The following is a 57671-nucleotide window of genomic DNA, read 5'->3' on the forward strand; positions in this document are numbered from 1 at the left end:
ACCAACGTCGCGGTACCTGGAAGCGAACTTCTTGGCCGCCAGCAGCGTCGCCGCCGTCGTTGGTGAGGCGTATATAGGCGGCACCCCGACAAACTGTCAACTGGGCTCCGAAACTTTCTAGGGGGACTATCCACAACCCGGGAGAACCCACCGCCCACACGTTCCTGAGGGGTCAATAGGACGCGCCGGAAGCCGGAAGGGAGAGGGCGCGTAGGTCTGCTTTGACGTAGATGCTCGCTTCTGGAGAAGGTTGGATCCCGGTCCTCTGCCCTCCCCTCTTCCGAAAAACTTTCTCTGGGTTGAGTTGCAGGCCATCTCGCCCAGTTGGACGACACACGAGACGACTAGGCTGCCGCCGGAAAGACTGCTCTGCGAAACACTCGGCATTTCCCGGGCGAACTACGCAAGGCGCTGGCGATCGCCGACGCCGACGGCCAGATTTGGCGCCATGTCGGAAAAGAGCACCTTCGTCGGGCAGCGCCCAGAAGAAATAGCGCGGATACGCTGGCGTCCATCGCCAAGTTAACCAATCCGGCGGAAGTGATGCGCAATCGGCTGCTGCTCGAGCCGGAGATTTGTCGCGAGGCATGTCTCTACGCGACATCCGAGGACATCGGCGAATTGCAACTGTGCACGGAACGTGAGCGCGACACCTGAGGCTGTCTATCGCAGCGCTCTGGAGCTTCTGGCACGCAGCAGCGCTGTCGCCGCGGACGGGTCCAGCGGTGGTCGTCCTACGCCCGAGTGCCGCGGCTGTCCCGCGGCACTCGCAAGGCAGAAAACTCAGGCCCGCAGTCGCTTTCCTTCCGGATCGAAGGGCGGCTCCTTCAGGACGACGGCCTCGTGCGGCTGGCCGAGGATCGCCACGCTGACCTTGTCGCCCGGCTTCGCGGTACCGGCCTTGATGTAACCGAGCGCCAGCGACTGGTCGACGAAATAGCCGTACGTGCCCGACGAGACCTGGCCGATCGGCGTGCCGTCGGGCAGGAAGATCGGCTCGCCGCCGGTCGCGTCGGCATCGACCGCCGAGACGGAGAGCATGATGAACTCCTCGCGGGCCGGCTTGTCGGCAACGGCCAGATAGGCGTCACGGTTGAGGAAGTTGCCCTTGTCGAGCTTGATCAGCCGGTCGAGGTGCACCTCCTGCGGCCAGTATTCCGGCGAATATTCCCGGCTCCAGCTGCCGTATCCCTTCTCGACGCGCAGCGACATCAGAGCGCGCGAGCCGACCGGACCGGCGCCCAGCTCGGCGCCCGCTTCCAGCAGCGCGGTATAGAGCTGGACCTGATCGATGGTCTTGCAATGCAGCTCCCATCCGAGGTCGCCCGTGAACGAGACGCGTAGCGCGACCAGATCGACGCCCGCCACGGTGATCCGGCGCGAGCGCATGAACGGGAAGGCCTCGGTCGAAAGATCGGCATTGGTCAGGCGCTGCAGCAGTTCGCGCGACTTCGGCCCGGCGACGTTGAAGCCGCACATCTCTGCGGTCAGCGAGCGGAAGGTGGTGCCTTCCGGCAGCGGCACCGCCTTGAAGAACCGCTGGTGGTAGCGCTCGGCCATGCCTGAGCCGATCACCATGAACTCGTCTTCGGCGAGCCTCGTCACGGTGAAGTCGCCGGCGATGCCGCCGCGCTTGCCGATCAGCGGGGTGAGGCATGAGCGGCCAACCGCCGTCGGCATCCGGTTGGCGAAGAGCGCGTTGAGCCAGGCTTCGGCGCCAGAACCCTTCACCTCGTACTTGGCATAGTTGGAGATGTCGATGATGCCGGCACGCTCGCGCAGCATGCGCGCCTCGCGGCCGACCGGCTCCCACCAGTTCTGGCGCTTGAAGCCCACAGTCTCCTCGCGCGGCTCACCCTCGGCGGCGAACCACAGCGGATGCTCCCAGCCGAAGTTGAGGCCGAAGATCGCCCCCCTCGCCTTCTGCATCTCGTAGGCCGGCCGCGTGCGCACCGGACGGCCGGCGGCGCGTTCCTCGTTGGGGAAATGGATCTTGAAGCGGTGGCTGTACTGGTCCTGGACCCGCGCCTTGGTGAAGGCCTTGCCGGCCCAGTGGCCGTAGCGCGCCATGTCCCAGCCGAACATGTCCAGTGACGGCTCGCCCTCGACCATCCACTCGGCCGCCAGCTTGCCCATGCCGCCCGACTGCGAGAAGCCGGGGATGATGCCGTTGCAGCAGAAATAATTCTGGAGCTCCGGCACCGGCCCGAACAGCACGGCGCTGTCCGGCGACCAGATCATCGGCCCGTTGATGACCCGCTTCACGCCGGCCGAGGCGGCCACAGGCACGCGATCGATGGCGCGCAACATGTTCTCCTCGATGCGGTCGAGATCGTCCGGGAAGAGCTCGTGGCCGAAATCCTGCGGCGTGCCGTCCTCGGCCCAGAACTTCATATTGCGCTCATAGGCGCCGATCAGTAGCCCAAGCCCCTCCTGGCGCATGTAGTACTCGCCGTCGCGGTCCGCGACCGACGGCAGGCGCCGCCCGAGCGCGGCGATCTCGGGGATCGTCTCGGTCACGAAATACTGGTGCTCGGTCGGGATGAGCGGAAGTTCGAGACCCGCCATGGCCGCGACCTCGCGTCCCCACAGGCCCGCGGCATTGACCACCCATTGTGTGCGGATGTCGCCCTTCGGGGTGCGCACGATCCAGCTTCCATCCGGCTGCGCCTCGGTGGCGGTCACCGGGGTGAAGCGATGGATCTCCGCGCCGCGCTGCTTCGCCCCTGCGGCATAGGCCGCGGTCACACCGGAAGGATCGACGTTACCGCCCTCCGGCTCGTACATGATGCAGCGGATGCCCTCGAAATTGACGAGCGGATGCAGCCTTTCCGCCTCATCCCGGCCGATCTCGTAGAAATTCATCTTGTGCCGGCGCGCCTTGGCTTCCTGCAGCCGCAGCTGATGCTCGCGCGCTTCCGTCTGGGCGAGATAGAGCGAGCCCGGCTGGAAGATGCCGCAATCCTGGCCGGTCTCGGTCTGCAGCTCCTTGTAGAGCGTCATCGTGTAGTGCTGCAGACGGCTGATGTTGGTGTTGTCGTGCAGCCCATGGATGCCCGCGGCGGCGTGCCACGTCGAGCCGGAGGTCAGTTCGTCGCGCTCGAGCAACACGACGTCGGTCCAGCCGAGCTTGGCAAGATGATAGAGGATCGAGCAGCCGATCAGTCCTCCGCCGATGACCACGGCCTGTGCATGGGTACGCATTTGGAGAGAGTTGTCCTTTGAGAGGGTGGCGAACGATCAGACGTCAGCGCCATGAAACCACGGCGATTACGTCGAGCACCATGTTTAATGGGGACGTTTGGCGTTCGGAAGCGCCGCTAGCGGCGGTATGGCCCAAATAAAATTGGGCCATTGACGCGTCGATTCTTCCCTCAGCAATCAGGCGAGCCCAGTGCTATGCCGCGCTTTCGTCCGCCGCGCGGCCAAGAATCCACTCCCGAGCGGTGCGCACGACGCTCCCCTTCGAGAGCGGGTTCTCGGTGAGATAATAGTTCCACGGACTCGGCGGCCGGATCGGAAAGGGCTCGATCAGGAGGCCGCGCTGCAGGTAGGTCCGGGCAAGCGAGCGTTGGGTGACCACGAGGCCAGCCCCCTTGGCTGCCACTTCGAGCCCGACGTTCGAGGAGTTCGTCGTCAACCCTTTCGGGTAGTCTCCCATCTCGAGGCCCAGAGCCGAGGTGACGGACTGCCAGTATTCCTGACGGCCGTGCACGAAGATCCAGTCGAACCTGGATATGTCACTGGGCTCCTTCAGGCGATCGTTGCCCTCCAGCAGCGCCGGTGCGCACAGCAGCACAAGGCTGTCCTCCCAGAGCACAATCCCGTTCGGCGGCCGATCGTCGAAGCGTCGGGTGAAGATGGTGAGGTCGGCGATCTGCTCGCCGGTATCCTCCCAGATCGTGCCATGCAGGACGACTTCGATCCCGGGATGCTCCTTCCTAAAGTCGGCCATGCAGCCGGCAAGCCAGTTCTCCGCGAGGCTTATTGGACAGGATACCGTAACGGTGCGCTTGCGCGATGACGTGACGATCGCCTCGGTCGCCTGGTCGATCTGGTCCAGCGCCTGCCGGAGTGTAGGCAGGAACGCTTCGCCCATTTCGGTCAGCTTCAGGCTGCGCGGATAGCGGATGAAGAGCTGCCGGCCGATATATTGCTCGAGGGCGCGCACATGCGTGCTCACCGCAGCCTGGGTGTAGCCCAGTTCCTTGGCCGCGGCGGTGAAACTCAGATGGCGCGCGGCGCACTCGAAGGACCTGACATAGTTCAACGGCGCTGGCGGTTTCATCTCCTGCTCCTCATCTCGCTCTAGCTAGGCCAGACAGCCCTGTGGCTTCAATCACGGTGGCGCCGTTATTTTTGGCCATAGGCGGCAAACTAATTGCGTGAATAGCTGATTGGGCCAAACTAATCGTGTCGTGGCTGCAACGGGAGAGGTGAGAGGGCCATGTCGCCGCAGCGGCGAGAACGTGCTTGCCGACCATATCTGCGCTGGCCTTAGTACGGTCGCACCAGACCGCCACCCTTCGTATCAAACAGCCCGCGACGGCATTTCCCACAAACGGAACGAGATATGACACAGGAAAGACGCGGCGGTGGCCGCAGGTCCAGGCTGGAGCGCAGCGGCAGCGCCATCCCCCAGCTGCCGTGGCAGCGCGTCGAGAACCCCTACCCGCCTATGCAGCTACTCGACGAGGAGCGGATGGAGGCGCTGCACGCGACCTCGATGCGCATCCTCTCCGAGCTCGGCATCCGCGTCATGAGCGACCGCGTCATGGATATCTTCGAGGCGGCGGGAGCGATCGTCGACCGCGAGGAGAAGATCATCCGCGTCGACGAGAGCATCGTGATGGAGGCACTGAAGACGGTGCCGTCGTCCTTCACGCTGACCAGCCGCAATCCCGCGAAGCAGATCACGCTCGGCGGCAATGCGCTGACCTTCGGCCTGGTCGCCGGCCCGCCCAACGTCCACGACCGGATCAACGGGCGGCGTCAGGGCAACCTCGCCGATTACAAGAACTTCACTCGCCTCGCGCACTTCTTCAACTCGATCCACATCATCGGAAACCAGGTGGTGGCGCCCATCGAACTGCCGGCCAACTCCCGGCATCTCGACACCTACCATGCCAACCTGACGCTGAGCGATCTTTCCTTCCACTGCACCGCGATCGGCCGCGAGCGCGCCATGGACGGCATCAACATGATGGCGATCGCGCGTGGCATTACGCTCGACGAGATGCGCGCCTCGCCCGGCGTCATCACCATCATCTCGGTCAATTCGCCGCGGCTGCTCGACGACGCCATGACCGACGGACTGATCGCCATGGCCGAGCACGGCCAGCCGGTCACGGTCACCCCGTTCACGCTGATGGGTGCCATGACCCCGGTGACGCTCGCCGCCGCACTGGCTCAGCAGAACGCCGAGGCGCTGTTCGGCATCACGCTGACGCAGCTGGTCAACCCGGGCGCGCCGGCGATGTACGGCGCCTTCACCTCCAATGTCGACATGAAGTCGGGCGCGCCGGCCTTCGGCACGCCGGAGAACGCCAAGGCCAACATCATCGCCGGGCAGCTCGCGCGTCGCTACAATCTCCCCTACCGCACGTCGAACGCCAACGCGTCGAACGTGGTCGATCTGCAGGCGGCCTACGAGACCGAGATGGCGACCTGGGGCGCGGTGCTCGGCGGCGCCAACATGATCTACCACGCCGCCGGCTGGCTGGAGGGCGGCCTCACCGCCTCCTACGAGAAGCTCGTCCTAGACGTGGAAATCCTACAGAACATGATGGAATTCCTGCGTCCCCTGCCCTTCCAGGAGGACGATCTCGGCTTCGAGGCGATCAAGTCGGTGCCGGCGGGCGGCCACTTCTTCGGCTCCGAGCATACCATGTCGCGCTACACCACCGCCTTCTACCAGCCGATGCTGTCGAACTGGCAGAACTACGGAAGCTGGACGGAGGCGGGCAGCAAGGATGCGCTCGAGCGCGCGACCGAGATCTGGCAGCAGGCGCTGCGCGACTATGAGGAGCCGGCTTTGGATCCTGCCATCCGCGAAGAACTCGACGCCTATGTCGCGCGCCGGCGTGAGGAGATCGCCGCAAGCGGCGAGTAAGCGGGCTGCATCGGATCGGATCGATTGTCATGGTAGGCTTGCCGAAGTGAGTTCCCCTGCTGATCTGCCTTGCGGGGGATCTCGTGCCGGATAGGGTAGCCTCGACCATGTTCGTGAACACAAGCGGAAGCGGATGGTGAGCAACGGGGGAGTCCAGGTCCCCACCGACCCCAAATCGGGTGCGGAGACAGGCGTCCGTTTCGCGGTCCTGGTCTTTCCCGGCTTCCCGATGATGGCCTTCAGTTCGGTCATCGAGCCCTTGCGGGCCGCCAATCTGCTCTCCGGCAAGCGGTGCTATTCCTGGATCACTGTCGGGATCGGCTCCGGAAAGGTATTTGCCTCGAACGGAGTCGGCATCGATCCGGATCACTGCGTCAGCACAGCACCTGTGGTCGATCGCATCGTGGTGTGTTCGGGCGGCGACGCGGACCAGGTGATTGCCGAAGAGGCGCTCGTCTGGATCAGGAAGAATCTTCGATCCGGCGCCCATATCGGAGCAGTCGCCGACGCCGCCTTCTTCCTGGCGCGCGCCGGACTGCTGGACGGCTATTCCTGCACGCTGCACTGGACCAGCCAGGCGGCGTTCGGTGAAGCCTTCCCCGGCTTGGACATGCGCCGCGATCTCTTCGTCATCGACCGGCGACGCTTCACCTCGGCCGGAGGCGTCGGCGCGCTCGACATGATGCTGGAGTTGATCACCAGAGACTATGGTCCTGCAATCGCGGCCGGCGTCGCCGAATGGTTCGTGCACAGCCAGTTACGATCCAGCGTCGACAGGCGGATGATGCCACTTCGGCTGCGCACCGGCATCCGCGACGAACTTGTCCTCGGGGCGGTCGCCATAATGGAGGACGCGGTCGAAGACCGCCTCAGCATGATCGACCTCGCGAGGCGCCTCGGCATTTCATCCGACAAGCTGGAACGCGCTTTCCGTCGCGAGGTCAAGACAACGCCGAGCGCCTATTATCGTATGCTTCGGCTGCGGCGTGCCAATGATCTGTTGACCCACTCGACGCTGCGGATCGGCGAGATTGCCCTTTCCTGCGGTTTCTCCAGTGCGTCGAGCTTCGCGCGCGCCTTTAAGGAGCAGTTCGGCCACGAGCCGAACCAGGCCAGGCGGCACCGGTCGGTCACGCGATAGCCGGTCCGACTAGCAGACCCAAGACTCACGCTGCGGGTTTACCACCGTATGAGGAACCCCCCTATCTGCGGAATCCCGCATCACATGTGCGGATTTCTGCATCTTGGCCGAGTGATGTTCGGACTAGCATTTCCCTGCTCACCTGCTGGTGAGGGGAACGACGATAAACAAAACCAGGAGAGCCCGATGTTCAAGTTCATGCTGACCAACCGGCGCCTGCATCCAAAGGCCAAGCCGATAGCGGAGCAGTACCGAAGCGGCGCGATCACGCGGCGCGAGTATCTCGCGACGATGGCTGCGCTCGGCGTCTCGGCCGCAGGCGCCTTTACCCTTGGTGGTATCGCGCCCACTGCTGCCTTGGCTCAGGAGCCGCGCAACGGCGGCGTGCTTCGCGTGGCGATGAACGTGAAGGGCTGGCGCGACCCGCGCACCTTCGACGGCGTCGAGATGTCGAACGTGGCCCGCCAGTGCAACGAGTACCTCGTGCGCTGGAACACCGATTTCAGCTTCGAGCCCTGGCTGCTCGAGGCCTGGGAGGCAAGCGACGACGCAAAGACGCTCACCCTCAAGGTTCGGCAGGGCATCACCTGGTCGAATGGCGACACCTTCAACGCCGACGACGTGATCCACAACCTGAACCGCTGGTGCGAGGCGGACGTCGAAGGCAATTCGATGGCCGGGCGTCTGGGCGCGCTGATCGATCCCGATACCAAGAAGGCCGCCGAAGGCGCGATCGAAAAGGTCGACGACTTCACGGTTAGGCTCAACCTGGCGGCGCCCGACATCTCCCTTGTGCCAAGCTTCACCGACTATCCCGCCCTGATCATGCATCGCTCCTACGCCGGCGAGCTTGATCCGATGAAGGCGCTGGCGATCACCACCGGCCCCTGCGAACTGGTCAGTTGGGAGGTGGAGACGCGCGCGGAAGTCAAGCGGAAGGACACGCCCTGGTGGAAGGGCGAGTTCATGCTCGATGGCATACAGTGGATCGACTACGGTTCCGATCCCAACCCGATGTACTCGGCTTTCGAGGCTGCCGAGGTCGATGCCAACCACGAGACCTCCGCAGACACAATTTCACAGGTAGAGGCGATCGGGCTGCAGAGTTCGGAGATCGCGACCGGCTCTACGATCGTCGCCCGCTTCAACGTCACCAACAAGCCGTATGACGATGCGCGCGTTCGGCGCGCCGCGCAGCTTGCGGTCGACAATGCCGCGGTCCTGGCGATCGGCCTCAGCAACCGCGGCAAAGTGGCCGAAAACCATCATGTGGGGCCGATGCACCCCGAATATGCCGACATCGGGCCGCACACGCGCAACGTCGAAGAGGCCAAGAAGCTGCTCGATGACGCGGGCCAGAGCGCGCACGAATTCGAGTTGATCTCCGTCGATGTCGAGTGGCAGAAGTCGAGCGCAGACGCGATCGCGGCGCAGATGCGTGACGCCGGCCTGAACATCAAGCGCACGGTGCTGCCCACCGCCACCTTCTGGAACGACTGGGCGAAGTTCCCCTTCTCGTGCACGGAATGGCTCGGCCGCCCACTCGGCGTGCAGGTGATTTCGCTCGCCTACAGGTCGGGTCAAGCCTGGAACGAGAGCGGCTTCTCCAACAAGGAGTTCGACACACTGCTCGAGCAGGCGCTCGCCACGCCAGATGCCGAACAAAGACGCCCGATCATGGAGAAGATCGAGACGATCCTGCGCGACGAAGGGGTCATCATCCAGCCCTACTGGCGCTCGGTGTACCGCAGCTTCCGCGAGGGTGTGCATGGGTGTGAGCAGCACCAGGCGCTGGAGCAGCACCTCGACAAGGTCTGGCTGGAATCCTGAACCGACCATGAGGCCGGCAGTCGATTACAGCAATCTGATCGACAGGGAGACCTGGGCGTTCATCGATCGCGTCAACAGCTTCTATCCGCCTGAAGCGATCGACTGGCCGATCGAGAAAAACCGCACCATTTACAATGGAATGAGCCGTGAATTTCACGCTGGCCATCCGGCCGGCGTGGCAGCGGAGACCACCGCCCTCGAAGCGGATGGGCGCTCCATTCCCGTCCGCATCTATCACCGCGAAGCAGCCGACGAGCGCGCCGTCATCCTCTATCTCCACGGTGGCGGCTTCGTGCTCGGCGACCTAGAGAGCCACGACGACATCTGCGCCGAGCTTTGCGCGGGTACAGGCTTCACCGCCGTCTCGATCGACTATCGGCTGGCGCCGGAGCATACCGGCACCGCGGCTTTCGATGACGCGATGGCGGGACTTCAGTGGGTATCGGAGCGGTTCGGTCGGCCAATTGTGCTGGTCGGCGAATCGGCCGGCGCCAGCGTCGCAGCCTCGCTATCCCACAACAGCCGGCGCAAGCACTGGGCGCCAGGTGGGCAAATCCTGATCTATCCCAGCCTCGGCGGCGACCTGACCAAGCCATCGATGTCGCGCCATGCCGAAGCCCCGCTGTTGAGCGCAAAGGACGTCGCCTTCTACCGCACGATCCGCACCGGCGGCCAAGAGACTGGCAGCGATCCCCGTTTCGAAGCCTTGGCAGACAGCGACTTTTCCGATCTGCCGCCAACCGTGATCTTCACCGCCGAATGCGACCCCCTCGCCTCCGAGGGCCCGCTCTACGCCGGGCTCATCGAGGCCGCCGGGGGCAAGGCCTGCTCGATCGAGGAGAAGGGCCTTCCGCATGGCTACCTGCGCGGGCGCCGCATGGCGCGGCGCGCCGGCGAGAGCTTCGCTCGCATCATCTCTGCCACCGCTGCGCTCGGGCGCGGCGAGTGGCCGTACTGATCCCCTTTTCTGACCTCTCCAGGAGTAAATCGTGGTCAAGATCACCAATGTTCGCGTCAGGCCGCTCGTGCTGCCACTCAAGCAGCCCTACCACTGGTCCTACGGCATCCGCGAAACATTCGCCGTTAACCTGATCGAGATCGAGGCGGATGACGGCACCGTCGGCATCGGCGAATGCACCGTGGCGCCGGATCAGACGGGTACGGCAGCCATTCTCTCGCGCCTCGCCGGTCATCTAGTCGGGCAGGACCCGCATGACGTCGCACCGCTCATCGACCGGATCTTCCGGCAGGAATATCTCGGCCACGGTGCCAACATCATGCGCGCCGCCAACCAGATGTTCTCCGGCATCGACATGGCGATGTGGGACCTCCAGGCCAAGCTTGCCGGCCTGCCGGTCCACCGCCTTCTCGGCGGAGCCCATCGCAAGGCGGTCGGCTATTTCTACTTCCTGCAGGGCGAGACCGCCGAGGAACTCGCGCGCGATGCCGCAGCAGGTGCAGCGCAGGGCGAGCGCGTCTTCTACCTGAAGGTCGGACGCGGCGAGAAGCTCGATCTCGAGATCACCGCAGCGGTCCGCCGCGAGATCGGCGACGCCCGCCTTCGGCTCGACGCCAACGAGGGCTGGAGCGTGCACGATGCCATCAACATGTGCCGCAAGCTGGAGAAGTTCGATATCGAGTTCATCGAGCAGCCGACGGTGAGCTGGAGCATCCCTGCCATGGCGCATGTCCGTGAGAAGGTCGGCATCCCGATCGTCGCCGACCAGGCGGCTTTCACCCTCTACGACGTCTACGAGATCTGCCGTCAGCGTGCGGCGGACATGATCTGTATCGGCCCGCGCGAGATCGGCGGCATCCAGCCGATGATGAAGGTTGCCGCAGTCGCCGAGGCGGCGGGTCTGAAGATCTGCATCCACTCCTCCTTCACCACGGGCATCACCACCTGCGCCGAACACCACATCGCGCTCGCCATCCCCAACCTCGACGACGGCAACCAGATCATGTGGCAGCTCGTCCAGAAGGACATCGTGTCCTCGCCCAACCTCGCGCCGAAGGAAGGCTGGCTCGAAGCGTTCCAGGGTCCCGGCCTGGGCTTCCAGCTCGACGAGAACGTCATAGCGGAGGGAGAGAGCCGGTACGCGGCCTCGCGTGCCAAATGACGGCCTCGCACGTATCCGTTCCGGCCGGCCTCATCGAGCGGACTGCCAAGACCGCTCTGGTCCGGTCCGGGGCCCTGCCGGAGAATGCGGGGCCGGTCGCCCGGGCGATGGCCCGGGCGGAGCTCGAGGGCAACCGCGTCTGCGGCCTGTTCTATCTGCCGATCTTCTGCGAGCACCTGAAATGCGGGAAGGTCGACGGGCTGGCTGAGCCCGCGGTCACCACCAAGGATGCGGTGACCACGGTGGACGCGCTGCACGGCTTCGCGCATCCGGCGATAGAGGCAGGACTGTCCCATCTCGCCCAGGCCGCGCGCAATTTTGGTGTTGCGGCAATGGCTGTCCGCAACTCCTACAACTGCCTGGCCCTCAGCCATCACGTCACGCCGCTGGCCGAGTGCGGGCTGATCGGCCTGTGCGTGTCGAATGCTCCGGCCTCGGTCGCACCGCCAGGTGCCAAGCGGGCGATCTTCGGCACCAACCCCCTCGCCTTTGCGGTGCCCAGGGGGGACGGGGCCATGATCGTGGTCGACCAGAGCATGAGCGCGGTCACCAAGACGGAAATGCTCATGCGGCGGGAACGCGGCGAGCCGATTCCGCTCGGCTGGGCGCAGGACGGCAATGGCGCCCCGACCACCGATCCGGCAGAGGGCCTGCTCGGCTCGTTGCTGCCCGGCGGCGGCCAGAAGGGAGCCAATATCGCACTGCTGGTCGAGATCCTGGCAGCCGTGCTGACCGGATCGAGGCTCAGCACCGAGGCCAGCCCGCTCGGCAATAATGAAGGCGGCCCGCCAGAAGTCGGTCAGTTCCTGCTCGCCATCGATGCCGGCCATTTCGGCTCGGGACATTTCGCTGCAAGCGTGGGCCGACTGGCCGAGAGCTTCGCCGAGGCCGGCATTCGCACCCCCGGACAGCGCGTCCTGGGTTCAGGCCAGGACTGGAGCAGCGCCAGCGTCGAGATCGATCAAGGGCTGTGGCAGCGCTGCCTCGATTTGGCGGGCTGAGGCGTAGGAAAGAATAGGCCTCTCATTTAGCAGGTCCGATCCGATGATCGGCTTGAGGCTTCCTTTGCGCCTACGCTTGAAAACCGGTTTCACTAAAAAATAGACAGGGCCGGCCGGGTGATCCCGGCCGGCCCTGTCGCATAGGCTTCCTAGCGGCTTACTTGAGGCCGCTGTCGGCGAGGAACTTCGCCGCAACTTCCTCGACCGTCTTCTTCTCGACGTCCACCTCGCCGTTCAGGCGCTGCATGGTCGGATCGTCGAGCTTGGCGGAAAGCGACTCCAGGACGTCCTTGAGATCCGCATTGGCGTCCAGCACCTCCTTGCGCACGACCGGGGTCAGCGCATAGTTCGGGAAGAAGCCCTTGTCGTCGGCGAGAACTTTCAGGTCCATGGCGGCGATCAGGCCGTCCGTCGCCTGGACCGAGACGACGTCGAGATCGCCGTTGCCGAGCGCCTTGTAGGCGAGGCCCAGATCCATGGGCTTGACGTTCGCGCGGCCGGCCTCGAAGCCATAGGTCTTCTGCAGGCCAAGCAGGCCGTCCTCGCGCTTCGGGAACTCGGCGGTGGTGCCCATGAGGACTGCCTTGCCCTCAGTGTAGGCCGCCGCGAGATCGGAGATCGTCTCCATTCCGTTGGTCTTCTCGTTGTCCTTGCGCACCGCCATCGCATAAGTGTTGTTGGCCTTGGACGGCGTCAGCCAGACGAGGCCCTTCTCGCCGTCCAGTTCCTTGACGCGCGTATAAGTGTCCTCTGGCGAGAGCTTGTCGGTGATCTTGTTGAAGGTGATCAGCGAAGTGCCGGTGTACTCCCAGTAGAGGTCGACTTCGCCGTTCTCGAGCGCGGCGCGCACGATCTTGGTGCCCATGCCGTCCTTCTTGTCGACCTTGTGGCCCTTGCTCTCGAGCAGTTGCTTGGTCGTTTCGGCAATGATGAGCTGCTCGGTGAAGCCCTTGCCGCCGACCGTCAGCTCGGCCGCACCAGCCGTGCTACCGAGGAGTGCAGCGGAGACAATACCCGCCGCGAGTTTCGATAGGATGTTCATACAGTCCCTCCGTTTGTGATGACTTCCGCTTCCCTATCGGAGCGGATTTATTCCCCGCGGCACGAGGTAGTATTGAAGCCTGCCAACGGTGAAATCGGTGACGACCGCAAGCAGAGCGGTCGGAATGGCGCCGGCGAGCATCATGGGCAGTTCGTCCAGCGCAATGCCTGTGAAGATCAGTTCGCCGAGACCGCCGGCGCCAATCAGGAAGACCAGCGGCGCGGAGCCGACGCAGATCGCCAGCGCGGTACGGACGCCGCCGAAGATAACGAACAGCGCATTCGGCAATTCGACGCGCCAGAACATCTGCGCCGGCGTCATGCCCATGCCGCACGCGGCCTCGATCAGATGCTGCGGCACGGCGCGCAGTCCCGCATAGGTGTTCCTTACGATCGGCAGCAGGGTCGCCGCCCACAGGCCGAAGACCGCAGGCACGGTGCCGATGCCGAGCAGCGTCATTGACAGGGCGAGGATCGCAAGCGTCGGGATCGTCGCGCCAACATTGAACCCTTGTAGCAGCGCCTCGGAGACGCGCTGGAATGCCGGGCGCGACAGGAGCGCGCCGATCGGCACACCGGTGAGGATCGCCAGCCCACCCGACCAAGCCACCAACTCGACATGCTGCCCGCCGAGATAGATGATGTCCTCGCGATAGGTCAGGATCTCGGCCGGCATGTCGCTCAACGAGATCCAAATCGCCACGGCCAGCGCGATCACCAGCCAGACCAGAACGGGCGTGCGGATGGAAGTGACCCAGCGGGCAGATGCCGGGCTCTTCTGCACCTGAACTGAAGCAGTGGTGGCCTCGCTCATTCGCGGGCCTCCGCCGATGCCAGGCTTTTGACCACTGAGCGATAGGTGAGAATGCCCTTCAGCCTGCCGCCGTCGTCCACGCATGGTAGGACCGGCATGTCCTGTGCGAACATCGACGCGACGGCGAGCCTCAGGTCTGCGTCCGTGGAGATGGTCGCGCGCACCGGCCGGGCTAGATCACCGACTTTCGCATCCACGCCCGCTTCAGCGTTCCCGGCAAGGCAACCGGTCGGCCGGCCGTTCTCGTCCACCACGATCGCGAACGGCAGCCCCGATTCCTCAAGGACCACCTTGCCGCGCGCGTGAGGGTCGTCACCACGAAGGGCATCAAACTCGGTAAGCATCGCTTCGGCGACGCGGACCAGCCGCAGGCGCTTCAGCGCCCTGTCCGATCCCAAAAAACTCTCGACAAAGCTGTTGGCGGGATTTGCGAGCAGCCGGTCGGGGCTGGCGAATTGCTCGAGCCGCCCGCTGCGGAAGATGGCGATCTTGTCGGCCATCTTCACCGCTTCGTCGAGGTCGTGCGAGACGAAGATGATGGTCTTCCGGAGCGCCTGCTGCATGCGCAGGAACTCGTCCTGGATCACTTCGCGGTTGATCGGATCGATCGCCCCAAAAGGCTCGTCCATCAGCATGACAGGCGGATCGGCGGCGAGCGCGCGGATCACGCCGACACGCTGCTGCTGGCCGCCGGAGAGCTCCTTCGGGTAGCGGCCCATGAAGGCGGCGGGGTCCATTCCCACCAGTTCCAGGAGTTCGGCGGCGCGGGCGCGTGTCTTCTTCCGGTCCCAGCCGAGGAGATCCGGCACCACGCAGATGTTGTCGGCGACAGTCTTGTTCGGGAACAGCCCGATCTGCTGGATCACATATCCGATCGATCGCCGTAGCTGGATCGGATCAGTGGCGTCGGTATCGCGCCCGTTGATGTAAATCTTCCCGCTGGTCGGCTCGATCAGGCGGTTGATCATCTTCATGCTCGTCGTCTTGCCGCAGCCCGACGGGCCGAGCAGGACGCAGATCTCGCCTTCGGGGAGTTCAAGGCTGACATCGTCGACGGCCCGCACGGGACCGTTCGGGGTGTTGAAGACTTTTGTGAGATGCTCGAGGCGGATCACTGGCGGGACTCCTCGACGAGACCTTTGGATGTCAGCAGTTTCTGGACGAGCAGGAGAATCAGATCGATCGCGATCGCCAGCAGCGACACCGAGACGGCGCCGGTGACGAGCTGACGCGGGTCGGACTGGCTGATTCCCCGCGAGATGAAGGTTCCGAGGCCGCCGGCGCCGATATAGGCCGCGATGGCGGTCACCCCGATGTTCATGACGACGGCGGTGCGGATGCCGGTCATGATAACCGGAATGGCGAGCGGTATCTCCACCTGCCGCAGCCGCTGGAAGGTGCTCATGCCCATCCCGACCGCGGCTTCGCGCAGCGCCGGGTCCACATTGGAGATGGCCGTGTAGGTGTTACGGATGATCGGCAACTGCGAATAGAGGATGACCGCAATGACGGCCGGCACATAGCCGATGCCGTAGCCGATCGGCGACAGAAGCGGGATCATCAGGCCGAACAGCGCGATCGACGGCACCGTGATCATCATTGAAGCGAAGTAAAGGACGACGTCCGCCGCGGCCTTCGACTGGGTGATCGCTATGCCTATGGGGACGGCGGTCACGACAGCGATCCCCACCGCCACGAAGACGATGGAGACGTGCCGCAGCGCATGCTCGCCAATAAGGCCGAGATTGCCTGTCATGAACCAGATGATGTCCATCGAGCCGTCCGTTCCGCCAAACGTTCGCTTATAGTTGCCGGTAAAGCTCGGCGGCGTTCTCGAACGTGTATCGAAGGGGTACCGAACCCTCGACCTGCCAGGCCTCGACTGATTCCCCCGCGAGAAGCCCGCAGACCTGGTCGGTGGTGACGACCGCCCCGCCATAGAGGCGGTTGGCGAGGTTCAGGATGCCAGTCTGGTGCATCGCTGCCGTCCCGGTGCCGCAGGCGTCCTTGACGAGGAGCACCCGGAAGCCTCGGCTCACCGCGTCCTTCACGGTCGCGTCGACGCAGGCTTCGGTCCAGACGCCGCATACGACCAGCCATTCGATGCCTTGGCTGCGCAGTTCGTCTATCGGTGAGGTGGCGCCGAACGCGCTCGCCTCTCCCTTCACGATGGTCCGCTCGCCGGAGAACGGCGCGACTTCCCCGCAGATTGCGGTGTTCGGATCGTCCTTGGCGCTGAAGGCGGACGTGCCGTTCGGCATCATCGGATGCAGCGACCGCCGGTTCGTCGGGTCGACGATATAGGCGAAGTGATAGAGCTGCACCCCGGCCGCCCGAGCGGCGGCCTGGATGCGCTGAACGTTGGCCAGCACGCGGTCGAACCCTTCGACGATGTAACGCGAATCGCGCCGATGCTCCTCCTGGAGGTCGATGAAAAGGGCAGCGGTCTTCTCGGGCTCGATCGTGAGCGGTTTCTTCATTCAGGCCTGTCCGTCCAGGAACTCGTCTTCGTAGGGGAAGCGCGACAGAAGCTCGGTCCCGGTCTCGGTGATCAGGATCTCGTCTTCCAGCTTCACCCCCTCGCGGCCGCCCTTCTCGCCGATATAGCTTTCGACGGAAACCACCATGCCCGGCAGAAGCACCCCATCGCGTCCATAGGTCGCATAATCCATGGAATGGGCGATAAAGGGCGTCTCGCCGTGCATACCGACACCGTGCATCACCGAAGTGTAGCGCTGGTCGACGAAGCGCTCGGGTATCTTCCACGCCTTCTCAGCAATCTCGCGGAACTCCATGCCGGGCTTCACGATTCCGATGTTGTGCTGCACCTGGTCGTGGGCCATCCGGTAGAGCGACTTCTGGTAGGCGGTCGGCTTGCCCGGGCCACAGCGGAAGGTGCGTGAGAAGTCGGAGTAGTAGCCGTAGCAGCCGATCGTGTCGGTATCGAGCGCGACCAGTTCGCCCGGCCGGATCTTGCGCCCGCTCGCCTCGTTGAACCACGGATTTGTACGCTGGCCGGACGAGAGCAGCCGCGTCTCGATGAACTCGCCTCCCTGGCGAATCACCTCATGGTACATGATGGCGAAGAGGTCGTTCTCCGAGACGCCCGGCTTGATCGCCTCGCGCACGGCCGCAACCGCTGCCTCGGCGCCGGCCATCGAGACCTGCAGGCACTTAATCTCTTCCGGCGTCTTGACCGCGCGCACGGCAAGAATCTCGCCCTGGCAGTCCTTCACCTCGCAGCCGCGCTTCTCCAGCGCCAGCGCCTGGAGGTGACTGCAGCGGTCGAGGCCGAGCTTCATCGAGCCGCCACCATGCGTCCTCAGGAGATCGGCGATCTCATCCGCGAATGGACCGGCAGTCTCATCGTCACGACCCGACACCGAGGACCAGACGAGCTTTGAGGGCCGCGCCTCGTCGACCGTGTCGAGCACCATGGAGACATGGTAGCTCTGCGGATACTCGAAGAGCACGATCGGCCCCTCGGTGGGGATGAAGAAGTACCTGGTCGAGTTGCGCAGGAAGTAGCCGAACATGTTGCGCGAGCCGGTGGCATAGCGCTGATTGTATGGATCGAACAGAACCACGCCGCCGTAGCCCGCCTCGCGCATCCAGGCGCGCAGCTTCGCCAGCCGTCCTTTGCGCAAGGCGTCCGCATCGATGAAGGACGGCTCGGTGTCCGACAGCCACATGCCGCCTGCCGGGTCCGCTGCCGCCGGATGGCGCATACGCTCGGCGAAATCGACATCCTCGACGCTGTCCGGATCAAATACGACAATGCTCATAAACTACCTCCGTGCGGGTAGAGAATGGCCGATCGCCATCGGAGGAGATGTTCACGGCACCGCGGAACCTGTGCATCATTCCGCAGCGCCGAAAATAGGTAGGACCAGAAGAGAGGATCATTGGCATCGCCCAAAGCTTACGCTCTTCATGGACGGTGCGCAGAAGCTTGCGCCGCTACGCGAACGTAATGGAAAACTTGTCATGTCATTCCGTATGGCGAAGCCGTCCCTTGCGGCATAGCCGTGCTGGATCGCCATATCGGCAAAGAGCCCCGGAAGGTCGGAAATGAACGCAGAGAACAGCACGGACAAAACGATCGACGGCAAATCGTTCTGGCGAGCGATCGGCGTCCGGGCCGTCGGCGCAGCGGTGGTGACGGCCGCCGATGCCGAGGGGCCTGCCGGATTCCTGGCCCTGTCGGCGACCCACCTCTCCGCGGACCCGCCGCTCATGATGGTTTCGATCGGCGCGAGCACGTCCGCGCTGAAGCAGGTGGCGAACGGGCATCACTTCGCCATCAACTACCTGGCCAAGGGACAGGAGCAGCTTGCCGACAGTTTCGGCGGGCGCGGAGAACTCAAGGGTGCCGATCGTTTCCGCTCAGGGAACTGGGGCGTGCTCGCGACCGGCGCGCCCATCCTGCTGGACGGCGTGGGGTCGCTGGATTGCCGCCTGGAGGAGACGATCGAGCGACACGGCACGGTGATCGCGATCGGGCGTCTGGTCGACTTCAGTTCGCACTCGGAGCGCGAGCCTTTGCTCAGCTTCGGCGGCCGTTACATCTAGCCGCCCTTTAACGCCTCTTCCGCGGCAACGCCCTGCCATGGCCGTCACGTGGTCGTGGCCGGATTCCTTTCGGCCGCTTGCCTTTTCCGTTTCGAGCGGGCAGCCAGGAAAGTAACCTAAACAGGACCATTTGCATGCATCCGATCTACATCACCTATCTCAATCGCTTCGACATCGAGGCGGCGATGCTGTCCGACGCAGAGATTCTCGCCGCCATCGAGTCGAGCCTCGGCATGCAGGGACGAGGCGAGACGGTGATCGAGCCGCGCATGCATCTCGAGCCGCGCGCCGGCGTGGAGGGCCATTTCAACGTCCTGCGCGGCTGGATCGGCGGCGAGATCGATGCGGCCGGCGTGAAGGTCGTCGGCGACTTCGTCGACAACTACAAGCAGGGCATGCCCTCGGAATTCGGCCTACTCAACCTCTTCGATCCGCGCACCGGCAAGCCCACCGCAATTCTCGACGCGAGCGGAATCACCGACATGCGGACCGGCGCGGTCACCGCCGTAGGCGCGAAACATCTCGCCCGCAAGGATTCGAAGGTCCTCGGCCACGTCGGCGCTCGCGGCACGGCCTACTGGAACGTCCGCCTGCTCGACCATCTCTTCGACTTTGACGAGATCCGCGTCCATTCGCGCCGGCCGGAAAGCCGCAACGGCTTTGCCGAGCGCCTCTCGCGTGACCTCGGCAAGAAGGTCGTCGCGACCGAGGACTGGCGCTCGTGCGTGGAAGGTGCCGACATCGTGGTGGAGGCTTCGCGCCTCGGCAAGCCCGAGCCGATGCTGAAGACGCAGTGGATCAAGCCCGGCGCGCTGGTCGTCCCCTACGGCACGATGAGCGCGGTAGAACTCTCGCTCACCGACATCATGACCAAGATGGTCGTCGACGACTGGGGCCAGTGCAAGGGCGGCAAGTTCGGTTCGCTGCGCGCGCATGTCGAGGCCGGCAAGCTATCGGAAGAGACGCTCCATGCCGAACTCGGCCAGATCGTCGCCGGCCTGAAGCCTGGTCGCGAGAGTGCCGACGAGACGATCCTGTTCTGGCACCGCGGCCTGTCGCTTTCCGATATCGCGCTCGGCCATGCTTTCCTGGGGAAAGCGGAGCGACTGGGCGTCGGGCACCGGCTGCGTTACGCATGACGCGGCTCGTCTTCGGCGAACGACCGGTCAGGGTGGAGGATGTCGCCGCCGCCTCGACCGGCGACGTCAGGGTCGATGTCACGCCCGAGTTGCGCGCCCGGATGCAGGAGGCGCGCGAGGTTCTCGACGCCCATCTGGAACAGGGCATCCCCGTTTACGGCCTCAACACGGGGCTGGGCGGCAATATCGGGCATCGGATCCCTCCCGATGAGGCCGCCGAATTGCAGGCGCAACTGGTACTGGCGCGGGTGGCCGGGGTCGGGAATCCCCTGCCCCTTCATGTGTGCCGTGCGGCTCTGTTCTGCCGGCTGGCGGGTCTCGCCGGCGGGGGCGCCGGCGTCTCGCTGCCGGTCTTCGATCTCCTTGCGGAGATGCTCGCCCGCGACGTCATACCCGTCATACCCTCCCACGGCTCGACAGGTGCCAGCGATCTCGTGCAGACGATGAGCATCGCAGCCGCGGCGATCGGCAAGGGCCAGGTCTATCTGAACGGGGCAACCGTGCCCGCTGCGGATGCGCTGGCTGCAGCAGGCCTGGCGCCGGCACAACTCGCTCCGAAGGACGGCCTGTCGATCGGCAGTGCGTCGTCGGTCACGGCTGCTACGGCCGCGCTAGCCATTGCGGCGCTCGACGATCTTCTTGCGGCCCACATCGCCACGGCGGCGCTCGCCTGCCAGGGGCTGGGCGCCAGCCCGCACCTCTTCGACCCTCGGGTCGTGGGGGCCCGGCCGGCGGCCATGCAGGTCGAGGCGGCGGAACTGTTCCGGCGGGCGCTCGACGGAAGCGACTTCTTCAGCCGCCGCCCGGCGAAGGTCCAGGATGCGATCTCGTTCCGGGCTCTGCCGCAAGTCACCGGCACGGTGCTCGGCGCCCTCGCCCATGCGCGCCGCGAGGTCGAGATCGAGATGAATGCCACGGCCGACAATCCGCTTGTGCTCGTCGAAGGCGGCGAGGTTCGCCCTTCGGCCAATTTCCTTACCGCATCGCTCGCGCTCGCCTTCGACACTCTGGCAATCGCACTCGCACAGCTTGCCACGGCTTCCGTGCAGCGGTCGATCAAGCTGATGACCGGCCATCTCTCCGGCCTTGCGAACTACCTTTCGCCGGTCGGCGGTGCCTCTGCAGGCTTCGTGCCGATGCAGAAGTCGCTCGCCGCGTTGCATGCCGAGATCAGGCTGAGGGCGATGCCGGCCAGCCTTGACGGGATCGTGGTGTCGGAGATGGTCGAGGACATCGCCACGAACAGCACGCTCGCCGTCTCCAAGCTCTCGGAGCAGCTCGAACCCATGCGATGGCTGGTTTCCATGGAGGCGATGTTTGCCGCCCAGGCTGTCGACCTGCGTCGGGAGCGAGAACCGGACCTGAAGCTCAGTCAGGCCACCGCGCTGGTCTATGACGAAGTCCGCAAGGCTGCCCCGATGCTGCACGCCGATCGCGCGACGGGCCCGGAGGCCGGCGAGGTCCACCGCCGCCTGTGGGCGCCGGAGAACCTGGCCACAATCCGGCGTCTGATCGAAGAGCGCGATTGAGGGCAGGCCTCGCGCGCGAGGGCAGCAGAGCCCGATCTGGTGTCGGTTCTCGGATTGCCTTTATGCCGGCAGCCCGAGGCCGAGATTGCCACGCAGCGTCGTCCCTTCATACGCCGTCCGGAACAAGCCACGGCGCTGGAGTTCCGGAATGACGCGCTCGACAAAACTGTCCAGTTCGCCCGGAAAATAGGCCGGCATGACGTTGAAGCCGTCGCAGGCACCGCCGGTGAACCACGCCTCCAACTCGTCGGCAACGTCCTTCGCAGTCCCGACCAGCCGCCAATGGCCGCGTGCTCCCGCAAAATGCTGCGCGACCTGGCGGATGCTGAGGCCTTCGCGGCGCGATTGGTCGATCACGAGCTGCTGCCGGCTCTGCATGCCTTCGCTGGCCTTGAGGTCGGGCATCGGCCCGTCCAGCGGCAAGCCGTTCAGGGCATCGGTCGCGAGATAGCTCGCCAGCAGCGCCAACCCGACCGCGTCGGGTATGAGCGCCTGCAGCTCGTCGAACTTGGCCTGTGCCTCCTCACGGCTGTCGGCGACCACGGGCGACATGCCGGGAAGGATCTTGATGTGGTCGGGGTTGCGCCCCGCCCTCTCCGCGCGCGCCTTGACGTCGTCGTAGAACGCCTTGGCGGTCTCCAGTGTCTGCGCCGCGACGAAGACCACGTCGGCGGTGCGCGCGGCGAGGTCGCGGCCGACATCCGACGCGCCGGCCTGCACCATCACCGGCGAGCCTTGTGGCGAAGCCGGGATGCCGAGCCCCTGCCCCACCACGAAATTTTCGCCCTCATGGCCGATCGTGCCGGCTCGGGTCTGCGGGCTCCACAGCGCGCCGACGATTTTTGCGAACTCGTCGGCGCGGGCGTAACGGTCGCGATGTGCGCGCAGCCCCTGCGCACCGAAATTCGCCGCCTCGATCTCGCTCGCCGAGGTGACCAGGTTCCAGCCGGCACGCCCGCCGCTGACAAGGTCCAGCGTCGCAAAGGCACGCGCCAGCGCGTATGGCTCGTTGTAGGAGGTCGAGGCGGTCGCGACGAGGCCCACGTGGCTGGTCCTGGCCGCGAGCGCGGCAAGCAGGCTGATCGGTTCGAAGCCGATCGAGCGGGAGGTCTGCGCCGCCAGTTCGACCCGCGCTTCGCGCACCCCGGCCGCGTCCTCGAAGAAGACCAGATCGAACAGTCCGCGCTCCGCGGTCTGGGCCAGCCGAACCATGTGATCGACGTCGATGCCGGCGTCGGCCGCCGCCTTCGGATGCCGCCATGCAGCGATGTGATGGCCGGTCGGCATCAGGAAAGCGCCGAGCTTCATCTGTCTGCTCATCGGGCCTACTCCCCAAGAATCGCCAGAGCGGCTTGTCGATTATCGACCGTCACGGCATCGGCAATGTCGGCTTCTTCGAGAAGATCCGGCGTGCCCCGTGGAGAGCGCATGACGTTGAGCGGTCCCCGCACCGAGAAATGCTCGCCCTTATGATCAAGCGTATGCATGGCCTCGGGCCGGAAGAACTGCGCGCCCTCCTTGTCGAAGACCAGTGCGTCCGTGTCCCAGCTCTGCCAGAGCCCTTTTACGACCGTGGCGAACTCGCGCTCGCGCTGCTCCTGGTCCACGCCTTCGAGCCTGACCTTGCCGCTGAATGCGGCATACGCATCGTCAGCGCCGTCTGTCGCCACCAGCCAGCCTGCGCGACCGCGGCTTAGCAGGTCGAGCGATGCCAGCCTGCGGGCAAGATTGTAGGGCTGATGCCCGAGGCTCGACACCATGCCGGCCAGCCTTATGCGCGATGTCTGCGCGGCCAGCCACCCGATCAGGATCAGCGCGTCGGGCCAGCCCTCGCCCCCCTTCGCAGGAGCGATTCCATCCGGCAGGACGATCGTCTCGACGCCTGCCGTCTCGGCTCGGTTCACTAAGTCCCGCAGCCCCTCGAGCGTCCAATCGGCAAAATCGCCGGAAATCAGGATGGTCTTCGGAATGCTCATGATCAGACCGCCAATATCGCTTCGCGGCTGACGCTTCCGACGACGGCACCGGTGGTGTCGACCACCGCGGCAGCCCCGGCCTTTGCCGCAACAATGGTTGAGAGCGCATCGCGCAGATCGCACTCGCGCTCGACTTTCGGCAACGAGGCCGGGATTTCTCCCGGCACCATGATGCTCTCCACATTGAAGAGCGTCAGCCGCTTCAGCGCCCGGTCCGCGCCGACGAAGTTTTCCACGAACTCGTTCACCGGCTTCGACAGGATGCTTTCGGGCGTGTCGTACTGCACGATCCTGCCGTCCCGCATGATGGCGATGCGGTCGCCGAGCCGCACGGCCTCGTCGATGTCGTGCGTTACCACCACGACGGTCTTCCTCACGCGCTTCAGGATCTGCTTGAACTCGTTCTGCAGCCGCGTGCGGGCAATCGGATCGATGGCGCCGAAGGGCTCGTCCATCAACAGCACGGGCGGATCGGCAGCCAGCGCGCGCGCCACGCCGACCCGCTGGCGCTGTCCGCCAGAGAGCTGGCGCGGATAGCGCTCGAGCATCGAGGGCTCGAGCCCGACGAGTTGCATCATCTCGCGGTTGCGCGCTTCGATCTTGGCCTCGTCCCAGCCGAGCAGGCGCGGCACGGACGCGATGTTCTGCGCGATCGTCATATGGGGGAAGAGGCCGACCTGCTGGATCACGTAGCCGATATGACGACGCAGTTCGACCGCATCGGCGCTGCGGACGTCCCGACCGCTGACGACAATCGATCCGCTCGTCGGTTCGATGAGCCGGTTGATCATGCGCATCGTCGTGGTCTTGCCGCAGCCGGAGGGCCCGACCAGCGCAACCGTGATGCCTTCCGGCACTTCCATGCTGAGATCGTCAACCGCCGCCGCGCCACCTTTGTCGAAGCGCTTGGTGACATTCTTCATTGTGATCATGCGGCGCGTCTTTCTCCGAACATGAGCCTTTCGGTCTGACCGAGCAGGAACTCCGTGCCAAGCGCCAGAAGCGCGATGGGGACGGCCCCCACGAGCAGCCGCGACGGGTCCATGGCGCCTATGCCGATCGCAATGAAATCGCCAAGTCCGCCGCCGCCGATGAACGGCGCCAGCGTGGCGCCGGCGAGAACCTGTACCGAAGCGGTGCGCAGCCCGGCGAACATCGCCGGCGCTGCGAGCGGAATGCGGATCTTGTGCAGGATCTGCCGCTCGGTCATGCCCATGCCGGTGGCCGCCTCCACCGCATCAGGGTCGACATCGCGCAGCCCGATAAAGGCGTTTATGAGGATCGGCGGCAGCGCCAGGATGGTCAACGCCACGATCGAAGGCCATAGCCCGATGCCAAGGATCGGCATCATGATGGCGAGAATCGCGAGACTTGGAAGCGTGCGCAGCCCGTTGACCGAGTTGATCGCTACCGCCGCCAGCTTGCCGTAGCGCAGGATCAGGACAGCAAGCGGCAGGCCGATGCCCAGCGCGAAGGCGATCGCAGTGATCGACATGAGAAGGTGCTGCCCGAGCGCCCGGTTGAACTCGGCCGGGTTGTTCAGGATCCAGGCAAAGGCTTCCGAAAGCAGGTTCATCCCTGCCTCCAGCGCAGCATTCGCCGCTCGGTCCAACTCAATGATAAATCGAAGAAGATGGCGATCAGCGCAGTGAGTGCGCCGCCGACGATGATCTTCTCCGGCCAGCTCTGGTCGATACCCTGCAGGATGATGGCGCCCAGTCCGCCCGCGTCGATGAACGCGGCGATCGTGGCAATCCCGATGACGGTGACGAGCGCAATGCGAATGCCCGACACGATCAGCGGGAGAGCAAGCGGCAGTTCTATGCGAATGAGGCGCTGCCAACGGCTAAAACCCATGCCGTCGGCCGCATCCAGCACGTCATCGGGGACGCTGCGCAGACCGGTGACGACATTCCTGAGCAGGATCAGCAGGCAATAGGACGATAGCCCCGTCAACGCCGGTTTCATCCCCAGCCCCATGATCGGGATCAGGAAGGCGAAGAGCGCAAGGCTCGGGATGACGAAGATGATCCCGGCGATCGTCAGGAAGGTGGCATAGAGGCGCGGCCGGCGCGCCGAGACGATGCCGAGCACGAGGGCGATCGCGCAGCCGATCAGGACCGAAAGGAATGAGAGAATCAGGTGCTGGCCGGCCGCCTCAGCGATCAGCCCAAGGTTCTTGTATGTCCAGGTCACGCGATGTCCGTAGTGCGCCAGCGCCTCGCTTCAGGATATGCGGCCGCGCATGGAGCGCGAGCCGCATTTCGCGTTTGTCAGATGCCTTCGGCCGTCAGGAATTCCGCCGCGACTTCGGCCGGCTCCTTGCGGTCGCGCTCGACCGCGGCGTTCATGGCGCGCATCTTCTCGTTGGTCAGCAGCGGCGCCAACCTGTCGAGGACCTCGGCGATCTTCGGATTGGCCTTCAGCGCGTCCTGACGCACGACCGGGACGAGATAATAGGGCGGGAACAGGTTCTTGTCGTCCTCGAGCACCGCTAGCTTGCTGTCTTCGATCTGCCAGTCCGTCGAGAAGCCGAAGGACACGTCGATCTGCTTGCTGGTGAGGGCGCTGTAGCGGATGCCGAGTTTTGCGAACTTCACAAATTCCTTGAACTTGATGCCGTAGACCTGCTCGAGGCCAGGCAGACCGTCCTTGCGCTCGCCGAACGTGCCTTCCGCGCCGAAGGTGAGGTCCTTGGAAGCCGGACCGAGATCGCTGAGGGTCTTCAGCTTGTACTCCTCCGCCTTCTCGGGAAGCATGATGATCGCGTAGCCGTTGTTGATCGCCGTCGGCTTCAGCAGCGTGAGATCGAGCTTCTCCTCGTAGTGCTTCTTGGCGTCGGAGTAGATCTGATCGGCATTGCTGGTGAGCTCACCCTTCGCCACTGCCGCGAGCGCCGTGCCGGTGTACTCGGGATAGAGGTCGATCTCGCCGCTGGTGAGGGCTGTGTGAGCGATCTGCGTTGCGCCGAGGTTGAGACGCTTCTCGACCTCGATGCCCGCCTTCTCCAGCGCCTGCGCGTAGATCTCGGCTACGATGAACTGCTCGGTGAAGTTCTTGCTGCCGATCTTCACCGGCTCGGCCTGCGCCGAGAAGACCGTTCCGAGGGCAAGCGCCATGCCGAGCGAAGCGGCTTTGAGGGTCTTGAAAATCATTTGAAACTCCAGAAGATGCGCCGACAATCTGGCTCAGATTGGCATTCCTTGGCGAACAGCGCCATTCCAATTCGCCGGGTCCCCACGCAAAATGTCAGCGATCTTGACGCATTCTGCAGACACAGATTGCTCTTCCCGTTCCGACATCAGCGCGAGGGTTGCTCTTGGCATGGGGGCATGGCGCAGTCTCACTCGGCACAAGGCCACGAAAAAGGGGCGCGATGAGCGCCCCTTCGCATCAGAGAGACCAGACAGATCGTTCAAACTCCACGGTCCGGAGTTTGACATGACGAACTCGACCCGCAACTGAAGCCGGGGTCCAGAACGATATCAGTTGGCGGTCTTCGCCTTCTCCTGCTCTTCCTTGAGCTTCTTGGCGAAGTCCTCGTTGTTCTTCGACACGAACTCCTGGAGCTTCTTTTGGCGCTCCTGGATGTCGGACTGCTGCATCGCCGGGCCGTCGAACGCGCCGGTGAAGCCCTGGAGCGACACCTTCACGGGATTCGGCTGGTTCTGGAAGTTGATCGAGGTGAGCGTTAGTTCCGAGCCCTTCTTGAACTGGCCGACGAGTTGGTCGCTAAGCTGCACTTCCGCGACGCAGCGGTCCGGGAAGCAGATGACGTAATCCAGCTTCTGGGCCTTGCCGCCGTCGACTTGCAGGCCGATGCCGGGAGGAACGAGACGGCCGGTCGGGACGGTCACCTGGAAGACCTTGCGGTTCACCTTGCCCTTCAGTTCGATGAGGCTGAGGCCCGTCACGAGTTGGCCGTTGGAGGCCGTGACGATGTTCTGCACGTTGCAGATGTCGACTTCCTCCTGCTTGGTGCAGGCCTTGAACCAGCCCTGCGGCAATTGCTGTTGCTGCGCCAAGGCCGGAGCGACACCGGTGGCGAGCAAGCCGATCACGCCTGCGGAGAGCACCGAAAGACGGAATCGGTCAATTTTCGAGCTCGTCATCTTGTCCTTTCCTCTAAATGATCCGGAACGGCTCCAGCGTCGCCGTTTGGCGGTAGGTGTTGCGCAAATACGGCAACAGCATGACTCAGGTTTGCCTCTACATTGCTCCACGTGCCAAATCCAGCGTCAGAGCCGACGAAATACGCTGAAAACCATCTCGCGCACCCACACAAAGGTCAACATGATACGATTCAGGTTCGAATCATCGCGACCTTGGATTCAGGAATGCATCGAAGACTACTTGCGCTCTGCGCCGCGGCTCTGGCGTCGGCGTCGCTCCCCGCTTACGGCCAGGCGGAGCCGAGGCATGCCATTGCCATGCAGGGCGAGCCCGCGCTGCCTCCTGATTTCACGCATTTCCCCTATGCCAATCCGAACGCTCCCAAGGGCGGCGAGGTCACCTATTGCGTGGTCGGCAGCTTCGACAACCTGAACCCGTTCATCATCCGCAGCCTGCGCACCACGGCGCGCGGCATGATCGATACGATCTTCGGCAATCTGGTGTTCGAATCGCTGATGCAGCGCAACGCCGCCGAGCCCTTCTCGCTCTATGGACTGCTGGCGGAATCGGTCGACCTCTCGGAGGATCGCCGGCAAGTAACCTTCAACCTCAACCCGAATGCCAAATGGTCGGACGGCAAGCCGGTCACGCCCGAGGACGTGCTATTCACCTACGAGGTTTTCACCGAGAAAGGCCGACCGCCCTACAGCGACCGGATGAAGCGGGTGGAGCGTTTGGAGAAGACGGGGCCGCACTCAGTGCGCTTCGTCTTCAACGGCCAGGCGGACCGCGAGTTTCCCCTGATCATAGCGATGACGCCGATCCTGCCGAAGCACGCCTTCGACAAGGGCACTTTCGACCACACCACGCTTGCGCCGCTGGTGGGCAGCGGCCCCTATGTGGTCGATCAGGTCGCCCCCGGCGACAAGATCGTCTACCGGCGCAATCCTGAGTACTGGGCGCGCGACCTGCCCTCCAAGAAGGGCTTTGACAATTTCGACCGTATCACGGTGCAGTACTTCCTGAACGCCAACGCCCAGTTCGAGGCGTTCAAGAAGGGCATCTGTTCGATCCATGCCGAAGCAGATCCGGTCAAGCTGAAGCGAGACTTCGATTTTCCGGCACTGCAGGACGGACGGGTCACAATAGGAGAGTTCCAGACCGGCATACCTCCGGTGGTCTCCGGGTTTCTGTTCAACACCCGACGGCCGCAATTCTCGGACGTGCGGGTGCGCAGGGCGCTCGCCCTGCTTTACGATTTCGAGTGGGTGAACCGGAACATGTTCGACGGTCAGTTCGAACGCACCGCGAGCTACTGGCAGAACTCCGAGCTTTCCGCGCTGGGCCGACCTGCCAGCGAGAAGGAGAAGGCGCTGCTCGCCCCGTATGCGGACCAGGTGCTGCCGGAGGTCATGGACGGCACCTGGAAGCCGTCGCAGACCGACGGCTCCGGCCGCGACCGGAACGCTCTCAAGGCCGCGCTCGATCTGCTTAAGCAGGCAGGCTACAGCCTGGACGGCCCGACCCTGGTCGATGCCCAGGGCCAGCCGCTTTCCTTCGAGATCCTCACGGCCTCGGAGAGCGAGCAGCGGCTAGCGAGCGTCTACCAGCGCACCCTAGCCCGGATCGGCATCCAGGCGACCATACGGGCGCTCGAGGCCGACCAGATCCAGATGCGCAAGCAGCGCTTCGACTTCGACGTCCTGATCGGTTCAACCGGTTTCACCGGCACCCTGTCACCAGGCATCGAGCAGGCGTTCCGCTGGGGCTCGGAGGCGGCAACTACCGAGGGGTCGTTCAACCTAGCCGGCGTCGCCAGTCCGGCGATCGACGCCATGATCCAGGCAATGCTCAACGCGCGGGAGAAGGACGACTACGTCGGCGCCGTGCGGGCGCTCGACCGGCTGCTGATTTCAGGGGCCTACATGGTTCCCATGCAGCATACGATGAAGCAGTATCTGGCCTTCTGGACCTATCTGGAGCACCCCAGGGAGACGTCGCTCTATGGCTACCAACTGCCCGTCTGGTGGCGGAAGTCGCAGTGATTTCGGCGGGCGGTTGGAGCCGTTGGATCATCGTGTGTCTTTCGAGGCTCCCCCACGAAGCGGCTTGGTTAACTTGGCGCGTCGTCGGGCGAGCACCTCAGGATGAGGGAGGCCGGCGCTGGACACTTGTCCTGAGAGGATTGACTATCTTCGCGATCGTCGGAGCGGTGCCCAGCGGTCCTCATGGTGAGGAGCGAGCCCGCAGAACTGTGGTGATTAAGGCTCTGTCCATCCGGGCGAGCCTCGAAGGACGCACGGCAACGAAGCGAGAAGGGAGACGAGCATGAGTGAGCGCACGGCAATCACGGTGGACGTCGTCTCCGATGTGGTCTGCCCCTGGTGCTATCTCGGCCAGAAGCGGCTCGAGAAGGCCGTGGAGAGTCTCGAGGAGATCGATGTCGTCACCCGCTGGCGGCCGTTTCAGCTCGATCCGACGATTCCGCCCGGCGGGCGTGATCGGAAACAATACATGCTTGCAAAGTTCGGCAGCGAGGAGCGCATCCGCCAGATCCATGCCCGGATCGAACCGCTCGGAGAAGCGGAAGGCATCGACTTCGCCTTCGACAAGATCAAGGTATCGCCAAACACGCTAGACGCTCATCGGGTGATCCGCTGGGCTATGGCAGATGGACCGGAGGTTCAGAACCGTCTCGTGAAGCGCCTCTTTGCCCTCTACTTCGAGGAAGGCGCCAATATCGGCGACCACGCGGTTCTTGCGAATGCGGCAACGGATGCCGGGATGGACGCCGCCGTCGTCGAGGCGATGCTCGCCGGTGACGCCGATCGCAATGCGGTCGAGGAAGAGGCGGCGACCGCCTCGCGCATGGGCATCACCGGCGTGCCGTGCTTCCTGCTCGAAGGCCGCTATGCCGTGATGGGCGCGCAGGAAACCGAGGCACTCAAGGGAGCGATCGCGCAGATCGCGGATGCGAAGCGGCGGGGAGAGATGGACGAGGTGAGGTGAGGTGAGGCGCGCCTGCCTCCGCCCCCCGCCTCACACCGATCTATCAGCCCCGATCAGAACCGCTTCAGTCGCGACCGCACCTTGGCAAGGAAGGCAGCCCGGCTCTCCGGCGTGGCATTGTCCATGTCGTAATGCGCGAGGTAGAGGGTGCGGGTTCGTAGGGCACATAGTGATCGAATGCCGCGCAGGATCATCTTGCGTCCCGGCTGTCCCATCACGAAGGACAAGAGCCGCGTCGCGCCGCAGGTGGTAACCACGCCGATCTTCCGGATGTGCCTGACCCGCGAGACGATGCCGCCATTCGGTGCGAGGTCGAAGACGACACCCATCGCCCATACCCGGTCGAGCCAGCCCTTGAGCATGGCCGGCAGGCCGTACCACCAGGTCGGATAGATGAAGATGATCGCCGCGGCCCAGTTCAGCGCGTCGATGTGCGCGGCGAGCGCAGGGTCCTTCGGCGGCCCCTCGTGATAGGCGAGCCGCTCCTCGCGGCCCATCACGGGGTCGAACTTTTCGGCATAGAGGTCGATCAGGCGGACTTCGTCGCCGCGGCCTTCCAATGTACCGACCGCGGCTTCGCGCAGGGCCGCGCAAAAACTTTCCTCGACGGGATGGCAGTAGACGACGAGGACGCGCATCAGGAAGCACCCATGCGAGCGTACCCCTCCCCCTTAAGGGGAGGGTCCGGCCGAAGGCAGGGGGAGGGGTCGGTGCTGAAACGCGCGACGGATTCTCTTTGAAGGGGAACGCGCCTTGCTCGGCCGCAACGACCCCTCCCTGATCCGCTACGCGGATCGACCCTCCCCTCAAGGGGGAGGGAGAGCGCCGCGCCCCTCACCTCTCCAGCCCCTTGAACAGGAAGGTCTTGCCGGACCTGTAGTCATACTCAGGGTTCTCCCAGGCGATCATCTTGCCGGGGTTGAGCAGCCCGCGCGGGTCGGCCTGGCGCTTGAAGGCGAGTTGGATCTGGTCGGTCTGCTTCATGCCGCCCTCCTCAAGCGTGTAGCGGTGCGGGTTGAAGATCGGGCAGCCGTTGTCCTCGTAGGTGCGGACGATCTCGTCCAGTCGCTCCTCGGTGGTGAACTTCACCAGCGGCAGGCCGAAGCAGGTGATATTGCCGTCGAAACGCACGAATTCGAGGTGCGAGACCACTTCGGGAAACATCGCATCGACCCTCCGCACCAGCTCCAGCTGGTTCGGGAAGGGATAGAGCGACTGCAAATAGGTGATCGAGGGATCGACCCTCAGCGCCCGAAGCGTCGTATGGTTCCAGGCGAGTTCGTAGGCGGGCGGCAGGCCCTTTTTGTCCTCGACCCTTGAGGCGTCGAAGACGACCTCACCTTTCTCCCGCCGGGTGAAGGCGAGGAACGCATCGAGCGCGTGTGGCGCGACCATGACGATGACGACGCTCTGGCCCTCTCGCAGGAAGCGCTGGTGCCGCTTGAAGTAGAGCCAGGGCGCGGGCGCCGCGACCGGCGTGATCAGCTTGGTCAGAATGCCGTCCTGGCAGGCGAGCGCGTTGGCGTAGTGCGCCGCATCGGCGAAGTCGTCGAAGCCGACGATCACGTCCACCCAGTCATAGGAGGCCGTCAGCGGCATCTCGACCTCGGTGATGATTCCGTTGGTGCCGTAGGCATGCGTGACCTTGTGCAGTTCCTCGCCGGTGAGATCCAGCACCTTGGGCTCGGCCTCCATCGTGACGACACGCAAGCGTAGCACATTGCCGAAGTCGCGCAGGCCGCCCCAGTTGATCGAGCCGACGCCGCCGGAACCTCCGGCGATGAAGCCGCCGATCGAAGCGGTCGCATAGGTGGACGGGTGAAGCCTTAGTTCCTGCCCTGAATGCGCCCGCGTCGCCCTGTCGATGTCGGCGATGATCGCGCCGGGACCGCAGACCACCCGGCCGGGCGCGATCTCGGTGATGGAGTTCATATCGGCGAGGCTGAGCACCACGCCGCCCGAGAGCGGCATCGCCTGGCCGTAATTGCCGGTTCCGGCCCCGCGCGGCGTGACCGGCACGCCTTGGGCGTAGCAGGCGGAGAGCACGCGGATCACCTCGGCCTCGTCCTTTGGCGAGACGATGATGTCGCCGGTCACCTGCTCGAGTTGCCGCTTCAGCACCGGGCTATACCAATAGAAATCCCGGCTCTTCTGCTGCACGATCGCCGGATTGTCCTCGGTCCGGGTGCCATCGAGTTCCTTCTTCAGCGCCGTCAGATCCATTGAGCCCCCATCAGGTCGTCGAGTTCGGAGTAGTCGGGCAGGCTGGTGTCGATCCGCCGGCCGTCGCGCAGCACGATCCGGTCGGATTCCGGACGGGAGAGCAACTCCGTCCAGCTTCGCCCGCGGAAGATCACCAGATCGGCGGGCGTGCCGGCTGCGATCGTGCCAGCGCCGTCGAGGCCCATGATCCCGGCCGGCGTGGAGGCCATCGCTCTCGGCCAATCGGCGACCGGATGATCGAGGTGGGCGATACGGGTCGCCGCCCGGTAGACTTCGAGCATGTCTAGGTCGCCATAGGCGTAGAATGGGTCGCGTGTATTGTCCGAGGCAACGGCAACAGGAATCTTCCTCGCGTTCATCTCGTGAAGCAGGGTCACGCCGCGCCAGCGCGGCGTCGTCCGGTCCTGGCGTCGGTCCTGAAGGTAGAGATTGCAGAGCGGCAGCGACACCGCGGCAATTCCTGCCTCGGCGACCTTGTCGAGCGTGTCCCTGACCTCGCGGTCGGGCTGGCATGACAGCGAGCAGCAGTGCCCGACGAGAATGCGGCCAGAAAAGCGGTGCCGAAGCGCGGTCTCAGCGATCATGCGCAGCGACACCGCGCTGATCTGGTCGGTCTCGTCCGCGTGGAAGTCGAGATCGAGGCCAAGCTCCATGGCCATCCGGAAAACCTGGTCGAGCAGCGGCTCGAGGTCGGGCAGCATGTAGGTGACGGCGCCGAGGACGCCCTTCGCCCCCGCGACCCGGCGGGCGAGCGAGGCGAACCAGCCGGTGTCGCGAACCGCCTCGATGCCGAAGAGGGCTGCCCCCTGAAGCTCGATCCGCCCCCGCCAGCTCTCCCGCATTTCCTCGAAGACCGGCCACGAGATCGTCTCCTGCAGTGCGACCGAGTCGATGTGGGTGCGCAGCGCCTTGGTCCCATGCGCGTAGGCGCAGCGCAGCGAGAAATCCATCCGGCGCGCGACGTCATCCGCGCTCCAATGCACCAGGCGATCGGCATCGGCAGCCCCGAGCGCGCCCATGAAGGATCCGTCTGGGTTCGGCATGCGCGGCCAGATATGACCCTTGTCGATGTGGGTGTGGCAGTCGACGAAGCACGGCAACACGATCCGGCCGGCGAGATCGATCAAGCGCGGCGGCGCGGGCCTGTCGTTCCGCCGCGCGATTCCACCGATCTTGCCATCGGTAATGGCGATGTCGACGAGCGCGAAACCGTCGCGGTCGAGCGGACCTTCGAGGTCCGCCGCGAGCGAGGAATGCACCCGGGCATTGCCGAGCACATACCAGCCGGTCGTGGGGATTTTCAGCTGCATTCAACTTCCATCAATTCCTTGGCCACCCTCACCTCTCCGCCGACAGCGCGCTTTCGTGCCAGCGCCGCAGGATGAGATGCGAGACCAGCGTCAGCACCAGGAAGATCACGATGCCCGCCGCCGAGATCAGGATGAGCGCCGCGAACAGCCGCGGTGCGTTCAGCCTGTACCCCGCCTCGATGATGCGCGAGGCGAGCCCAGACGACTGGCCCGAGGCTCCGGCGACGAATTCTGCGACAACCGCGCCGATAAGCGACAGTCCGCCCGCGATCTTCAGCCCGCCGAGGAAGTAGGGCATCGCGGCCGGCAGCCTCAAGAACCGTAGCTGCTGCCATCGCGATGCACCGTTGAGCCGGAAGAGGTCGATGAGGTTTCGGTCCACCGAGTTCAGGCCGAGCGTGGTGTTGGAGAGGATCGGGAAGAAGGCGACGATCCAGGAGCAGATCAGCAGTTTTGCAGTCTGGTTGTCGACATAGATGTTGATGAGCGGGAAGATCGCGACGATCGGCGTCACCTGCAGGACGATCGCGAAGGGGAAGAACGACATCTCGACCCACTTCGATTGGGTGAAGAGGACGGCGAGCCCGACCCCGCCCACCACCGCCAGCAACAGGCTGAGCAAGGTGATCTTCAGCGTCACCAGCAGCGAGGTGAACAGCAACGGCGCATCGCTGACCAGGGTGGAAGCGACCACACCGGGCCTAGGCAGGATGTACTGAGGGATTTCGTACCAGACGCAGAGGCGGTCCCATAGCCAGATGGCGAGGATCATGATGGCGATCGGCAGCACCCACCGGCCGATCCGTTCCAACTTCGCGTTGCGCGCCCGCTGAGCCTCTTCCCTATCGATAAACGGCGCTGCCTGCACTTCCGCACGCATGGTCAGCGACCCTCCGCATGCATGGCGTCGGCCAGCACCTGCGAGGCCTGCCGGCAAAGGGCAGCATATTCCGGAGAGGTGCGGAAAGCCTCGGCCCTGGGATAGGGAGCGTCCACCGCCAACTCGCGAAAAACTCTGCCGGGCCGCGCCGCCATCACGACGATGCGGTTCGACAGGTACACGCTTTCGAAGACGCTGTGGGTGACGAAGGTCACCGTGAATCGCTGGTCCTGCCAGAGATCGAGGAGGTCCTCGTTGAGCCGAAAGCGCGTGATCTCGTCCAGTGCGGCGAAGGGCTCGTCCATGAGCAGCAGCCGCGGCCGGGTGACCAGCGCACGCGCGATGGAGGCCCGCATCTTCATGCCGCCGGAGAGCTCGCGCGGCATCGCCTTCTCGAAGCCGGACAGGTGCACGCGCTCGAGCAGTTCGTGGATGGCGGGGGCCGCCTCGGTACGGGATTTGCCCTTGAGACGCAGCGGCAGCCAGACATTGTCGAAGACATTTGCCCAAGGCATCAGCGTCGGCTCCTGGAAGACGAAGCCGATGTGGTCCTTGTCGAGAGACTTGCGCCAGTCGAGCACGCCAGCCGTTGGCGAAGACAGGCCGGCAATGATGCGCAGCGCCGTCGACTTTCCGCAGCCGGACGGACCCAGCAGGCTGAGGAAATCGCCTTCGCGTACCGTGAGGCTGGCCGCCTTGAGCGCGGTCACGCCGTTGGCGAAGGTCTTGCCGATCTCGCGAAGCTGCAGCAGCGGCTCGTGCCTGGCGGCAACCTCAGTCGTCATCTCGCCGCCTTACGCACGCTCGGACCCCTGCGATCATCCTGACCGAGCGTAACGCGTCGCAATGGGCGAGGCTAGCCGCCGAGTTTCCCCACGGCAGCCGTTGTCCACCGCTCCGCGGCTTCGTCGTCGGCTGCCTTGGCCTCGACCCAATCTCCGGCCGTACCGTCCAGACGATGCTCCTTCTTCCAGAAGGGGGCGCGGGTCTTGAGGTAGTCCATCAGGAACGAGGCCGCCTCGAACGCCGCCTGCCGATGGCTCGATGCGGCGACCACCAGGACGATGTTCTGGCCCGGCTCGATGCGGCCGTAGCGGTGGATCGCGGTGAGGCCGGCCAGCGGCCAGCGCTCCATCGCCTGCCTGGCGATGCGGGCGATCTCGGCTTCGGCCATGCCGGGATAATGTTCGAGCTCGAGTGCGACCAGCCTGCCGGCCTCGTCACGACAGAGGCCCGAGAAGGTTACCACCCCTCCGATGTCGGTCTTGCCGCGCGTCAGCCGCTCGATCTCGGCTGCGGTGTCAAAATCTTCCCGCTGGATCCTTACCGTCGGGGCGGAGCCGGCCGTCACGCGATCAGCCTCCGGTCATGGGCGGAAACAGCGCGACCTCGCGAGCATCGGCGAGCGACTCGCCATGAGCCACATGTTCCTGGTTGATGGCGACGCGGATCACCTCGGGATGGGAGAGCGCGTTCTCGTACCCTTCCCCGCGGTCGCGGAGCCACAGCAGAAGGTCGCGCACGGATTTCACCTCGTCGGGCAGGACGACGTCCTCCTCGGAGCAGCCGATGCGCTCACGAACCCAGGCGAAATAGATCAGTCTGATGGGGCGGTCGCTCATTCGTCCACGATGTGCTTAAGGCCGGCGCGGAAATAGTCGTAGCCGGTATATAGCGTCAGCACGGCCGAAACCCAAAGCAGGAAGATGCCGACCTGGGTCCAATAGGGCACGATCTTGTCTCCGGCAGGCCCCAGCAGTAGGAAAGCGATCGCGACCATCTGGGCGAAGGTCTTCCATTTCGCCAACTGGGTCACTGGCACGCTGACCTTGAGCTCGGCCAGATACTCGCGCAGGCCCGAAACCAGGATTTCGCGGCAAAGGATGATGATCGCGGCCCAGAGCGACCATCCCGCAATCGTCTTGTCGGTGTCGGCGGCAAGCAGGATCAGGCAGGTGGCGACAAGGAGCTTGTCGGCGATCGGGTCCAGCATGCGCCCGATGGTGGAGGTCTGCTGCCAGGCCCGGGCGAGATAGCCGTCCAGGTAGTCGGTGATGCTGGCGATGACGAAAATCGCCAGTGCGCTCCAGCGGGCGAAGTCGCTGGACTGCAGCCTACCCTCCAGGAAGAAGCAGAGTACGACCAGCGGAACGGCTACAATCCGCCCATAAGTCAGAATATTCGGAAGATTGAACGCGCGTTTCGACATACTACCCGCCGCGGGAAAGCCCCGCATACTCAAATCAGAACCTGTCCATGGGGGTCAACCGCAGAAGCCGCCTGGCCCAGTTATCAACCGGAGCAGGTCAGGTCAATTTTCGTGGAAGTGGTTGTAGACGGCCCGCGCCACCGACTCGGATATGCCGTCCACTGCCATCAGGTCCTCGACCGCTGCGCGGCTCACCGCCTTGGCCGTCCCGAAATGCATGAGAAGCGCGCGTTTGCGGCCCGGACCGATGCCTGCGATCTCGTCGAGCGGGTTCTTCGTCATCTCCTTTTTGCGGCGGGCGCGGTGCGAACCGATCGCGAAACGGTGCGCCTCGTCGCGCAATCTCTGCACGAAATAGAGTACCGGATCGCGGACCGGCAGCATGAAAGGCTCACGGCCTGCGACGAAAAATCGCTCACGCCCCGCCTCGCGGTCGACACCTTTCGCCACTCCGATCGCGGTTACCCGATCCGCGATGCCAAGCTTGTCGAGAATTGCGCGCACCGCCGACATCTGGCCTTGCCCGCCATCGATCAGGACCACGTCCGGCCATGCCGGGAAGCCGCCATGGTGATCCTCGGTCTCCGCGTCCCTGGTGGCGTCGGGACCGCCCTGTGGCTCCTCCTTGAGCAGCCGCGAAAACCTTCGCTCCATGACCTCGCGCATCATGCCGAAGTCGTCACCAGGGGTTATGTCGGTCGAGCGGATGTTGAACTTCCGATACTGGTTCTTCACAAAGCCTTCCGGCCCGGCGACGATCATCGCGCCCACGGCGTTGGTGCCCATGATGTGGGAGTTGTCGAACACCTCGATGCGCACCGGCGTTTTGGCGAGGCCGAACGTGTCCTTGAGACCCTCCAGCAGCCGGGCCTGGGTCGATGTCTCGGCAAGCCTTCGCGCCAAAGCCTCGCGCGCGTTCTGGAGCGCGTGATCGACAAGATCCTTCTTCTCGCCGCGTTTCGGCACCGAGATCGAGACCTTGTGCCCTGCCTTGGTGCAGAGCGCCTGCTGCAGCAGGTCCTGTTCCGCGACTTCCTCAGAAAGAAGGATCGATTTCGGGACGGGCTTGTCGTCGTAGAACTGCGCCAGGAAGGACTCGAGCACCTCGCCGCCCTCGAGCGCCGGGTCCGCCTTCGGGAAATAGGCGCGGTTGCCCCAGTTCTGGCCGGTGCGGAAGAAGAACACCTGGATGCAGGTCTGGCCCCCCTCCTGATGCAGTGCAAAAACGTCTGCCTCCTCCACCGACTGCGGGTTGATGCCCTGATGGCTTTGCACGTGCGAAAGCGCCGCGAGCCGGTCGCGGTAGATGGCCGCGCGCTCGAAATCCAGTTCCTCGGAGGCATGCTGCATGGCCTCGCCGATCTGTGTCTTCACCTTCTGGCTGCGCCCGGACAAAAAATCCTTCGCCTCGCTGACCAACTCGGCATAGTCCTCCGGCCCGATCTCCCTCGTGCACGGTCCGGAGCACCGCTTGATCTGGTAGAGCAGACACGGGCGGGTGCGGGTCTCGAACACCGAGTCAGTACAGGTCCTGAGCAGGAAGGCGCGCTGCAATGCGTTGATGGTCCTGCCCACGGCGCCGGCGGAAGCGAAAGGTCCGAAATAGTCGCCTTTCCGCGAGCGCGCACCACGGTGCTTGAAGATCCCAGGCGCGGCATGATCGCCGGTGATCACGATGTAAGGAAACGACTTATCATCGCGCAGCAGTACGTTAAAGCGCGGCCGCAAGCGCTTGATGAGGTTGGCCTCGAGCAGCAGAGCCTCGATCTCGGTGCGCGTAACGACGAACTCCATCGTCGCGGTTTCGCGCACCATCCGGCCAATACGATTGGTGTGGAAGCGGCCCTGGGCATAGGCCGTGACACGCTTCTTCAGGTTCTTCGCCTTGCCGACATAGAGCACGTCGCCGACCGCATTCATCATGCGGTAGACGCCGGGCGCATTCGGCAGGCGCTTCACGAGCGTCTGGATCACGTCGGCACCGACCTTGCCGTCGGCATCGCCGCGATGCGCGCTCCAGTCGATCGTGGTGAACGAAAGGTCGGGACCGGCCTCCGGCGCGGGTTCGGGGGGAAGGTCCTCTTCTTCGTCAGACTCGCTATCCGGCAAATAGCCGGCCATGTCATCAGCCGCCTCATCCTTCTTCGGAATCGGAGGCCGGCGCAGGTGCTGGGTAGGTGAACTCATTCTTTCATGCCTGACACGTCGGGCGTGCGCCATGCAAGGTGCTGGCCGCCATCGAGCGCGATCATCTGGCCAGTGACCGAGCGCGCCTCCCATAGATAGCGGATGGTCGCGCCGAATTCTTCCAGCCCGGGACCGCGCTCGAGGATCAGGCCTTCAACCTGCTCCGCGAAATCCCGTTCGGTCTGCCGCTTGTTCGGCAAGGTCGGACCCGGACCGATGGCGTTGACCCGGACCCGTGGCGCCAGCGCCTGAGCCATCGTGCGGGTCGCCGCCCACAGCGCCGACTTAGAGAGGAAATAGGTGAAGTAGCGGGGATTAGGCCGCAGCACGCGCTCATCAATGATGTTGACGACGAGCCCATCCCGCCCGGGCGCCAGTCGCTCCGCGAACACTCGTGTCAGCATCGCAGGCGCCTTCACATGTATGGCGAAGTGGCTGTCCCAGGTCTCCCAGGAGAAATCGGTGGCCTCGTCCCATTCGAAGATCGACGCGCCGTTGACCAGGATGGAAAGCGGGCCGAGTTCCCGCTCGGCCGCAGGCACCAGTTCCGCCATCGCCTCCGGGTCCAAAAGATCGCACTGCAGAACCACGGCCCTTCCGCCCCGCTCAACAATCTGGCGCCTCAGCGCCTCTCCCTCGCTGCGCGAACGGTTGCAATGGATCGCTACGCCGAAGCCATGGCCGGCCAGATCCTCGACAATGGCCCCGCCGATGCGCCGGGCCCCTCCCGTGACCAGGACGTTCAATGAAGATTCGCGTGGACTTGTCATTCAGGATTCCCGCTTTCTGGCGATGGCCTCCTGGGTCGCCAAAATCGTTTACCGGCAGTTCGCAGGTCAGGCAGGAATGTGGCCAAACACACCCGAAACGACGCCGAAAATGGCCAGCGACACCCCTGCGAGACCATCAATATAGGCGTCCCAAAGCCTTGCGCCAAATGGGCTTCTGACCTTGTTTTCGTCCTCGAAAGGTACCTTCTGTTGCAAACCAGCAACGCCTCTTTTCAGCCGCATTGCAGCCGGGGAAACATCAAAAAGATGGTACGTTGCGGCCCCAATTGGCACCCAGATTGCACCCCGTCGAGCCGGGACCGGTTCTCCCACCGGGCTCGGCTTATTGGAAGTTACCACGGCGTACCCGAGTATCCTGTGGCTAAGGAGAGAGAAAAAGCATGTCAGCCAAAACAACGAATTTTTCGCTGCTGAGCGCGACGGCACTGGGGCTCGTCGCATTCCTGGGGATCAACGCCGCCAATGCCGCGGACGCTATCGAAGCCATTCCGGCGCCCGCCATGCCGATGGAAGAGCCGCCGGTTGCGGCCACCTGGGGTGGTCCTTACGTCGGTGTCTATGGCGGATACGGCTTCTCCGGCACCTCGGAGGACGAGGCCGCCGGTAACGACATCGGCACGAAGGGCTTCCTCGGCGGCGGCTTCGCCGGCTACAACTTCGACACGGGTACCGGCTTCGTCGCAGGCATCGAGGGCGACGTCGGCTACAGCGGCGTCAAGGGCGACAATGCCGGCACGACCGTCAAGTCCGGCGTGGACGGGTCTGCCCGTGCCCGCCTCGGCTACACGATTACCCCCGACCTCCTCGCCTATGCGACGGCCGGTGGTGCTGCCAAGCGCATGTCCGTCGAGGAAGGCGGCGTGAAGGACTCCGCCACCCAGCTCGGCTGGACCGCGGGCGTCGGCGCGGACATGAAGATCACCGAGAAGGTGTTCGGCCGCGTCGAGTATCGCTACACCGATTATGGCAGCGAGACCTTCAGCACCGGCAGCGGCGACCGCGACGTGAGCGCCAAGGACCATCGCATCCAGATGGGTCTCGGCGTCTCGTTCTGAGCCCTGACAGAGACATCCATGGAAAAGCCGGGCTCCGCGCCCGGCTTTTTCTTTGCCGGTGCACTAGCGGGAGTCCCACATGAAGGAGCGATCGCGCCACATCTTCTCGCCGACTAAACAGTCGTAGCCCGCCTTTGACTGCACCATTACCACCGGCAGCGCGTTCGGATCATTCTCCTTGGATGGGGTACTGCCGGCGAGTTCCAAAACGAGCTTGCGCCGGATTGCCTCCGGAAACTGCGACCAGTCGTTGACCGGGACCATGAAGGCTCCGGGTCCGCCAATGACGCAGTCTGCGTAATATCTGTCGAGATCCTTCATGTCATAGATGCTGGTGAACCCGCTGTTGGTCATCAGCGGCAGGCCGTTGATCGTGATGCCGCTCGCTATGACGGCTTCGCGTGTGACATCCACGGGCGCACCCTGGTTGTTGGGTCCATCGCCCGACACGTCGATCACGCGCCTCGTCCCGCGGAAGGGGCTTTCGGCCAGCAGGTCCATGCCGAAGTCCAGCGCACCCGAAATCGAGGTGCGGCGCGCACTGTTCGGGGGCTGGGCGGACAACTGCGCGGCGACACGCTCGGCATCATCGTGCGAGGCGACAATCGTCCAGGGCACGATCAGGCGCTGCGTGGTTGAACCGGCCCACTCGAAATAGGCCACCGCGATCTTACCGTAAGCGCCGTCCGCGATGGCATTGATGACCTGCGGATCGGTAAGCGCCGCGGCATATCCCATGCGCTGGATCTCGAGCTCAGTCGGCGACATCGACAGCGATACGTCGACGGCCAGCACCAGTTCGACATCGACCGGCTCCTCGGCCAGCGCTTGAATTGGCGAGCCTACGAGTAGGAAGGGAACCACCCCCAAGAACCGTCCGGCGCGAAAGCAACGAGACATGGCCGCCAAGGTGACCCGAAAGCGACGCGTTGAAAAGAAAGGCCGGCTGCAATCGCCGGCCCCTCCGCTTCACGATTTCGCGACCGCCTCCGGCCGGACGCTCCCCTCACGGGGAGGGACACCGGCGACTCAAGTCCGCGGCTTGAGGTTCTCGGGGTCGTAGAGCGGTTTGTAACCCACGCCGGCGACCTCGACCGGATAAGTCTCGCCGAAATACTCCACGATGAATTTCCGTCCCACCTGGCAGTGGGACCAGGGCAGGTAGGCAAGCGCGATGTTCTTGCCAATCGTCGGGCCGTAGGCCACCGAGGTCGTGTAGGACCGTCGGCCGAGTTCGTCCACCAGCGTCTCGCCGGTCTCCGGATCCATCACTGGCATGATGCCAACCGGATAGCGGGCAACGCCCTGAGAATCGACATTGTCCGTCATCACCAGGGTGCAGAGCATGGCCGGCTGGTGCTCCCGCGCCTTGTACTCCAGGTGTTTCGCCTTGCCGCGGAAGTCAGCTTCCTTGACCTTCGGACGCGCCAGATCGGACTCGATCAGATTGTATTCGGTCAAGAGGTCCGCGTTTTGCAGGCGCAGGCTCTTCTCCATGCGGCGGCTGTTGGCATAGGTCTCAACGCCGAAGGCCATGACGCCGGTTGAGCGCAACGCGTCCCAGACGGCCAGGCCGTCCTCGTAGCGCATGTGCAGTTCCCAGCCCTGCTCGCCGACATAGGAGATGCGGAAGGCAGTCACGTTCTTGCCGGCGATCCTGATCGGCTTGATCGCGGCGAACGGGAAGTTCTCGTGCGTGAGGCCATCCGGATTCTCCACCACCTTTTGCAGCGTGGTGCGGGCGTTCGGCCCCCAGATGCCAATGGTGATGTACTTCTCGCTCACATCGGTGATGGTGACGTCGAAGCCTTTGTCCTCGGCCACGCGGCGCAGGTAGTGGAAGTCCCGCGGGCCGGCGTCGGCGCCGTCGATGACGCGGCAGCGGTCGGCCATGCGGATGACCGTCAGATCGGCCCGCACCATGCCCTCATCATCGAGGAAGTGGGTGTAGATGCCCTTGCCGATGTTGCCGTCGCCGCCGATCTTGGCGGCGCAGACCCACTCCATCAGCGCGACATGGTCGGGGCCCTCGACGTCGAACATGGCGAAGTGCGAGAGGTTCACGATGCCGCAATCCTCGCTCATGGCAAGGTGCTCGGCATTGGAGACGCGCCAGAAGTGGCGATTGTCCCACTCGTTCTCGCGCACCGGGACGCGGTCGCCATACTTCTCCAGGAGATGCTCGTTGGCGGCGTAGCCGTGGGCGCGCTCCCAACCGCCAAGTTCCATGAAGTAGCCGCCGAGTTCCTTCTCGCGGTCGTAGAAGGGGGAACGCCTGAGGTTGCGTCCGGTCGCATAAGGCTCGCGGGGATGAACGGCCGGCGTATAGATTTTTTGCGCGGCCTCGCCGCAGCGGCCCACGACCACCTTCTCGTCGAACTGGTGCGGGTAGAATCGGGCGAAGTCGATCCTGGCATGATCGATTGCCGTGCGCCCGTCGGTCATCCAGTCGGCCAGCAGTTTGCCGTAGCCGGGGCCGTCCTTGACCCAGATGGCGACGCAGTACCAAAGGCCGCGAACCTTCTGGCTTTCGCCCACCGAGGGGCCGCCGTCAGTCGTCACCTGCAGCAGGCCGTTGAAGGAATGGCTCTCGTTGTAGCCAAGTTCGCCGAGGATCGGTGTCAACTCGATCGCCCGCTCAAGCGGCTCGAGGATCTGTTCCATGTCGAGGTCGCGCTGCGAGGGCGACAGGCGCGCCTCGTGCTTTTCGAGGAGTTCGCGCGGATGGACCAGCCGCGGGTTCGTCTCTTCGTAATAGCCCCATTCGATCTGGCCGCCTTCGGCGGTCTTGGGGTCGCCGGTGTCGCGCATGTAGGCGGAGTTGCCCTGGTCGCGCAGCAGCGGCCAGCCGATCTCCTTGCCTGTGCCCTCGAACTCGTTGTACGGCCCGAAAAAGGTGAGCGGATGGTCGACCGGCATGACCGGCAGATCCTCGCCCGCCATCTGGGCGATCAGCCTGCCCCAGAGACCCGCGCAGACCACGACATAGTCGGCCATGATCGTGCCGCGATCGGTCACCACGCCCTTGATGCGACCGTCCTCGATGACGAGCGACTTGGCGGCCGTGTTGGCGAAGGCCTGCAGTTTGCCAGAGGCGACGCCCTGGTCGACCAGCTTGCCGGCGACGGTTTGCGAGCGCGGGATGACGAGGCCGGCATCAGGGTCCCACATGCCGCCCTGCACCATGTGCTCTTCGATGAGCGGAAACTTCTCCTTGATCTCGGCCGGGCCGATCAGGCGGGCGCGCGTGCCGAACGCCTTGGCCGAGGCGACCTTGCGCTTGATCTCGTCCATGCGGGCGTCGTCGCCGACGCGGGCGACCTCGAGACCGCCGACGCGCGCATAGTGGCCCATCTTTTCGAAGAACTCGAGCGAATAGAGCGAAGTCCAGCACGACAGGTTGTCGTGGCTGGTCATGTAGCAGAAGTCGGAGGCGTGCGCGGTCGAGCCGATGTCGGTGGGAATGCCCGACTTGTCAATGCCGACGATGTCGTTCCAGCCGCGCTCGATCAGATGATGCGCAACCGATGCGCCGACGATGCCGCCAAGCCCGATGATGACGACCTTCGCTCTTTCCGGAAACCCTGCCATTGCCCGCAATCCTGAGGTGATTTCGCGGGCACACTATAGAGCGGTGCGCAGCGATTGCAGCCTGTTTGCGACATCGCCGAAATGCGGCGCGACCCGGGGGGCGGTGCCGGTGTGGCAGGTCGCCATGCCGAGGCGGAGGGGCCGCGAAGCGGCCTCAGAGATCCTAGAATTGATGCCGCGACCCCAGTTGCGAACCTGTACGCTATCTCCAGTGTGGTGTATCCTTCCTACTGGTCCGCATTCGACACGACCTGACGCCGCTGAGACCCCAACAGCCGGAGCGCTTTGGATCGACGGCAGTCGAATGCCTGACCTTTAATCGATCACACACGAGGAGGTTACGATGGTGCGCATTATCGCCGCGTCCGTGCTCGGAATCCTGTGTGTCGCAGGTCCGGCCCTATCTCACGCCGCAACGCTGAACGATGCGGCGGCCCACCAGGCCGCCGACGAGATCATGAACAAATTCCAGACCGCGTATAATGCGGCAAGGCCTGCCGGGATTGCCGATCTCTTCGCCAAGGACGGCGTCTATCTCACTCCCGTCGGGACGAGGCTGACGGATCGAAAAGACATCGAGAAAGTCTTCGACGCCCGTTTCAAGGCTGGCTGGACCGTCGAGTCTATTAAGCCAATCGAGGCTCATCCCGCCGGGGACAATGTGTGGTTCTTTGGCGACTACCGGATCCAGGGCTCCGGGGCCAACCAGGGCAAGGAAATCGGCGGCTACTTCGCCCAGGTGCTTGCAAAGGAAGGATCTGATTGGAAGATCCGCCTAATGGTCGGCAACATAAAGCCTCAGACCGATGTTTCGGGCATGGCGGCCGCGACTGCGGGGAAATAGAAACTTCGGCCCGCCAAGGCCTCGGAGTGGGCGAAGGGAGTTCTTCGGCCACTCACCTACTTGGAGCGGATGATGTTTACGCTGAACGCTGCATCGAACCGCGGCTTCCAGATGGTCACCAGCAGCACTGCCATGCCGAGAATAAAGACGTGGTAGAAGCGGTCGTCCGGCAGCGGGAAGCTCGCGAACTTGCCGATCGTGCCGATCACCAGCGCGAAGAGCAGAGCGTTCTGGCGTGAGGAGACCGCCCGGCCGTAGCGGTTGAGCAGCGCCCAGCCGGCAACGAAGAGCGCCAGCAGCGCCGCCCAGTCGTTGTGGATCAGCGACACCACGACGCCGCGCATGTACCCCTGCAGCATCGCGACCGGCGAGAAGTCGGGCTGGAAGCCGGCCATCGAGTTCTGGATCTTAACGCAGGAGAAATAGAAGTGCGCCCACCAGCCGGGGTGGCCGCCATATTTCGAGATCGCCACGCAGGCCAGCAGCGAGGCAAGGAATGTGGCGAGCATCGGTAGCACGCGCCAGCCGAAAATGACGGCCGTCAGCAACAAGGCGAAGATCAGGATGAGGTTGTCCGGCCGCACGAAGACGCTGGCGAACAACAGCACGCAGGCGAGCGCCTCGCGGCCGCGCACGAACGCGTAGAGCGCGGCGAGGGAGACCAGCGACAGCAGCATATCGGGCACGACCGCCGAGGTCATCTGCGCCTGGTCTGCCAACATAAGCAGTGGCGCAAGGATGAAGCCTGCTTGCAGGGCGTTCTCGCGGGCAAGCCAGTAGAGCATCAGGGCGCCGACCAGAAGCGACGGGATGACTGAGAGCAGGATAGCGGCATTCGCCAGTCCGACCACCGGCTCCATGGCGCGCATCAGCCAGACATAGCCGACCTTCACCCGGTACATGGAAAGCTGCGACTGGAAGTCGGCCGGGTTTTCCCACTGATGCTTGTTGTAGGGATTGCCGTACTGGATCTCGTAGAGCTGCGCTTCCGGAGCGCTTTCCGAGATCACCTTCCAGGTGGCGGCATGGAGGTCAGCCGAGTCCTGGTAGCGATCCTCCAGCGCGGTCGCGACATAGGCGACCATGTCCCAGTTGTAGTCGGGCTTGACCAGAGCGTAAGCCGCGATGAACAGGCAGACGAAGGCGAAGAAGACCCCGCCCAACCAGTCGAGCAGCCTCCGGTTGACGACAGCCTGTGCGAGGCCTCTGCCAATGCCGGTATCCAGCGCCCAGGCGATGGGCGCGCGTTCGCCCTTGATCATGCATTATCCCCCAATCCGGCGCCCCCACGCCGGTCCCTCAGCCCATCTGGCTCTTCACAAAATCCATTACGATCGCCACGATGCCGCGCGACAGCAGGTCGTCGAGCGCGGTGACGAACCTGTCGACATGCTCTCTGCCGCAGATCAGCGGCGGCTCCAGCCTGATCACGTTGCGATTGTATTCCGTGAAGGCGACCAGCACGTCGTAATCGCGCAACAAGAGCGCTCCCACGAAGCCGGACAGCGAGCCCTTCAGCTTGTCGTCCAGCATGCTGACCATGGGCCTCAGCATCATCGGCAGGGTCTGCGAGAAGTCGTGGAACTCCAGGCCGACCATCAGGCCCTTGCCGCGGACATCCTTGATGATCTTGGGATGGCGTTCCTTCAACTCTTCGAGGCGCTTCAACAGGTAGGCACCGGTGTCGCCGGCATTGTCGATGAGGTGCTCGTCATAGAGCGTGTTTAGCCCCTCGATCGCGGTCACGCAGGCCTCGCCGATGCCGCCGAAGGTCGCCATGGCGTGGATCATCGCCGTCTTCGGCGTGCCGTAGGCCCTCATGTACACGTCGCGCTTGGCGATCATGGCGCCGACGGCCGCCTTGCCGCCGCCCAGCGACTTGGCGAGCGCGGTCACGTCCGGCACCACGCCGTAGTGCTCGAAGGCGTAGAAGCGGCCGGTGCGCCCGTAGCCGCACTGCACCTCGTCGGCGACCCAGAGCACGCCGTACTCGTCGCAGAGCGCGCGCAGCTTCTGCCAGAACTCGGCAGGCGCCTGGATGATGCCGCCACCGCCCTGGACCGTCTCCAGCACGATGACGCCGATCTCGGGATCGGTGCGGAAGACGCGCTCGATCGCGGCAATATCCCCGAACGGCACGCGCACGGTGTTGTCGGCCACCTTGAAGTCGGCGCGGTAGAGCTGGCCGTCGGTGATCGCAAGAACGCCCTTGGTCTTCCCGTGGAATGAGTTCTCGGCATAGACGATCTTCGGCCGCTTCGAACCGGCGGCGCGCTCGGCAAGCTTCACCGCCGCTTCCATCGCCTCGGAGCCGGACGAGCCGAGGAACACCATGTCGAGTTCGCCCGGCGAGCACTGCGCCAGATTGTGCGCGAGCGCGGTCGCATATTGCGACATGAAGGCGATCGCGATCTCCTGCCGTTTCTCCTCCTGGAATTTTCTGCGGGCCTCCAGGATGCGCGGGTGATTGTGCCCGAAGGCCAACGAACCGAAGCCGCCAAAGAAATCGAGGATATTACGGCCCTTCTGGTCGACGTAGTACATGCCTTCGGCGCGCTCGATCTTCACCTTGTGGAAGCCGAGCAGCTTCATGAAATGGAGCTGGCCGGGATTGAGATGCGCCTTGAACAGGTCGGTCAGCCTGGCGAGGTCCATCGCCTTGGCTTCCTCGACGCTGATCAGCGCCGGCTTCGCGATCTTCCGCGGCGCGGGGACGGTCGTGGCGAGACGAGCAGCCGCTTCCGGCATGGTGATGGCATTCATCGAAACCTCCTATTCGGCCGGAACGTGGGTTGCGGCGGGCATGCGCCCGTCCTTCTTGGCGCGGTATTCGCTGTAGGCGGCGATCAGCATGTCCTCGTCGCGATATTTCGGCACCCAGCCGAGTTGGCGCTCGCCCTTCGAGACGTCGAGCACGCACATCTCGTCGGCGATCAGGTACTGCTCGGGGTCCATGATCGGCATGTTGACTAGGTCGAGCAGATCGAGCGTGCGCTTCACCGCCCAACCGGGGGTCGGCAGGAGGATCGACTTCGACCCCGCATGGCGGATGAGGTCGCCGAGCAGCTTGCGCACCGGCGGCGGATTGAGGGAGCCGAGGTTGTAGGCCTCGTTCGGCACGCCGGCCTTGAATGCCGCCCGCGCGGCTTCCGCGCAATCGAACACAGAGATGAACTGATAGGGGTTCCTGCCCGACCCGATCATCGGCACCGGCAGGTTGAGATCGATCAGCTTGAACAACTTCTCGAGGATGCCGAGTCGTCCCGGGCCGATGATCAGGCGCGGCCTGAACAGCGAGATGCGCATGCCGCGCTCGCGCCACTGTGCCGCAAGCTTCTCGGTCTCCCACTTGGACAAACCGTACTCGCCGAGCGGCGCGACCGGGTGATCTTCGGTCATCGGAGAAACCACCGTATGGCCGTAGATCATGTCCGTGGTGAAGTGGACCAGCTTCGGCGCGCCGGCCCGGTCCATCGCCTGGATGATGTGCTCGGTGCCGTGATAGTTGACCGGATAGAAAAAGTCGTGCCGCTTGGCGCGCACCTGGATCGGCGACAGCATCTTGGCCGACAGGTTGTAGACCATGTCGTCGGCCCTGATCCCGACCGCCTCGACTGAGGCCGGGTCGGTGACGTCGCAATGAACGAAGCGCACGCTGCGGTAGGACGGCAGGTCGCTCTTGACTATGTCGGCGACGACGACCTCGTGGCCGTCGGCCTGCAGCTTGGGCGCGAGATGGCGGCCGACGAATCCGTCGCCGCCGAAGATGATCTGTCTCATCGGGCTAGCTCACTGGTCTGAACTGGGTTTTCGGAAGCGGAGGATTGCGCGTGGCCGGCGCCGCCCTGCGCGATCAGCACGGTGCCCACGCAGATGAAGGCGATGCCCGCGATGCGCCAGGCGTTCAAATCCTCGCGGAAGACGAAGTAGGCGAACACCGCGACCGCCACGTAGGCGAGGCTGAGGAAGGGATAAGCGAAGGAGAGCTCGACCTTCGACAGCACATAGAGATGAGAGGCCATCGAGATGACGAAGGTGCAGAGCCCCAGGAACACCCACGGGCTGAACACGATCTGCAGGACGCGCAATATCGGATGGACGCCGTCCACCGCCAGCGGCCCGAGATTCATCATGCCCTGCTTCAGCATGAGCTGCGCGGCTGCATTGGTAAGCACCGTGAACAGGATGAAGGGCAGGAATTTCATCGGACTCGCTTTCTTGCCTCAGTCATACAGAGCGCCCGGAAAGATCTGGTGAAACCAGGCGCTGTATTTGCATAAAATCCTCTAGAACAGGCCTTCGGCGCGTCTTCCTCTACCCTGCCGCTCGTGCAGCACTCCGCTCCGGCGACTTCAGCCGCATTGCAGTGCGCTCCCAGAAACTCGACATGAAGGCGGGATCGCGCATGAACTCGAGCCGCTGCCAGTCCGGGAAGGCGACGGCGAATGTGCCCGGCGACATTCGCGCGTCCTTGTAGGGATTGACGCCCCCGCCGGCGTCGACAGTGATCGCATCGAGTTCCTTCAGCAGCGCCATGGTGCGCTGGCCACGGTTGGGAAAGTCCAGCGTCAGCGTGTAGCCGGGCCGCGGGAAGGACAGCATGGCCGGCGACTGAACGTCGCCAAATCGCTTGAGCACGGTCAGGAAAGAGCCCTGTCCCGCCTCACGAGTCGTATGCAGCAGAAGCGGGATGGTCTCCCTCGCAGCCTCGAAGGGTATGACGGACTGGTGCTGGAAGAGCCCCTTCGGTCCATAGAGCCGGTTCCAGTTGGCGACGCCGTCGAGTGGGAAGAAGAACCCCTGATAGCCCGTCCGCCGCGTCGACGCGCCCCGGCTGCGGCTCCATCGGTAGGCGGCATTGAAGGCCGTCAGGAACGGCCGGTTGAGCAGATTGATTGGCGGCTGGAACGGCACCGACAGCTTTGGCCCAGTCCGGCCTGCCGATTGCGAGCCGCCTTCAAGGTGGTTGCCGGCAAGCAGCAGGCCCCTCCCCGCATTCCTCCCGCCAGCCAGTTGATCGAGCCAGGCGACCGCGTATTCGTTCGCGCGGTCCGCCTCCTCGGCACGATCGAAGTATTCGTCGAGGCGGCCGAATGGCGTGACGGTCTCCTCCACGTCCAAAGAAGGGACGCGCATCAGGCGGATGGTGGCCGACAGAATCAGGCCCGTCAGGCCCATGCCGCCGATCGTCGCCTGGAACAGACGGGCGTTCGAGCCGGACGTACAGACATAGGAGCGCCCGTCCGACTTCAGGAGATCGATGCGTTCGACATGGCAGCCGAAGGTGCCGCGCCGATGATGGTTCTTGCCGTGCACGTCATTGGCGATTGCGCCGCCGAGCGTCACGAACTGCGTCCCGGGCACCACCGGCGGAAAGAAGCCGTGCGGTGCCGCCTTGGCGATGATGTCGGAGAGCAGCACGCCGGCCTCTGCCGTGAGCAGTCCCGATTCAGTATCAAAGGCGATGATGCGGTTGAGCGAGCGCATGTCAGCAAGGATGCCGCGCTCGGTCTGACAGCTGTCGCCATAGGAGCGGCCGTTGCCATAGGGCAGGATCATTGCCGGCCCGGCACGGCCGCTCTTCATCAGCGCAATCGCCTCGCCGGCCTCCATGGCGCGCTGGCTGGGCGGCGTCGTGCGACCGAAGCTTCCACGCGCCAGCTTCATTGCACGAACCCCGCTACGACCAGCATGACCGCGCCGATCAGCACGACGATCTGGCTGCGCCAGTCGCTGACGATGAAGACCACCGGGTCGTCGTGGAGTTCGTCTCGGCGCGCCAGGATCCAGATACGCATGATGAGATAGAGGACGATCGGGGCGAGCGGCCAGACCATCCAGGGATGCGGGTAGAGCTCTCGGACCGCAGCGCTGTCGATGTAGAGCGCCAGCACCAGCGCCGCCGAGAACGCCGAGGCCATGCCGGCCTGTGCTACGATTTCCTGGTCCTCGGCCCGGTAGCCGCGGCCGGCGATGCGCTCTCCGGGCACCAGCGCCGACGAGCGCAGTTCGACGTAACGCTTCACCAAGGCCAGCGACAGGAAGAAGAAGCTCGAGAAAGCAAGCAGCCAGAAGGAGACCTCGATATTGGTGGCTGCCGCCCCAGCCAGTAGGCGCATCGTGTAGAGCCCGGCGAGCATCAGCACGTCGATCAGCAGCATCCGCTTGATCGACAGCGAATAGGCGGTCGTCGCCAAGAGATAGCCGAGAAGGACCGCCCAGAAGAGCGGCGGCAGGAAAGCGACGGCAGCGAAGCTGACCGCGAGTAGCGCAAACATCGATAAGATGCCGAACCGCATCGACAGTATGCCGCTGGCGAATGGCCGGTGGCGCTTGGTCGGGTGGCGGCGGTCGAGCGCAAGGTCGAAGAAGTCGTTGAGGATGTAGATAGCCGATGCCGCAGTACTGAAGGCGATGAACGCCACGAGGCAGGACAGCAGCATCCCGACGTTGAAGTATTCGTGCGAGAGCACCATCGGGACCGCGATCAGCCCGTTCTTCAGCCATTGATGCACGCGCAGCATCTTGAGGATGGTCCGAAGGGTCGGCTTCGGGGTCTCGATCTCAGCGCAGCCATGCTCGGCACGCCACCGGGCGGCGCTGCGGTCCGGCGCCACGACGGTCGCCTGCCGGGCGGCGTCGAAGATGTGCAGGTCATGCCGGCTGTTGCCGAAATAGTCGAAGCCGCCGTCACCATAGGCCTTCACCAGCGCGGCGCGCTTCACCCGGGCGGTGAAGTTCTCGCGTCCGTCAGTCGCCAGCACCGCGTCGAATACGCCGAGATGCACCGCGATTGCTTCCGCGAATTTGCGCGGCGTGCCGGTCGCCAGGATCAGCTTGCGCCCGCCGGCATGTTCGGCATGCAGCCTGTCGAGCACTTCCTTGCGATAGGGCAGCGCGGCTGGGTCGATCTCGATGCGCCGGGCGATCTCGCACTTCAGCGAGGCGGGGCCCTTCAGCAGCCAGAACGGCACGAGGAAGAAGAGCAGCGGGTTCTTCCGCAGCAGCAGGAACAGTCCTTCCCACAGAAGATCGGTTGCGATCAGCGTGCCGTCGAGATCGACGGCAAGAGGAACCGCATTGTTGTCGGACCGGACGTCCATGCCTTCAGTTTCCGCGCCTGCCTGATTGACGCCTTTGGTCGCGTCTTGAGGCCGGTCGTAGCGGAACGACGGTTAAGCACGGTTAATTCAGGTGTCCCTCAAGACCACTGAAGCAACAGCTTTCATGAACAGGGTTAAGCTGCGGGAATCGGAAAAGATAAAAGGCCGAGCAATTTGCCCGGCCCTGCCTCACATCTGCTTGTGACAGGAAGCGCTTACTTGATGCGCGCCGCTCCGCCAGAGATCTCGAGCGTCTCCGATCCGGTCAGCGCCTCACGGTCGCCGTTTGGCATCGTCACGAAGCAGCCCGACGCGCAGAACTCGACCGTCTCTCCGGCCGCGATCGCCAGTTCGCTGCGCGCTCCGCCCTCCGTGACGATGAGCGTCCGCACCTCAGTGTCGAGATTGATCGCGCTCGCGGCATGCGCCGCTCCTGAGCCCGCGAACAGGCAAAGCGCAGCGACGAAGAGGTTCCTCATGACTTACCGGTGTCTCCACCGCCTCTGGTTGAGCGGGCCCCTGCCCGTTGCACGAAGCTTTATAGGGCAATGTAGCTGAATGCCAACTGAACGGCCCGTTCAGCTGTCGGACGTCTCGTCGACCGGTTCCGTACCGCGCTTGCGACGCTTGCGGCCGAGCAGCCTCCCGCGTTCCTCCACTTCCTTCAGCGCCTCTTCGCGCCGCTCAACGGTCGCTTCGAGTTCGGCATGGGCGCGGTCGTCATCCGCCTGCCATTGCCGTTTCTCGTGCTCTTCCCAGACCCGGACCTGCTTCTGCGGGAAAGGCATTTGGATGCCTTCGCGCTCGAACGCGTCGAGAATAGCAAAGCGCAGATCGTTGCGAACGCCGCCTCCCGCGGTCACGTCCGGCAGAAATGCCTGCGCCTCGAAGTTCATTGCAGTCTCGCCAAAGCTCACAAACGACACGAATGGCTCGGGATTCTTCAGAACCGCAGGGTGGCTCTGGACGATCTCCAAAAGGAGAGCATAGACCGTGCGAGCGTCGGTGCCGTATGCGACCGCGACCGGCACCTCGATCCGGCCGATCTTGTTGCGATGCGTCCAGTTGCCGACGGCGCTGTTGATGAGCTCCGAGTTCGGCAGGATCACCGTCTGGCGCTGTCCGGTCTCGATCTCGGTGGCGCGCACACTGATCTTCCTCACGGTGCCCGAGACCTGACCGGCGACGATCCAGTCGCCCGCCTTGAACGGCCGCTCGACCAACAGGATCAGTCCGGAGACGAAGTTCGACACCACATTCTGCAGGCCGAAACCGATACCGAGCGAAAGGCCACCGGCGATCAGCGCGATATTGGAGAGGTCTATGCCCGCCGCCGACACAGAGACGAGGGCCGCCAGCGCCAGGCCCGCGTAGCCGACCACAGTCCGGATCGAATTGCGCACTCCCAGGTCGACGCGACCCCGGGCCATGACCGAGCCGTCCAGCCACCGCTGGAACCAGCGGGTCAGGAAGTAGCCGATGACGAATACCAGCACGCCCCAGAGCAGCCCGGTGAGCGACAGCGTGAAGGAGCCGATCTGGACGCCGGTGGCGACCTTGCGCACCCAGGCCATCATGTCGCCGGGCTGGAATCCCCATTGCAGCAGGATCAGCGGCAGGCCGAGGATCACGACTATGATGTTTATCAGGAGGCTGGCAGCGAGCCCTAGCTGGTCGAGTCCGGTCTCATCGAGATTGAGCCATCGCTTAAAGCGCTTGCCGACGCGGGTTTTGGCGAAAGCTCCCTCCTCGGACACCGCCCGTGAGGAGAGGAAGCCGATATACATCGTCACCAGGAGCGCGCCAGTCCAGACGATCTGCTGCGAGATGAACCGAGCGAGACCGATGTAGCCGAGCAGGGCCGCAATGATCGTCACCACCCCGAGCAGATAGAGGAAGCAGCGCACCAAAAGCGGCCAGGGACGCGGCCTGCCGTCCTGGTCGCGGAACGGTTTCACCAGACCGCCGGCCGCGACCAGTACGCCGATCAGCACCGTTGCGATCAGCGCCTCGCCGACCGTGAGCGCCAGCGGGGCATCGAGCGCCTCGTAGATGTTGACCAGAAGGAAATCGACGCCGCTGAAGGCTGCGACCGCGGACATGATCCAGAGCAGCTTGGTGGCAGCGCCCGAGCGGACGGGGATAAGCCTCCACTCCGGCAGGCGCGGCGACAGCACCGCGCCGCCGAGACGATGGACGAAGAAGACCAGTCCGATGACGGCGAAGAGCGCGGCAAGCATGCTGCCGATGTCGCCGCGCAGCACGCCGAAATAGTCGAAGAAGAAGTAGGTCGCGCCAAGGAAGACGCCGAGCGCCGCAGATGGCAGCAGCGTCGACCAGAACGCCACGGAGAGCCGGCTGAGATAGGTCGGCTCCCTCTGTTCCGGGTCGGCGCCGATGAGATGGCCGAACAGGCGGCGTCCGCCGATCATCAGAACCGCAGCCGCAACCAGTGCGAAGAACGCTGCGGTCAGCACGGAGCTCAGCTTGAAATTGAAAACGAAGCGCAGCCACGCCGAGATCGATCGCCAGAAATCGTAGGCGGTGTTTTCGAAGGCGACGACCACCTGGCCGGCAAGGTCGAGATTGATCTCGTAGCGCTTCGTAAGCAGTTTCGAAAACAGTTCGCGGCGTAGGTCGGCTACACGCGAAACCAGGTTGTTCACGCGGATCGAGAGATCCTCGGCAGTGCCGAGCGTCGCATTGATCTCGGATTTTTCCGCGGCCAGCGCCGCCCGTTCCGCCTTGATGATCTCCGATTCAGGGGGAGCCCCCGATGCGGGAGGTGGACCGAGCTGTTCCAGGCGGTCATTGATCTCGGCGAGACGGGGCCGGAACGCGGTGCTGCCGACGATCAGTTCGCGGCCGACCTCCTCCAATTGCAGCCTGGTCTCCGCGAGCCGCAGGTCGTCCTCCGAGAACTCCCGCATGCTCTTCTCGAGTTGCTCGGTGCGGGATTGCAGGCGCTTGAGCACGTCGCGCTGCTCCTCGACCAATGGCGAGGCTCGATCGTCCGGCGCCTGCGCATAGGACGGCAGCGGCGCAAGCGCCGACAAACTCAAGAAGATCAGAGCCAGGATGACCCGGCAGAGGTGGCTCGGCATTCAGGAAAGTGCTCTGGCTGTTGTCCGCCCGCCGGCAGTGTTAACGGGCCGCCGCGGCATCGGCAAGGCGGCCGCAGTCGGCGCCAACGCACGATCCGCGATCACGCCGCCTTGTCGACCATCCGCGCCAACTGCGTCATGACGACTGCAGCACCCGAAAGCCGCTTCTCGGGGTTCGGCCAGTCGCGGATGAAGACGATGCTGTGGTCCGGCCGGATCTTCGCCATCGATCCCTGCTCGCCGATGTAGCGCACCAGCCCCGCCGGATTCGGGAACTCCCGCTTGCGGAACTGGATGACCGCGCCTTTGGGGCCGGCGTCCAGCTTCTCGACATTCGCCTTGCGGCACAGGCTCTTGATGAAGACGATCTTCAGCAGGTGCTCGACCTCCGTCGGCAGCGGCCCGAAGCGGTCGATGAGTTCGGCGGCGAATGCGTCGATGTCCTCGGTGGTCTCGAGATCGGCCATGCGGCGGTAAAGCGCCAGCCGCAGCTGCAAGTCGGGCACGAAATCCTCGGGGATCATAACGGCAGTGCCGACGCCGATCTGCGGCGACCAGTCGCCGTCCGACACCGGCGCGGTGCCTCGCACCTCGGCCACGGCCTCTTCCAGCATCTGCTGGTAGAGCTCGAAGCCCACTTCCTTGATGTGGCCGGACTGCTCTTCGCCGAGCAGATTGCCTGCGCCGCGGATATCGAGGTCGTGGCTCGCGAGTTGGAAGCCGGCGCCGAGCGTGTCGAGCGATTGCAGCACCTTCAGGCGCCGGTCGGCCGTGTCCGTCAGCTTGCGGTTCGCCGGTAGCGTGAACAGCGCATAGGCGCGGGTCTTCGAGCGTCCCACGCGGCCGCGAAGCTGATAGAGCTGCGCCAGGCCGAACATGTCGGCTCGGTGAACGACCAGCGTGTTGGCCGTCGGGATGTCCAGCCCGGATTCGACAATCGTGGTCGAGAGCAGCACGTCATACTGCCCGTCGTAGAAGGCGTTCATGACGTCGTCGAGCTCGCCGGCCGGCATCTGCCCGTGCGCGACCGCTACCTTCAGTTCCGGCACCTGCTCGTGCAGGAAATCCTTCACCTCGGAGAGATCGGCGATGCGCGGCACGACGTAAAAGCTCTGGCCGCCGCGATAGCGTTCGCGCAGCAGCGTCTCGCGGATGACCAGCGGGTCGAACGGCGAGATGAAAGTGCGCACGGCGAGGCGGTCGACTGGCGGCGTGGCGATCAGCGACAACTCGCGCACCCCCGTGAGCGCCAGTTGCAGCGTGCGCGGGATCGGCGTGGCCGAGAGCGTGAGCACGTGCACGTCGCTCTTCAACTCCTTCAGGCGCTCCTTGTGCTTGACGCCGAAGTGCTGCTCCTCGTCGATGATCAGTAGGCCGAGGTTCTTGAAGGAAACGCCCGAGCCGAGCAGCGCGTGCGTGCCGACCACGATGTCGACCGTACCGTCGCTGATACCCTTCTTGGTCTCGGCCAACTCCTTGGCGGTGACCATGCGCGAGGCCTGGCGAACTTTCACCGGTAGGCCGGCGAAGCGTTTGGCGAAGGTGCTGTAGTGCTGGCGCGCCAGCAGCGTCGTCGGCACGACAACGGCCACCTGAAAGCCCTCCAAGGCCGCGAGGAAGGCCGCCCGCAGCGCCACCTCTGTCTTGCCGAAGCCGACGTCGCCGCAGATCAGCCGATCCATCGGGCGGCCGGCGGAGAGGTCCTCCATTACCGAGTCGATGGCGCGCTGCTGGTCCTCTGTCTCCTCGTAGGGGAACCGCGCGGCGAATTCGCCATAGACGCCGTCCGGAGGCATGATCACCGGCGCGCCGCGCAACTGCCGCTCGGCCGCGAGTTGGATCAACTGGTCCGCCATCTCCAGCAGTCGCCGCTTGAGCTTGGCCTTGCGCGCCTGCCAGGCGCCGCCACCGAGCTTGTCCAGCGCCACATCGGCGGAATCGGAGCCGTAGCGCGACAACAGCTCGATGTTCTCGACC

The 57671-nt window shown here is 64.3% G+C and carries 49 protein-coding genes (1 of these 49 running past the window's edge); 13 read left to right on the forward strand and 36 right to left on the reverse strand.

All coding sequences use genetic code 11. From position 1 onward, the window contains the following. Positions 1 to 783 precede the first annotated feature (783 nt). The gene (locus tag HUI96_RS21860; protein WP_188256827.1) at positions 784 to 3204 is read right to left on the reverse strand and encodes a GcvT family protein; all 2421 of its coding nucleotides are present in this window, start codon (positions 3202 to 3204) and stop codon (positions 784 to 786) included. 193 nt (positions 3205 to 3397) lie between these two features. Continuing rightward, positions 3398 to 4288: a LysR substrate-binding domain-containing protein gene (locus tag HUI96_RS21865; protein ID WP_188256828.1), complete on the reverse strand. Its 891-nt coding sequence runs from the start codon at positions 4286 to 4288 to the stop codon at positions 3398 to 3400. 285 nt (positions 4289 to 4573) lie between these two features. Here HUI96_RS21865 and HUI96_RS21870 point away from each other — a divergent pair, with 285 nt between their 5' ends. The 6 genes from HUI96_RS21870 to HUI96_RS21895 all read left to right on the forward strand — a co-directional run bounded on the left by HUI96_RS21870 (position 4574) and on the right by HUI96_RS21895 (position 12204). Continuing rightward, positions 4574 to 6112 (forward strand): trimethylamine methyltransferase family protein, encoded by a 1539-nt coding sequence (locus HUI96_RS21870; RefSeq protein WP_188256829.1) that lies wholly within the window; start codon positions 4574 to 4576, stop codon positions 6110 to 6112. Between the two features lie 136 nt (positions 6113 to 6248). Continuing rightward, complete coding sequence (locus HUI96_RS21875) at positions 6249 to 7253, forward strand: GlxA family transcriptional regulator (RefSeq protein ID WP_337918559.1); 1005 nt, start codon at positions 6249 to 6251, stop codon at positions 7251 to 7253. A gap of 186 nt (positions 7254 to 7439) precedes the next feature. Further along, entirely contained in the window at positions 7440 to 9083 is a 1644-nt protein-coding gene (locus HUI96_RS21880; RefSeq protein WP_188256831.1) for an ABC transporter substrate-binding protein, read from the forward strand. 7 nt (positions 9084 to 9090) lie between these two features. Continuing rightward, positions 9091 to 10041 (forward strand): alpha/beta hydrolase, encoded by a 951-nt coding sequence (locus tag HUI96_RS21885; RefSeq protein ID WP_188256832.1) that lies wholly within the window; start codon positions 9091 to 9093, stop codon positions 10039 to 10041. A gap of 31 nt (positions 10042 to 10072) precedes the next feature. Beyond that, positions 10073 to 11203 carry an enolase C-terminal domain-like protein gene (locus HUI96_RS30100; protein WP_188256833.1) on the forward strand — a complete coding sequence of 377 codons (1131 nt, stop codon included), beginning with the start codon at positions 10073 to 10075 and terminating at the stop codon, positions 11201 to 11203. Next, positions 11200 to 12204: an Ldh family oxidoreductase gene (locus tag HUI96_RS21895; RefSeq protein ID WP_188256834.1), complete on the forward strand. Its 1005-nt coding sequence runs from the start codon at positions 11200 to 11202 to the stop codon at positions 12202 to 12204. The genes HUI96_RS30100 and HUI96_RS21895 overlap by 4 nt, the downstream gene beginning before the upstream one ends. A 157-nt stretch (positions 12205 to 12361) precedes the next feature. Here the strand turns inward: HUI96_RS21895 and HUI96_RS21900 are convergent, their stop codons facing one another. Genes HUI96_RS21900 through HUI96_RS21925 form a run of 6 tightly spaced genes read right to left on the reverse strand, consistent with a single transcriptional unit; the run spans position 12362 to position 17844 of the window. Next, complete coding sequence (locus HUI96_RS21900) at positions 12362 to 13246, reverse strand: glycine betaine ABC transporter substrate-binding protein (protein ID WP_188256835.1); 885 nt, start codon at positions 13244 to 13246, stop codon at positions 12362 to 12364. A gap of 33 nt (positions 13247 to 13279) precedes the next feature. Next, on the reverse strand, positions 13280 to 14059 hold the full coding sequence (locus HUI96_RS21905; RefSeq protein ID WP_188256836.1) for an ABC transporter permease: 780 nt from the start codon (positions 14057 to 14059) through the stop codon (positions 13280 to 13282). Next, positions 14056 to 15174, reverse strand: coding sequence for a betaine/proline/choline family ABC transporter ATP-binding protein (locus HUI96_RS21910; protein WP_188256837.1), 1119 nt, complete (start codon positions 15172 to 15174; stop codon positions 14056 to 14058). Before HUI96_RS21910 ends, HUI96_RS21905 begins: the two co-directional genes overlap by 4 nt. After that, the gene (locus tag HUI96_RS21915; RefSeq protein WP_188256838.1) at positions 15171 to 15833 is read right to left on the reverse strand and encodes an ABC transporter permease; all 663 of its coding nucleotides are present in this window, start codon (positions 15831 to 15833) and stop codon (positions 15171 to 15173) included. Before HUI96_RS21915 ends, HUI96_RS21910 begins: the two co-directional genes overlap by 4 nt. Positions 15834 to 15861: 28 nt before the next feature. Beyond that, entirely contained in the window at positions 15862 to 16539 is a 678-nt protein-coding gene (locus tag HUI96_RS21920) for an isochorismatase family protein (RefSeq protein WP_188256839.1), read from the reverse strand. Continuing rightward, the gene (locus HUI96_RS21925; RefSeq protein WP_188256840.1) at positions 16540 to 17844 is read right to left on the reverse strand and encodes a M24 family metallopeptidase; all 1305 of its coding nucleotides are present in this window, start codon (positions 17842 to 17844) and stop codon (positions 16540 to 16542) included. A gap of 286 nt (positions 17845 to 18130) precedes the next feature. Here HUI96_RS21925 and HUI96_RS21930 point away from each other — a divergent pair, with 286 nt between their 5' ends. The 3 genes from HUI96_RS21930 to HUI96_RS21940 all read left to right on the forward strand — a co-directional run bounded on the left by HUI96_RS21930 (position 18131) and on the right by HUI96_RS21940 (position 21299). Further along, positions 18131 to 18631, forward strand: coding sequence for a flavin reductase family protein (locus HUI96_RS21930; RefSeq protein WP_188256841.1), 501 nt, complete (start codon positions 18131 to 18133; stop codon positions 18629 to 18631). 134 nt (positions 18632 to 18765) lie between these two features. Continuing rightward, the gene (locus HUI96_RS21935) at positions 18766 to 19770 is read left to right on the forward strand and encodes an ornithine cyclodeaminase family protein (protein ID WP_188256842.1); all 1005 of its coding nucleotides are present in this window, start codon (positions 18766 to 18768) and stop codon (positions 19768 to 19770) included. Further along, positions 19767 to 21299: an aromatic amino acid ammonia-lyase gene (locus tag HUI96_RS21940; RefSeq protein WP_188256843.1), complete on the forward strand. Its 1533-nt coding sequence runs from the start codon at positions 19767 to 19769 to the stop codon at positions 21297 to 21299. The genes HUI96_RS21935 and HUI96_RS21940 overlap by 4 nt, the downstream gene beginning before the upstream one ends. A 60-nt stretch (positions 21300 to 21359) precedes the next feature. On the opposite strand, the gene HUI96_RS21945 is transcribed toward HUI96_RS21940, so the two are convergent. The 7 genes from HUI96_RS21945 to HUI96_RS21975 all read right to left on the reverse strand — a co-directional run bounded on the left by HUI96_RS21945 (position 21360) and on the right by HUI96_RS21975 (position 27387). Next, a complete protein-coding gene (locus tag HUI96_RS21945; protein WP_188256844.1) occupies positions 21360 to 22619 on the reverse strand; it encodes an LLM class flavin-dependent oxidoreductase in 1260 nt (419 codons plus the stop codon). A gap of 5 nt (positions 22620 to 22624) precedes the next feature. Further along, positions 22625 to 23275 (reverse strand): LLM class flavin-dependent oxidoreductase, encoded by a 651-nt coding sequence (locus HUI96_RS21950; protein ID WP_188256845.1) that lies wholly within the window; start codon positions 23273 to 23275, stop codon positions 22625 to 22627. A 2-nt stretch (positions 23276 to 23277) separates the two neighbouring features. Then, positions 23278 to 24207, reverse strand: coding sequence for an ABC transporter ATP-binding protein (locus tag HUI96_RS21955; RefSeq protein WP_188256846.1), 930 nt, complete (start codon positions 24205 to 24207; stop codon positions 23278 to 23280). After that, on the reverse strand, positions 24204 to 24851 hold the full coding sequence (locus tag HUI96_RS21960) for an ABC transporter permease (protein ID WP_337918561.1): 648 nt from the start codon (positions 24849 to 24851) through the stop codon (positions 24204 to 24206). The genes HUI96_RS21955 and HUI96_RS21960 overlap by 4 nt, the downstream gene beginning before the upstream one ends. Then, positions 24848 to 25471, reverse strand: a complete 624-nt coding sequence (locus tag HUI96_RS21965; RefSeq protein ID WP_188256847.1) for an ABC transporter permease subunit — start codon at positions 25469 to 25471, stop codon at positions 24848 to 24850. The genes HUI96_RS21960 and HUI96_RS21965 overlap by 4 nt, the downstream gene beginning before the upstream one ends. A gap of 77 nt (positions 25472 to 25548) precedes the next feature. After that, positions 25549 to 26430 carry a glycine betaine ABC transporter substrate-binding protein gene (locus tag HUI96_RS21970; RefSeq protein WP_188256848.1) on the reverse strand — a complete coding sequence of 294 codons (882 nt, stop codon included), beginning with the start codon at positions 26428 to 26430 and terminating at the stop codon, positions 25549 to 25551. Positions 26431 to 26760: 330 nt separating this feature from the next. Next, complete coding sequence (locus HUI96_RS21975; RefSeq protein WP_188256849.1) at positions 26761 to 27387, reverse strand: invasion associated locus B family protein; 627 nt, start codon at positions 27385 to 27387, stop codon at positions 26761 to 26763. A 225-nt stretch (positions 27388 to 27612) separates the two neighbouring features. On the opposite strand from HUI96_RS21975, the gene HUI96_RS21980 reads away from it, so the two are divergent. Next, on the forward strand, positions 27613 to 29433 hold the full coding sequence (locus HUI96_RS21980; RefSeq protein WP_188256850.1) for an extracellular solute-binding protein: 1821 nt from the start codon (positions 27613 to 27615) through the stop codon (positions 29431 to 29433). Positions 29434 to 29716: 283 nt separating this feature from the next. Then, positions 29717 to 30397: a DsbA family oxidoreductase gene (locus HUI96_RS21985; protein ID WP_188256851.1), complete on the forward strand. Its 681-nt coding sequence runs from the start codon at positions 29717 to 29719 to the stop codon at positions 30395 to 30397. 53 nt (positions 30398 to 30450) lie between these two features. Here the strand turns inward: HUI96_RS21985 and HUI96_RS21990 are convergent, their stop codons facing one another. The 10 genes from HUI96_RS21990 to HUI96_RS22035 form a co-directional block, all read right to left on the reverse strand. Continuing rightward, complete coding sequence (locus HUI96_RS21990) at positions 30451 to 31035, reverse strand: NAD(P)H-dependent oxidoreductase (RefSeq protein WP_188256852.1); 585 nt, start codon at positions 31033 to 31035, stop codon at positions 30451 to 30453. A gap of 196 nt (positions 31036 to 31231) precedes the next feature. Then, positions 31232 to 32620 carry an FAD-binding oxidoreductase gene (locus HUI96_RS21995; protein WP_188256853.1) on the reverse strand — a complete coding sequence of 463 codons (1389 nt, stop codon included), beginning with the start codon at positions 32618 to 32620 and terminating at the stop codon, positions 31232 to 31234. Beyond that, positions 32611 to 33930: a cytosine deaminase gene (locus HUI96_RS22000; protein WP_188256854.1), complete on the reverse strand. Its 1320-nt coding sequence runs from the start codon at positions 33928 to 33930 to the stop codon at positions 32611 to 32613. Before HUI96_RS22000 ends, HUI96_RS21995 begins: the two co-directional genes overlap by 10 nt. Before the next feature lie 28 nt (positions 33931 to 33958). After that, positions 33959 to 34810, reverse strand: coding sequence for an ABC transporter permease (locus HUI96_RS22005; RefSeq protein WP_188256855.1), 852 nt, complete (start codon positions 34808 to 34810; stop codon positions 33959 to 33961). A 2-nt stretch (positions 34811 to 34812) separates the two neighbouring features. Then, positions 34813 to 35595: an ABC transporter ATP-binding protein gene (locus HUI96_RS22010; RefSeq protein ID WP_188256856.1), complete on the reverse strand. Its 783-nt coding sequence runs from the start codon at positions 35593 to 35595 to the stop codon at positions 34813 to 34815. 71 nt (positions 35596 to 35666) lie between these two features. Next, positions 35667 to 36161, reverse strand: a complete 495-nt coding sequence (locus HUI96_RS22015) for a molybdenum cofactor biosynthesis protein MoaE (protein ID WP_188256857.1) — start codon at positions 36159 to 36161, stop codon at positions 35667 to 35669. A 4-nt stretch (positions 36162 to 36165) separates the two neighbouring features. Then, the gene (gene moaD / locus HUI96_RS22020; protein WP_188256858.1) at positions 36166 to 36432 is read right to left on the reverse strand and encodes a molybdopterin converting factor subunit 1; all 267 of its coding nucleotides are present in this window, start codon (positions 36430 to 36432) and stop codon (positions 36166 to 36168) included. Beyond that, entirely contained in the window at positions 36429 to 37019 is a 591-nt protein-coding gene (pgsA, locus tag HUI96_RS22025) for a CDP-diacylglycerol--glycerol-3-phosphate 3-phosphatidyltransferase (RefSeq protein WP_188256859.1), read from the reverse strand. The genes moaD and pgsA overlap by 4 nt, the downstream gene beginning before the upstream one ends. Positions 37020 to 37121: 102 nt before the next feature. After that, positions 37122 to 39206, reverse strand: coding sequence for an excinuclease ABC subunit UvrC (gene uvrC / locus HUI96_RS22030; RefSeq protein WP_188256860.1), 2085 nt, complete (start codon positions 39204 to 39206; stop codon positions 37122 to 37124). Then, positions 39203 to 39976 (reverse strand): SDR family oxidoreductase, encoded by a 774-nt coding sequence (locus HUI96_RS22035; protein WP_188256861.1) that lies wholly within the window; start codon positions 39974 to 39976, stop codon positions 39203 to 39205. Before HUI96_RS22035 ends, uvrC begins: the two co-directional genes overlap by 4 nt. A gap of 401 nt (positions 39977 to 40377) precedes the next feature. Between HUI96_RS22035 and HUI96_RS22040 the strand changes: the two genes are divergently transcribed. Further along, positions 40378 to 41052: an outer membrane protein gene (locus tag HUI96_RS22040; protein WP_188256862.1), complete on the forward strand. Its 675-nt coding sequence runs from the start codon at positions 40378 to 40380 to the stop codon at positions 41050 to 41052. Positions 41053 to 41115: 63 nt separating this feature from the next. Here HUI96_RS22040 and HUI96_RS22045 read toward each other — a convergent pair whose 3' ends face one another. Together HUI96_RS22045 and HUI96_RS22050 are read right to left on the reverse strand one after the other, a co-directional pair. After that, on the reverse strand, positions 41116 to 41952 hold the full coding sequence (locus tag HUI96_RS22045) for a DUF1194 domain-containing protein (RefSeq protein WP_188256863.1): 837 nt from the start codon (positions 41950 to 41952) through the stop codon (positions 41116 to 41118). 129 nt (positions 41953 to 42081) lie between these two features. Continuing rightward, entirely contained in the window at positions 42082 to 44643 is a 2562-nt protein-coding gene (locus HUI96_RS22050) for a GcvT family protein (RefSeq protein WP_188256864.1), read from the reverse strand. A 343-nt stretch (positions 44644 to 44986) separates the two neighbouring features. Between HUI96_RS22050 and HUI96_RS22055 the strand changes: the two genes are divergently transcribed. Continuing rightward, positions 44987 to 45487, forward strand: a complete 501-nt coding sequence (locus HUI96_RS22055) for a YybH family protein (protein WP_188256865.1) — start codon at positions 44987 to 44989, stop codon at positions 45485 to 45487. 56 nt (positions 45488 to 45543) lie between these two features. On the opposite strand, the gene HUI96_RS22060 is transcribed toward HUI96_RS22055, so the two are convergent. The 9 genes from HUI96_RS22060 to mfd form a co-directional block, all read right to left on the reverse strand. Further along, positions 45544 to 46749, reverse strand: coding sequence for a tail fiber protein (locus tag HUI96_RS22060; protein WP_188256866.1), 1206 nt, complete (start codon positions 46747 to 46749; stop codon positions 45544 to 45546). A 37-nt stretch (positions 46750 to 46786) separates the two neighbouring features. Further along, on the reverse strand, positions 46787 to 48235 hold the full coding sequence (locus tag HUI96_RS22065) for an aspartate aminotransferase family protein (RefSeq protein ID WP_188257011.1): 1449 nt from the start codon (positions 48233 to 48235) through the stop codon (positions 46787 to 46789). Positions 48236 to 48259: 24 nt separating this feature from the next. Further along, on the reverse strand, positions 48260 to 49267 hold the full coding sequence (locus tag HUI96_RS22070) for an NAD-dependent epimerase/dehydratase family protein (protein ID WP_188256867.1): 1008 nt from the start codon (positions 49265 to 49267) through the stop codon (positions 48260 to 48262). Next, positions 49264 to 49692 carry an EamA family transporter gene (locus HUI96_RS22075; RefSeq protein WP_188256868.1) on the reverse strand — a complete coding sequence of 143 codons (429 nt, stop codon included), beginning with the start codon at positions 49690 to 49692 and terminating at the stop codon, positions 49264 to 49266. Before HUI96_RS22075 ends, HUI96_RS22070 begins: the two co-directional genes overlap by 4 nt. Before the next feature lie 109 nt (positions 49693 to 49801). Further along, complete coding sequence (locus HUI96_RS22080) at positions 49802 to 51154, reverse strand: FAD-binding oxidoreductase (RefSeq protein WP_188256869.1); 1353 nt, start codon at positions 51152 to 51154, stop codon at positions 49802 to 49804. After that, positions 51151 to 52590, reverse strand: coding sequence for a UbiA family prenyltransferase (locus HUI96_RS22085; RefSeq protein WP_188256870.1), 1440 nt, complete (start codon positions 52588 to 52590; stop codon positions 51151 to 51153). The genes HUI96_RS22080 and HUI96_RS22085 overlap by 4 nt, the downstream gene beginning before the upstream one ends. A 215-nt stretch (positions 52591 to 52805) precedes the next feature. Then, positions 52806 to 53069, reverse strand: a complete 264-nt coding sequence (locus HUI96_RS22090) for a hypothetical protein (protein ID WP_188256871.1) — start codon at positions 53067 to 53069, stop codon at positions 52806 to 52808. 99 nt (positions 53070 to 53168) lie between these two features. Beyond that, positions 53169 to 55694 (reverse strand): mechanosensitive ion channel family protein, encoded by a 2526-nt coding sequence (locus HUI96_RS22095; protein WP_188256872.1) that lies wholly within the window; start codon positions 55692 to 55694, stop codon positions 53169 to 53171. A 101-nt stretch (positions 55695 to 55795) separates the two neighbouring features. Further along, on the reverse strand, positions 55796 to 57671 hold the 3' portion of the coding sequence (gene mfd, locus HUI96_RS22100) for a transcription-repair coupling factor (RefSeq protein ID WP_188256873.1). Its footprint extends 1619 nt past the window's final position; 1876 of the gene's 3495 nt are visible here — the last part of the coding sequence; its start codon lies off the right edge, out of view; it ends in the stop codon at positions 55796 to 55798.

Source organism: Pseudaminobacter soli (ex Zhang et al. 2022), assembly GCF_014595955.1.
Taxonomy (GTDB): domain Bacteria; phylum Pseudomonadota; class Alphaproteobacteria; order Rhizobiales; family Rhizobiaceae; genus Kumtagia; species Kumtagia pseudosoli.

Bases quoted from the DNA above. Each gene is read 5' to 3' on its own strand.
- HUI96_RS21860 (WP_188256827.1), bottom strand. From the start codon at position 3,204: ATGCGTACCCATGCACAGGCCGTGGTCATCGGCGGAGGACTGATCGGC.
- HUI96_RS21865 (WP_188256828.1), bottom strand. From the start codon at position 4,288: ATGAAACCGCCAGCGCCGTTGAACTATGTCAGGTCCTTCGAGTGCGCC.
- HUI96_RS21870 (WP_188256829.1), top strand. From the start codon at position 4,574: ATGACACAGGAAAGACGCGGCGGTGGCCGCAGGTCCAGGCTGGAGCGC.
- HUI96_RS21880 (WP_188256831.1), top strand. From the start codon at position 7,440: ATGTTCAAGTTCATGCTGACCAACCGGCGCCTGCATCCAAAGGCCAAG.
- HUI96_RS21885 (WP_188256832.1), top strand. From the start codon at position 9,091: ATGAGGCCGGCAGTCGATTACAGCAATCTGATCGACAGGGAGACCTGG.
- HUI96_RS21895 (WP_188256834.1), top strand. From the start codon at position 11,200: ATGACGGCCTCGCACGTATCCGTTCCGGCCGGCCTCATCGAGCGGACT.
- HUI96_RS21900 (WP_188256835.1), bottom strand. From the start codon at position 13,246: ATGAACATCCTATCGAAACTCGCGGCGGGTATTGTCTCCGCTGCACTC.
- HUI96_RS21905 (WP_188256836.1), bottom strand. From the start codon at position 14,059: ATGAGCGAGGCCACCACTGCTTCAGTTCAGGTGCAGAAGAGCCCGGCA.
- HUI96_RS21915 (WP_188256838.1), bottom strand. From the start codon at position 15,833: ATGGACATCATCTGGTTCATGACAGGCAATCTCGGCCTTATTGGCGAG.
- HUI96_RS21920 (WP_188256839.1), bottom strand. From the start codon at position 16,539: ATGAAGAAACCGCTCACGATCGAGCCCGAGAAGACCGCTGCCCTTTTC.
- HUI96_RS21925 (WP_188256840.1), bottom strand. From the start codon at position 17,844: ATGAGCATTGTCGTATTTGATCCGGACAGCGTCGAGGATGTCGATTTC.
- HUI96_RS21930 (WP_188256841.1), top strand. From the start codon at position 18,131: ATGAACGCAGAGAACAGCACGGACAAAACGATCGACGGCAAATCGTTC.
- HUI96_RS21935 (WP_188256842.1), top strand. From the start codon at position 18,766: ATGCATCCGATCTACATCACCTATCTCAATCGCTTCGACATCGAGGCG.
- HUI96_RS21940 (WP_188256843.1), top strand. From the start codon at position 19,767: ATGACGCGGCTCGTCTTCGGCGAACGACCGGTCAGGGTGGAGGATGTC.
- HUI96_RS21945 (WP_188256844.1), bottom strand. From the start codon at position 22,619: ATGAGCAGACAGATGAAGCTCGGCGCTTTCCTGATGCCGACCGGCCAT.
- HUI96_RS21950 (WP_188256845.1), bottom strand. From the start codon at position 23,275: ATGAGCATTCCGAAGACCATCCTGATTTCCGGCGATTTTGCCGATTGG.
- HUI96_RS21955 (WP_188256846.1), bottom strand. From the start codon at position 24,207: ATGATCACAATGAAGAATGTCACCAAGCGCTTCGACAAAGGTGGCGCG.
- HUI96_RS21960 (WP_337918561.1), bottom strand. From the start codon at position 24,851: ATGAACCTGCTTTCGGAAGCCTTTGCCTGGATCCTGAACAACCCGGCC.
- HUI96_RS21970 (WP_188256848.1), bottom strand. From the start codon at position 26,430: ATGATTTTCAAGACCCTCAAAGCCGCTTCGCTCGGCATGGCGCTTGCC.
- HUI96_RS21975 (WP_188256849.1), bottom strand. From the start codon at position 27,387: ATGACGAGCTCGAAAATTGACCGATTCCGTCTTTCGGTGCTCTCCGCA.
- HUI96_RS21980 (WP_188256850.1), top strand. From the start codon at position 27,613: ATGCATCGAAGACTACTTGCGCTCTGCGCCGCGGCTCTGGCGTCGGCG.
- HUI96_RS21985 (WP_188256851.1), top strand. From the start codon at position 29,717: ATGAGTGAGCGCACGGCAATCACGGTGGACGTCGTCTCCGATGTGGTC.
- HUI96_RS21990 (WP_188256852.1), bottom strand. From the start codon at position 31,035: ATGCGCGTCCTCGTCGTCTACTGCCATCCCGTCGAGGAAAGTTTTTGC.
- HUI96_RS21995 (WP_188256853.1), bottom strand. From the start codon at position 32,620: ATGGATCTGACGGCGCTGAAGAAGGAACTCGATGGCACCCGGACCGAG.
- HUI96_RS22000 (WP_188256854.1), bottom strand. From the start codon at position 33,930: ATGCAGCTGAAAATCCCCACGACCGGCTGGTATGTGCTCGGCAATGCC.
- HUI96_RS22005 (WP_188256855.1), bottom strand. From the start codon at position 34,810: ATGCGTGCGGAAGTGCAGGCAGCGCCGTTTATCGATAGGGAAGAGGCT.
- HUI96_RS22010 (WP_188256856.1), bottom strand. From the start codon at position 35,595: ATGACGACTGAGGTTGCCGCCAGGCACGAGCCGCTGCTGCAGCTTCGC.
- moaD (WP_188256858.1), bottom strand. From the start codon at position 36,432: ATGAGCGACCGCCCCATCAGACTGATCTATTTCGCCTGGGTTCGTGAG.
- pgsA (WP_188256859.1), bottom strand. From the start codon at position 37,019: ATGTCGAAACGCGCGTTCAATCTTCCGAATATTCTGACTTATGGGCGG.
- uvrC (WP_188256860.1), bottom strand. From the start codon at position 39,206: ATGAGTTCACCTACCCAGCACCTGCGCCGGCCTCCGATTCCGAAGAAG.
- HUI96_RS22035 (WP_188256861.1), bottom strand. From the start codon at position 39,976: ATGACAAGTCCACGCGAATCTTCATTGAACGTCCTGGTCACGGGAGGG.
- HUI96_RS22040 (WP_188256862.1), top strand. From the start codon at position 40,378: ATGTCAGCCAAAACAACGAATTTTTCGCTGCTGAGCGCGACGGCACTG.
- HUI96_RS22045 (WP_188256863.1), bottom strand. From the start codon at position 41,952: ATGTCTCGTTGCTTTCGCGCCGGACGGTTCTTGGGGGTGGTTCCCTTC.
- HUI96_RS22050 (WP_188256864.1), bottom strand. From the start codon at position 44,643: ATGGCAGGGTTTCCGGAAAGAGCGAAGGTCGTCATCATCGGGCTTGGC.
- HUI96_RS22055 (WP_188256865.1), top strand. From the start codon at position 44,987: ATGGTGCGCATTATCGCCGCGTCCGTGCTCGGAATCCTGTGTGTCGCA.
- HUI96_RS22060 (WP_188256866.1), bottom strand. From the start codon at position 46,749: ATGATCAAGGGCGAACGCGCGCCCATCGCCTGGGCGCTGGATACCGGC.
- HUI96_RS22065 (WP_188257011.1), bottom strand. From the start codon at position 48,235: ATGCCGGAAGCGGCTGCTCGTCTCGCCACGACCGTCCCCGCGCCGCGG.
- HUI96_RS22070 (WP_188256867.1), bottom strand. From the start codon at position 49,267: ATGAGACAGATCATCTTCGGCGGCGACGGATTCGTCGGCCGCCATCTC.
- HUI96_RS22075 (WP_188256868.1), bottom strand. From the start codon at position 49,692: ATGAAATTCCTGCCCTTCATCCTGTTCACGGTGCTTACCAATGCAGCC.
- HUI96_RS22080 (WP_188256869.1), bottom strand. From the start codon at position 51,154: ATGAAGCTGGCGCGTGGAAGCTTCGGTCGCACGACGCCGCCCAGCCAG.
- HUI96_RS22085 (WP_188256870.1), bottom strand. From the start codon at position 52,590: ATGGACGTCCGGTCCGACAACAATGCGGTTCCTCTTGCCGTCGATCTC.
- HUI96_RS22090 (WP_188256871.1), bottom strand. From the start codon at position 53,069: ATGAGGAACCTCTTCGTCGCTGCGCTTTGCCTGTTCGCGGGCTCAGGA.
- HUI96_RS22095 (WP_188256872.1), bottom strand. From the start codon at position 55,694: ATGCCGAGCCACCTCTGCCGGGTCATCCTGGCTCTGATCTTCTTGAGT.